The sequence below is a fragment of the Gammaproteobacteria bacterium CG11_big_fil_rev_8_21_14_0_20_46_22 genome (genome assembly GCA_002796245.1).
GTDB lineage: Bacteria > Pseudomonadota > Gammaproteobacteria > UBA12402 > UBA12402 > 1-14-0-20-46-22.
The window spans coordinates 1-53,686 of the sequence record PCWT01000051.1 but is presented as its reverse complement, the minus strand read 5'-3'; the positions used below and the strand labels follow the sequence as shown (position 1 = coordinate 53,686).

The following is a 53,686-nucleotide window of genomic DNA, read 5'->3' as shown; positions in this document are numbered from 1 at the left end:
TGTACACTCCCTCGGTCTCGTTCGCATTTGCCTCGCATCGGCTCGCTTAAATTAAGCGAGATCTTTCTGTGTGCGGCATCTGCTTTGTTAAATGCTTCCTCATCCTCGGTCATGTACGGTTGTACACTCCCTCGGTCTCGTTCGCATTTGCCTCGCATCGGCTCACTTTATGTAGCAACCGTTTTTGTCATCACTGCGAAAGCGGAGATCCGTGGATCCGGGATAAACGCTAGGCGTTTTCCGGGATGGCGACTTTTTTAGGCCGCAATCCTCAATAAGCCAATCATGATGCCCTGGATTTTGATGCGCTGCGCTTCAAATTCCATGGCGGCGTGGTCGGCGTTGGCCGGTTGTAACACGATTTTATTTTTGCTCGGTTGATAGAAACGCTTGAGGGTGGCAGATTCTTCGTCAACCAGAGCGACGACAACATCACCATTTTTAGCAGTGTTGCTGTGCACACACACCACAAGGTCACCGTCGAAAATGCCTTCTTCAATCATGGAGTCGCCAGAGACTTTTAAAATATAGCGATCATCGCCTAGCAAAGTGCGAGCCAAATCGATGGTTTCAATCCCGGGGATGGCTTCGATGGGGCGGCCAGCGGCAATTTTACCCAGTAGGGGAAGGCAGAAGTTTTCATCCTTTTCCGGTTCTGAGAGTTCGATGTTACGTCGCTTACCTTCAACCAGGCGGAGCATCCCAACTTCCTCCAGTTGCTTGATATAGCGGTGTGTAACCCCCGTCGACTTCAAGCCAAGCCCTCGGGCAATTTCTGCCACCGTGGGCGCGTAGTCATGCAGCTTGATGTAGTCCTTAATAAACGAGAGGGTGTCCCTCATGCGCGGTGTTTTCATCTTCCTTCCCCTGTTATCGTATTTGTGATTTGAGTATGAGAACAAAATGAGAATAAGTCAAGTTTTATTCTTTTTCGACGAATGACCAACGGTTTCGTCCTGAAGCGACTTGTTTTTACGTGGATATTACGTTAGATTGATCAAAAATTGATTGATTACTGTGAACAAAGAGAGGAAAAAATGACCTTAACTTCGAAATGGGCGTTCATTTTCTCAACGGGGATTGCTTTAGCGGCCTTCTCGCAATCTGCTTTCGCTATGGAGTTGCAGACCTGCCCACCCGCGTTTCCTCAGACCCTGGACGTGAGCCACTGGACTCTATTGCAAGATGTACCTGCGGCCGGTCCGGGCGCCCCTTTTTCATACGCGCAAATTTTTAGCAGTAAGCTCGAGTGTGCTTATGATCTTGGTGGTATGCTTGGTCCAACGCTTCAGATTAAATACAATAACCCAACCTCGGTGCCGATGAACAAGGAGGGTGTGCAACCTCCTTGGGCTCCCTATACTATTGATCAAAAATCGGGCTATAAGTGTGCTGAAACTGCTCAGCACTGCGCATTCTATGGGATCTAAAGTTCACGATTAATGTCTAAGCATGACCATGCTTAATTCGCCTTATTTTCTAAGGCTTGTTTCGATGCGTTTTTTGAATTTACGGCTTCACTAATAGGGCGCTCTGACTTGACATTCAAGGCTAAGCTTCGTATCGTCTGCGCACAATCATGACAAGCCTGGGATGGTCAAAAATGTTCCTTATTGAATTAGTGCTATTGTTCGGTCTTTTCTTCGGCTTGGCTTATGTTCGTGCGTCACGCTTAGTGTGGACGCCGGTCTTTTTTGTTCTGTTATTTCTCATGAGCTGGATCCCTGAGTTTCACGGTTTTATTTTATTAGCCGCCTGGCTGATATTTATAGTGGTTGGTGTTTTTGCTAATGCTAATCTATGTCGTCGTCACTTCATTACACGTTTTTTAATTAACGCAGCACGCAGGGTATTGCCGCCAATTAGCCAAACTGAGCGCGAAGCCTTAGAGGCGGGTACGGTTTGGTGGGAAGGCGATTTGTTTTCAGGCAAACCCAATTGGAAAAAATTGCACGCTATGCCAAAGCCTGGCTTAAGCCAAGAAGAGCAGGCTTTTATCGATAAGCAAACGCAACGCTTATGCGAAATGATTGACGATTGGCAGGTCATTCATGATCGTGATATGAATAAAGAAACCTGGGATTTTATCAAGCGCGAAAAATTTTTCGGTATGTTGATTCCTAAACAATACGGCGGGCTTGGTTTTTCAGCGTTGGCGCAGTCAACGGTGGTCTCTAAAATCGCGGCTAAAAGTATTTCAGCGGCCGTGTCTGTGATGGTCCCCAACTCTTTAGGCCCTGCTGAGTTATTATTGCATTATGGTACGGATGAGCAAAAAAACTATTATTTACCTCGTTTGGCCACCGCCGAAGAAATCCCTTGTTTTGCTTTAACCTCTGAAGAAGCCGGCAGCGATGCGGGCGCGATGCTTGATCGTGGTGTCGTTTGCAAAGGGATGCATGAAGGCAAAGAAATGCTAGGTATTCGCCTAAATTGGTCGAAACGTTATATCACTTTGTGTCCTATCGCCACCGTATTAGGTCTGGCGTTTAAGCTTTTCGATCCAGAACATCTATTGGGTGACAAAGAAGCCTTAGGCATTACATGTGCTTTGATTCCCACGAAGCATCCTGGCGTTGAAACTGGCAAGCGCCATTTGCCTATGTACTTAGCGTTTATGAACGGCCCTACACGCGGTAAAGATGTGTTTATCCCGCTGGATTGGATCATTGGTGGCCCTGACATGGCCGGCAAAGGCTGGCGCATGTTGATGGAATGCTTGTCAGTGGGGCGTGCGATTTCACTGCCGGCATTGAGTACAGCGGGCGGTAAACGAAGCTTTAGAATGACCGGTGCTTATGCACGTTTGCGTCAACAGTTTCGCGTGCCGATTGGTAAGTTTGAGGGTGTGGCTGAAGCCATGGCGGATATCGCGGGTAAAACCTATTTGCTCGAAGCCACGCGTTTGATGACAGCAGGCGCGCTAGGGCTTGATGCTAAGCCAGCCATTGCGTCTGCTATTGCAAAATATCACATGACAGAAATGTGTCGCGATGTGATCAATCACGCGATGGATATTCATTCCGGCAAAGGTATTCAAACAGGCCCGAGCAACTACTTGGCCAATGGTTATATTTCATTGCCGATTGCCATCACGGTAGAAGGTGCGAACATTCTTACGCGTAACTTGATGATCTTTGGTCAAGGTTCTGTGCGCTGCCATCCGTATTTATATCATGAGCTTGAAGCGTTGATGGATGAAGACAAAGCGCGTGGCTTAAAACAATTTGATAAATACCTGATTAAACACATCGGCTATGCTGTGAGCAATTTATCGCGCAGTTTGCTGATGGGTTTGAGCGAGGCTGCTTGGGTCCGTGTGCCTACACAGGGCGCATTGGCAAAATACTATCGCCAATTGACGCGGATGAGTTCAGCCTTGGCCTTGGTTTCAGATATGGCGTTTTTGATATTGGGCGGTGAGCTTAAGCGCAAAGAAAGTTTGTCAGCGCGTTTAGGCGACGTGTTAAGCCATCTTTATATGGCGACCGCGGCGATTAAGTTTTACCGTGACTCGGGCCAGCCTAAAGAAGACTTGCCGGCGTTGACCTGGTGTTTGAAGCGTGCGTTGTATGAAATTCAAGAGGCGTTTTACGGTGTGTTTGAAAACTTTCCCAAGGCAGGCGTGGGCGGCTTTTTGCGCTTGATGGTGTTTCCTTATGGTCGTGCCTACAAGCAGCCAAGCTTTGATTTGTCGCACAAGCTCGCTCAAATAATGATGGATAAAGGTGGTTTTCGTGATCGCTTGACTCAACACTGCTATGTTGGGCATGACAGTACAACGCCAAGCGGTAAAATCGAGGTGGCTTTCGAGGCTTTGATCAAAGTCGAGCCTTTATTAAAACGCTTAAACCAAGCCTTAAAAGACAAAGTTTTTGGTCGTGATGACACCTTTGATGAGCGTGTTGTAAAAGCGAAAGCCGCAGGTTTGATCAATGAACCTGAAGCAAAACAACTATTAGATTATGATGCATTGCTATTTGATGCGATGCGTGTGGATGAATTTAACCATGAAGAATTGAGCTGGCAGCATAATGTCAGTAGCAATGCCGAATCATAACAGGGGGAAAACATGTCGAAACCTATTTATATCATTGATGCTAATCGCACGCCGTTTTTAAAAGCACGCGGTAAACCAGGTCCATTTGCCGCCGCGGATTTGGCGGTTTATGCGGCCCGAGAAATCTTGGCTCGCCAACCCGTTAAGGCGGAAGAGATTGGCGAAGTGGTCACAGGTTGCATGATTCCAAGTCCTGATGAAGCCAATATTGCGCGCATTATCGGCTTGCGTTTGGGTTGTGGTGACAAGGTCCCGGGCTACACGGTGCAGCGTAACTGTGCTTCTGGCATGCAGGCGATCGACAGTGCGTACAAAGATTTAACATTAGGTCGACACGATGTGGTTTTGGCCGGCGGTACAGAAGCGATGAGTCGTGCCCCCCTGCTGTATAATGACAAAATGGTTTTGTGGTTTGCCGGTATGATGCGTTGCAAAACCATGGGCCAGCGCTTGAAACATTTTACAAAAATGCGACCACAATGGGTTTTTTCACCGATTATTTCTTTGCTACATGGCCTAAGTGATCCCATCAGTGGTTTATCGATGGGACAAACGGCTGAGATTGTCGCCGATCATTTTGGTATTTCTCGTCAAGAGATGGATGCGTTTTCTGCTCGCAGTCATGCCCGTTTGGCCAAGGCGATCGATGACGGTGTGTTTGAAAAAGAAATCACAGCCATTTTTGACCAAGCCGGTAATGTATACAGCGAGGATGATGGTTTGCGTCGTGATAGTACGGAAGACAACTTGAAAAAACTCAAGCCGTTTTTTGATAAACAATTCGGTAAAGTCACCGCAGCAAACAGTTCACAAGTCACTGACGGCGCCTGTTTTTTAATGTTGGCGACAGAAGAGGGTGTGAAAAAACACGGCTTGAAACCGATGGCGGTGATTCGCGACATCGAGTGGGCCGCGTTAAATCCAGACGAAATGGGCTTGGGTCCTGTTCATGCGGTGACGCCTATTCTTAAACGTCAGGGTTTGGATTTAAATGCGCCGGATGTTTGGGAAATCAATGAAGCGTTTGCAAGCCAAGTATTAGGTTGTATTCGAGCATGGAATGATGCAAATTATTGCAAAAAGTTTTTGGGGCTGGATCACGCAATGGGTTTGCTCGATGAAAACAAACTCAATATCGACGGCGGTGCAGTAGCACAAGGCCATCCAGTAGGGGCGAGTGGTGCTCGAATTGTTCAGCACACAGTCAATATTTTAAAGCGTAAAAATGCAAAACTGGGTATCGCTTCGATTTGTATCGGGGGTGGTCAAGGTGGCGCCATGTTAATTGAAAATGTAGAAGGGTAATGGTGATGACAATGAATACCTTAACACACTGGAAAGTTGAAGAAAAAGCCAACGGCGTGGTGTGGTTGCACATCGACCGTGACGGCGAAAAGGTCAATACTTTTAATGTGCCGCTCTTGGAAGAGTTGGGCGAAATTCTTACGTGGCTTGAAGCTAATAAGTCTGCTAAAGGCGTGGTGATTACCTCAGCCAAAAAAACAGGCTTTGTTATGGGTGCCGACATTGAGCAGTTCACAAAAGTTAAAGATTTCGACCAAGCGTATGCCTTTATTAAATCTGCACACGACTTGTTTGATCGCCTAGAAGCCTTGAAAGTTCCCACATTGGCGTTGATTAATGGCATGTGTTTAGGTGGCGGCATGGAGCTTGCCTTGGCGTGTGATTATCGTATTGTGGTTGAAGATGAGAAAAGTAAGCTCGGCTTGCCTGAAATTAAACTGGGTATTTTCCCAGGCTGGGGCGGCTCAGTTCGCTTGCCGCGCTTAATTGGTGCAGTCAAAGCGATGGGCTTGATGCTCACAGGCCAGTTGGTCTCGGGTAAGGCGGCGTATAAGATGGGGATTGTCGATGCAGCAACGCCTGCTCGCCATCTGGAAACGGCTGCTAATGCGTTTATGGCTAAACTACCCAAAAAACACGCGCCCAGTAAATTAGAAGCGCTCACAAATATAAGCTTGGTGCGTAAAATCTTGGCCGACCGGATGCGTAAACAAGTTGCTAAAAAAGCGAGAAAAGATCATTACCCAGCGCCTTATAAGCTTATTGCTAACTGGGAGCGTCATGGTGTGACAAAAAAAGCGTTTGATGGTGAGGCAAAAGCGGTTGCTGAATTAGTGTTGGGCGATACAGCTCAAAACCTAATCCGCGTGTTTTTCTTGCAGCAACGATTGAAAGGCTTGGCTAAGGGTATTGAGTTTAAGCCCACGCACGTTCACGTGATCGGTGCCGGTACCATGGGTGGCGATATCGCTGCGTGGTGTGCTCTGCGCGGCATGACTGTCACACTTCAAGACCGTGAGGCAAAATATATCGCGCCTGCGATGAAGCGTGCGGCAAAACTGTACCAAAAGAAATTGAAAAAACCCCATTTGGTGCAATTGGCGTTTGATCGCTTAGTACCTGACGTGGAAGGTCGTGGTGTGGCCCAAGCCGATGTGGTGATCGAGGCCATTTTTGAAAATCTTGAGGCCAAGCAACAATTGTTTAAAGACCTTGAGTCAAAAATGAAGCCCGGTGCCATTATGGCAAGCAATACCTCGAGTATTCCACTTGATGAAATCAATGCTGTCTTAAGTCAACCCGAGCGTTTAGTCGGCATCCACTTTTTTAACCCAGTAGCCATGATGCCCTTGGTTGAAGTTGTGAATGGTGATAAAACTTCGGCTGAGGTGAAAGATAAAGCGGTGGCCTTTGTGAATGCGATGAATAAGTTACCGGTTGTGGCAAAATCACGTCCGGGTTTCTTAGTCAATCGCTGTTTGTTGCCTTACATGTCCGAAGCGCTAAGCCTTCACGAAGAGGGCGTGCCTTTAGCAACCATCGACCGTGTAGCGGAAAATTTTGGCATGCCGATGGGGCCTGTCGAACTGTCTGATATGGTCGGCCTGGATGTCTGTTATCACGTGTTGCAAAATTTTGTTGAAAACTTCGGTGGTAGTGTGCCTAAAGCGCTAAAAGAAAAAGTCGATGCGAAAATGCTGGGTGCTAAAACAGGTGAGGGTTTTTATACGTTTGATCCGAAAACCAAGAAAGCGATTAAACCAGAAGCCGGTCAGTGTAAAATGAGCGATGATGATATTTGCGATCGCTTGATTTTGCGTATGCTTAATGAGTGCGTTGCGTGTTTACGCGAACAGATTGTCGACGATGCCGATACATTGGATGCCGGTATGATTTTTGGTACAGGCTTTGCACCGTTTAGAGGTGGTCCGATTCATTACGCGAAAACCCGCGGAGTAAGCCAGTGTTTATCACGTTTGAATGAATTAGCCGAGAAATATGGCGAGCATCTAAACGCTGATGACTACTGGAAAACGTTGGTGGGTGAATGCCTATCAACCGTGAAAGCAAATTAAGGCTGGCTTATCGATGAAAGGCATTATTTTAGCAGGCGGGCATGGCACGCGATTATATCCTGTAACGGCCGCGGTCAACAAACACCTATTGCCTTTGTACGACAAGCCGATGATCTATTACTCGCTGTCAAGTTTGATGTTGGCGGGTTTAAGAGAGATTGCGTTGATTACGCGCCCGGATCAAATGGCTTTATACCAAGCGCTATTAGGTGATGGTAGCCATCTTGGGATTTCGATTGAGTATATTGAGCAAGATGAGCCGCGCGGTTTATCCGAAGCGTTTTTACTGACGGAAAATTTTCTGGCGGGTGACTCAGCCTGTTTGGTTTTGGGTGATAATTTATTTTATGGGCAAGGGATGGGGTTATTACTGGCGAATGCGCGCCAACGCATCCAGGCTGGCGAAGCGGGTGCTTGTGTGTTTGCCTATCATGTGGAGTCACCACAGCGTTACGGTGTGGTTGAGTTTGACCAACAAGGCATGGCGATATCGATAGAAGAAAAACCTCAAAACCCGCGCTCAAATTATGCAGTCACCGGTTTGTATTTCTATGATAATACCGTTGTTGATAGAGCGAAGTCGCTTAAGCCTTCTGCCAGGGGCGAGCTTGAGATTACTGACCTCAACCTTTTGTATTTGGCTGATCAAGCCTTGTCGGTTGAAGTTATGGGTCGGGGTATTGCTTGGCTTGATACGGGTACGCACGATTCATTTTTAGAGGCTTCTCAATATGTGGCAGCCGTTGAGAAACGACAGGGTTTGAAGATTGGTTGTGTTGAAGAAATAGCTTTTAGGAAGGGCTTCATCAACAAGTCAGGTCTTAACGAGCTCATCGAGAGCGGTCGTTTGAATGCTGACTATAAAGTCTACTTGCAGCGTTTGCTTTGCGAAGGACAGGTTTTGTGAGCGTTTTATTAAGTTATAGTGCAGCGCTCTTAGTCACCTTATTATCAGCTACAGTGTTAATGCCTGTCGCTCACAAAGTGGGTTTGGTCGACAAACCGGGCGGGAGAAAGAAACACAAGTACCACACGCCTTTGGTTGGTGGCGTCTCGATTTTTATTGGTTTTTCATTTGCCTTATGTACCTTGCCCTCAAGTTTAGCATTGTATCGTCCCTTGCTGGCTGTTGCGGGTTTGTTGATGTTAATTGGCGTGGCTGATGACTTTTTGGACTTAAAAGCCCGCTTTCGTTTTTTCATTCAACTGTGTTTGATTGTTTTGTTGGTCTTGTGGAGTGGGGTTAGTGTTGACGTTGTCGGCTTCTCCTCATACTTTGGCCATGTCCGTCTCGGGTGGTTTGCACTTCCTTTTACGGTTGTTGTTTTTGTCGGCTATATTAACGCCATGAATATGCTTGACGGTCAAGATGGTTTGGCAGGCTCAGTTGCCATGGTTCAGTTCTTAATGTTGTTGGGCTTGGCGGCGTTTGTGGGGGAGTCCAATCTTTCTGTCGTAATAGCTTTGTTATGCTGTGCTGTGTTAGGGTTTCTTTTTTTGAACTTCCCCTTTCCGGGCAGGCATCATGCAGCGGTTTTTTTAGGCGATGCGGGTAGCATGTTATTAGCCTTGCTCGCGGGTTATTTTGCGATACAACTCTCTCAAACTCTTCAGTTCAGGTTGCACTTTCCTCCGGCATTAATGGCTTGGGTGCTTGCGTATCCTGTGTTTGATTTGATTTCTGTTGTTGTTTCGCGTCTACTAAAAGGTAAGCGTCCCATGGAGGCTGGACGAGATCACTTTCACCATATTTTAAAAGATTTAGGTGTGTCGACGTTGTTATCAACGTTGGTGCTTGCTGTCATTACGCTATTGTTTGGTTTGACAGGGATTTGGCTCGCTTTTCTGCACATGGATGTTGTTATTTATCTTCTAGGCTTCTGTGTACTGGGCTTAATTTACCTGGTGATTTTTTTCGCTTTAGAGCGTCATTTAGCCCGTTTGCAATCCCAACACTCACCGGAAATGTGAATAGCAATGCAATATAATGGTTGATCCATTGTGGTGCTGTCATGTTTGCTAAGAAGTAAGCCAGTAGAAAAGTTTCTAGTATCAGCCTTTCGTTGCCTTTCGAATACCGCACAATTTGCCAGTAGCCTAAAATGATAAGTGCAATGTACAAGAGGCAGCCGATTAAGCCGGTTTGTACGAGAATAAACAAGAAGCTATTTTCAATGCGATTCGGGTATCCGCCTTGGGCGATAATTTTGTACGCTTCAGGGTAGTGCTTCTTAAGGTTGTCGGCGTAATTGCCAAGACCGTAGCCAACGAAGGGGTGGTCCAATGAAAGCTTTAAGGCGTATTGATATTCCAGTAAACGTAAGCGAGGCGAGCTGACACGGGTGTTGCTGGCATTGGGATTGATCGCGTTATAAATGCTGTTTAGCCGGTGACTGTTTTGATTATTGAGTAGTATTGAGAGGCTTGCAGTAACAAAGATAATGATGACGAAAAGTGCGGCGAGAGACTTTAGTTGCTTAGATAATATAAACACACAGCAGGCAAGAAATATGATAAATCCAATACGTTCAGCATTTACAAATAAAATGGTGTATGCCATGAAGGCAAATGCGATGAAAAACAGTATTCCCAGGCTAGCATGATATCTGTTTTTTTTAGAATGGATGGTGTGGAGTATGGTTTGGTGAAGAAAGCAAGCAGCCGATAGGCCAAAGAAAACACTGTAGGCTTGCGCATCTTTGCCAAAAGTATGCGCCATTACCGACCATGACTCTTGGATAAGGAAGGCGCAGAGTAAAGCGCTAATTAAAAAAACGAGGAACACTATTTTTCGAGTGTTAGTCGATAAGAAAAGTGCGGGTAAAAATAGAATGAGAAGTAATTTGTCTGCTGTGCGGCTGAGGTAGTGAAAGCCCAGTGCTGCGTGTGGGCTCATGCTCGCGCTGATAATAAACCAGACTAGGAGGGCTATTGCAGCAATAGCCACAGGTGTTTTAAGTGTGGCTCGAAAGGTTATTTTTAAAAGTGGGTAAGCGCAGAGACAGGCAAGGTAGATCAGTAGCGTGTTCTTTCTGGTGTATGGATAAACTGCAATTGCAATAATCAGTAAGGCGCTGGCAATGAGAAAGAATTTATTTTTGAGGGTAGAGGTCATGGGAGCCGATCTCAATATTTTAAGCCGATACTGTATCATGTTGGGGTCAAGGGTCAATGCGTAAGCGCATCCGCAACCTGCTCACCATAGCCAGAAACAGCGCCAGCCGTCGCGTCTCCAACGCCATAAGGGTCCGTGCGAGGCGGTGAGTTACTAAGACCTGGCGTATCATCACTGCACGCAGTTAACACGCCACATAAGACTATCATCAGGAGTAAAAGAGCTTTTTGCATGATGTCTCCAACTTGACCCGGCTTTTGGTTTTCGGGCACAATGCATCCCAATATTGATTGGGGAGCATACCATGGTTAAAACACGAATTGAATCTGACAGTATGGGGCAAATCGAAGTACCGGCTGATGTCTATTGGGGCGCGCAGACGAAGCGCTCGCTTATTCATTTTAGTATTGGCCATGATGTGATGCCAGCTGAGTTGATTCGAGCCTTTGGTATTTTGAAAAAATCCGCTGCGATTGTGAATGCTGATCTGGGTTTGCTGACAAAGAAAAAATCCAGCTTGATTGTTCGTGCTGCCAATGAAGTGATTGCTGGAAAGTTAGACGATCAGTTTCCTTTGCGCATTTGGCAAACGGGCAGTGGTACGCAAACCAATATGAATACCAACGAGGTGATTGCCAATCGCGCGATTGAGCTTGCGGGCGGCAAATTAGGCAGTAAAACACCGGTTCACCCGAATGATGATGTGAATATGTCGCAGTCATCCAATGACACCTTTCCGACAGCTATGCATATCGCGGCGGCTGAGCGTATCACACACGCTTTGTTGCCATCGGTGAAGGTTTTGCGCGATGAATTGCATAAAAAAGCCAAAGCTTTTGATAAAGTCGTTAAAATTGGTCGTACGCATCTGCAAGATGCTGTGCCTTTAACAATGGGGCAAGAATTTTCGGGTTATGTGGCACAGCTAGATGCCTGCATTAAACACGTTCAGCAAGCCATGCCAGGTTTGTTGCAGTTAGCGGCTGGTGGTACAGCAGTGGGTACGGGCTTGAACAGCCACCCGCAGTTTGCGAAAAAAGTTGCGGCTGAAATCGCTAAAGAAACCAAGTTAAAGTTCGTGACTGCGCCGAATAAATTTGCAGCCCTTGCCTCACACGATGCGGTGGTGTTTGCGAGTGGTGCTTTGAAAAGCTTGGCCTGCGCCTTGATGAAAATTGCCAACGATATTCGCTGGCTGGCCTCAGGTCCGCGTTGCGGTTTGGGTGAAATCAGCTTGCCTGAAAATGAGCCGGGCTCTTCTATCATGCCGGGCAAGGTGAATCCGACACAGTGCGAGGCGATGACCATGGTCTGTGTGCAAGTGATGGGTAATGATGCGGCCATCGGTTTTGCGGGTTCTCAAGGTAACTTTGAGCTCAATGTCTTCAAGCCTGTGATGATTTTTAACTTATTGCACTCAATTACTTTAATGAGTGACGCTTGTCATAGCTTTACCAAATATTGTGCCAAGGGTATACAGCTTGAAAAAGAAAAGATCGAATACTACCTCGAGCACTCATTGATGTTGGTCACAGCGCTTGCGCCACACATCGGTTATGATATGGCCGCGAAAGCAGCACACCATGCCCATGTGAAGCACTTAAGCTTGAAAGAAGCGTGCTTGGAGCTGGGTGCCTTGTCTGAGAAGGATTTTGATCGTTGGGTCGTGCCTGCTCAGATGACAAAGCCCAATCGAAAGTAAAGGCTGGGGCATGCCTTAAATCGACAATTTCATGTTGTTCATGATGTAACAAAAGAGCTCAGCCGTTTTTTCCGTATCGTAAGCGGCTGAGTGCGCCTCATTTTTATCAAAGCTAATCCCCGCTTTTTTGCATGCACGTGCTAAGACGGTTTGGCCAAAAGCCAGTGCCGAGAGTGTCGCTGTGTCAAAGCTGGTGAATTTATGAAACGGGTTGGTGATTTTCACGCGTTTGACCATTTGCTGCAAAAAATGAAGATCAAACCAGGCATTATGCCCCACCAACACGGCACGCTGGCAGCCTGTGAGTTTGATGGCATCATCTACTTGTTCAAACAACTTTTTCAAGGTTTCAGCTTCGCTAATCGCAAAACGGAAAGGATGATCTGGAATAATGCCGGTAAATTCGAGCGCCTCTCTATCGATGTTCGCTCCTTCAAACGGGTTTACATGAAAGCTGATGGCTTCATGAGCGAATAGGGCGCCGTTATCATCCATACCGATAATCGAGGCGGCCAGTTCGAGTACGGCGTCGGTTTGTGGGTTGGTGCCGCCCGTTTCGATATCAATTACAACCGGCAAAAAGCCTCGGAAACGGTCTTTAATTTTTGTGCTCATAGGCTCGTCAGTCTCCATTAAAGACGGCTATTGTATCTGTCTAGGCTTGTGAATCAAGTGCTCAAAAAATTCCCAATTTTGGCGATGTTGTCATGGGGGACGACATGATATACTTTTGCCCATTGTTTAAGGTCTGGATTGATGAAATGCCGGGTGCCGATGTTTTTTTAACATTACTGCTTCTGATTGTCCTCGAGTTGGTGCTTGGGGTCGATAATATTGTCGTGATTACCCTCATTAGCCAGCGTTTACCGCTCAAGCGACAAGCCCTGGCGCGCCGTGTGGGCTTGGGCTTTGCCATCATCACACGCCTGATCTTGCTAGCCTTTGCGTTTGCACTCATAAAGTTGGTGCAGCCGATTTTTCATTTAGGCGAGCATCCCGTTTCCATTCGTGATCTCTTATTGTTTTTTGGCGGGCTGTTTTTACTGTTTACCGCCATTAAAGAGCTCGCTCATGATATTCGTGGGAAAAAATCGGAGCCTGTGGTGAGTGCGGCGCGGACATTTTGGGTCGCGATTTTTAAGATTGTTGCCTTTGATATCTTGTTTTCATTGGATAGCGTCATCACTGCAGTTGGTGTCGCTAAAGATTATTGGGTGATGGCCGTGGCAATTATTGTGGCCGTACTCCTGATGATTTTAGCCAGTGATATCTTGGCTTATCTGATTAAAACCTTTTGGCGTATTCGCCTCTTGGCGTTGTGTTTTTTAGGTCTGGTGTCATTTTTATTACTCTCAGAGTCTGTTCATTTAGGCTTTGATCGCAGTTACCTTTATGTCGCATTGCTGTTTTCAATCTTCATTGAAGCCGTTAATAGCTTGCATGAAAAATTTAACTCTAAAAGGAGTCGGCGATGATTTTCCGCAATAAACCCATGAACACTGATTTCCCTGCTGGTTTTCATACGGCGTATTTAGGTGATGAGCAGCAGTATGTTTCCGAGCGCTTGGCGGATGCCACCTTGCCACCTTCGGTGAAAAAAACGATTGAAGACACGGCGCGAAACCTAATTAACGATATTCGAAAAAACTGCACGAAGAAAAGTGGTTTGGATGCTTTTATGGCTGAATATGACCTTTCCAGTGAAGAGGGTATTGCCTTGATGTGTTTGGCTGAGGCTATGCTGAGAACACCGGATAGTGACACGGTCGATGATTTGATTCGCGATAAAATCACTTCAGCACAATGGGGCGATAAGTCCGGAAAAAGTGATTCTTTCTTCGTCAACGCTTCCACATGGGCTTTGATGCTAACGGGTAAAATTTTGAAACCTTCGGCTGGCACCTTAGGCGGAGCACTAAAAAAATTGGTTTCAAGCACGGGCGAGCCTGTGATTCGTGCTGCTGTAGGCCAGGCCATGAAAATTCTCGGCAAACAGTTTGTGATGGGGCGCACGATCGATGAAGCACTTAAGCGCGCCAAAGAGCTCGAGGCTAAGGGCTACAGTTATTCTTACGATATGCTTGGTGAAGCAGCGCGCACAGCGGCTGACGCCGAGCGCTATTTTCAATCCTATCAAATGGCAATCACGAAAATTGGCCAGGCGAGTACGGATAAAGGCGTGCATGACGGCCCGGGCATTTCGGTAAAATTGTCGGCGCTACACCCTCGTTATGAGTTGGCCAAGCGCGAGCGTGTGTTGGCCGAGCTTTGCCCCAAGTTGTTGAAGCTTGCGCAAATGGCCAAAGACTTCAACATCAGCTTAACGGTGGATGCTGAAGAAGCAAGGGTGCTGGCATTGTCTCTCGAAGTCTTTGAGCAGGTCTATGCGGATGAATCATTGTCGGGTTGGGAAGGTTTTGGCTTGGCCGTACAGGCCTATCAAAAACGTGCACCGTATGTGATTGATTGGTTGCTTGCGCTGTATGCAAAGCATCAGCGTCGCATTATGGTGCGCTTGATCAAAGGGGCTTACTGGGATTCGGAAATTAAATACGCACAAGTCAATGGTCTAGAGGGCTATCCGGTTTTTACGCGTAAAGCGTCAACCGATGTCTCTTATATTGCGTGTATGCGTAAAATACTCAAACATCGCGCGGCGATTTATCCGATGTTTGGCAGCCATAATGCCTATACGGTGGCAAGCGTATTGATTCTGGCTAAAGAACACGGTGATTACGAGTTTCAGTGTTTGCACGGCATGGGCGATGCTTTGTATGACGACGTGGTGAAACAGTATCAGCGTCCTTGCCGGATTTATGCACCTGTTGGTGGCCATAAAGAACTTTTGGCCTACTTGGTGCGTCGCTTATTAGAAAATGGCGCGAACACCTCCTTTGTGAACCGTATTGCCGATAGTAAAGCGCCGATCGATGATTTGTTGGTTGATCCAGTCGACTATGTGGCGTCAAAGGAACACTATGCGCATCCGCGCATTGCTTTGCCGGCTGATATTTATGGCGCGAAGCGCAAAAATTCTCACGGTTATAATTTGCCTGATGAAGTCGTGCTGAAATCACTGGCTTCTGAAATGAGTGATTTATCTAAAAGTGACTGCAAGGCGCAGCCCATTATTGGCGGGCAGTTAAAATCGGGCGATGCCTTGCCGATTGCATCGCCGTATGATTTAGACAAGCCGTTTGGTAGCGTGATTAATGCCACAGAAGCCCATGTCGATGAGGCCATGAAAATCGCACTTAAAGCACAGCTTCCATGGGCAGCTTTGCCAGTAAAAGCTCGTGCGGATGCACTTCGCAAAGCAGCGGATTTGCTCGAAAAGCGCGCGCCATTTTTTATGGCCATTGCCACGAAAGAGGCGGGTAAGACGATTCCTGATGGTGTCGCTGAAGTGCGAGAAGCCGTTGACTTTTGTCGTTATTACGCCATGCAAGCCGAAAAATTGTTTGAGGTGCAAACCTTGCCAGGGCCCACCGGCGAGCTTAATCAACTGAGTGTGCACGGTCGAGGTGTGATCGCTTGTATCAGTCCCTGGAATTTCCCTTTGGCGATTTTTATGGGTCAAGTGGCGGCAGCGCTGGTGGCCGGTAATGCCGTCATTGCTAAGCCGGCTGAGCAAACGCCGATCATCGCTTTTCATGCGGTTCGTTTGTTGCATGAAGCCGGGGTACCTAAAGACGTTTTGCATTTGTTGCCTGGCGATGGTCAAACGCTGGGTAACCGTTTGATGTCGCACACAGATATCGCGGGGGTGATGTTTACAGGCTCCACTCAAACGGCACGCATCATTAACCAAACGCTAGCGATGCGACAAGGGCCGATTGTGCCGCTGATTGCTGAGACGGGGGGGCAGAACTGTATGATTGTTGACTCGACAGCGTTACTTGAGCAAGTGGTGGTGGATGTGGTGTCATCGGCGTTTGGTAGTGCAGGACAGCGTTGTTCGGCTTTGCGCGTATTGTTTGTGCAAGAAGACATTGCTGATGCTTTGATTGAAATGCTCAAGGGCGCCATGGCTGAAGTCAGTGTGGGCATGCCTGCCTATATTTCAACCGACGTGGGCCCTGTGATTGATGAAGAGGCTTTAAATCGCTTGCAATCGCATTACCATGAGCTGCAAACACGCGCGAAGCTTATTTATCAAGTCAAAATGCCGTCAGAAACACGCAAGGGCACGTATTTCGCTCCCTGCGCCTTTGAAATTCCATCCATGACTGAGCTTAAGGAAGAGTTCTTCGGGCCGTTTTTGCATGTCATACGTTTTAAAGCCAGTGAGCTTGATCGTGTGCTTCAAGATATCAATGCGACAGGTTTTGGCTTAACGCAGGGCTTGCATAGCCGCATTGGTGATCGTGTGGGGCTGCTGCAATCAAAACTGCGCGTGGGTAACTTTTATGTGAACCGCAACATGATTGGTGCGGTGGTGGGCGTGCAACCGTTTGGCGGCGAGGGCTTGTCAGGCACAGGCCCTAAAGCCGGCGGACCACATTACTTAGCCCGCTTGGTGACAGAGCGCACATTAAGTGTGGACACCACAGCCTCGGGTGGCAATGCGAGTTTGTTGATGTTATCGGAAGAAGATTAACTTTCAACTTTCACCCAATCCCGCCTGTCTCTTTTGTACTGACGGGGTGTTATTTCAAGGACGCCGTAAACCCATCCTTGGGGGCTCTGGGTTCGGCATCCTGCCTCACACAGCCTTGAAAAACATCCCGTCAATACTTATCGACAGGCCGAGACCTTTCTTCTGTACTTATTGGTGGGTGTAGCAACCGTCTTTGCGAGGAGCGTAGCGACGCGGCAATCTTGTGGCATTAAGTTCTAAGGTTGCCACGCTCCCTGACGTTCGCTCGCAATGATGTTACAGCGCAGCCTGTGTTGAAATGCGAAGCATTGGAAACCCCGGCTACTCAATACGGTTGCTTGGTAAATACGAACAGACAGGCGAGTCTGGAAAGCAATATTAATCTCAGAGCTGGCTGCACAAACGCTTCAATCGATCCCAAATCGCTCGCCAGGCTTCGTCCTGCGGCGGGGTTTCAATGACGATGGATTCTAGCTTGGCGTGATCGAGCTCTCTTAAGCTGTGATAGAGCGCGTGCGCCATGGCTTCGGGGTTTTTGTCGATGCAGATCCAATGTTCATGCGAAGCCGGCTTGAAGCTCAGTACGCCGATATGAGGAGAGTGAGGTAAGTTTTCAGTTTCGCAAAGGAATGTCGGTGTTTCGGGTGCGTAATGCTTGGCAAGATTGCCAGGGGCATTGGCCTGGTCGCTACTTGCGTAAACCACCCGAGTGTTGATAATGCTTTCTAAATCCTGGGCTGTGTAAAAACCAGGCCGCACGATGGTGGGTGTGGTGTGCGTGAGATCGAGAATGGTTGATTCAATGCCTACGTCACATGCACCACCGTCTAAAATCAATGCCAGTTCATCGCCAAATTCATCGAACACATCTTCGGCGGTCGTGGGGCTTAAATGACAGTGGCGATTCGCGGAGGGTGCGGCAAGCCCGCCACCGAATGTGTTCAATACAGCTTGAGCCACAGGGTGTTTCGGGCAGCGCAGGGCGATGGTATCGTGGCCACCTGTGACCCAATCATTTACCTCGGGGCGTTTGTGTAAAATCAGCGATAAGGGGCCCGGCCAGCATTGTTCGATGAGGGTTTTTGCAAATTCAGGGATGTCGCGCGCAAAGTGTGAGAGTGGGGTGTTGTGACTGACATGAACAATCAGCGCTTGGTTTTTCGGACGCTGCTTCAAGGTAAAGATTTTTTCAACTGCTGCGGTGTTGCTGGCATCAGCGGCAAGGCCGTAGACGGTTTCAGTCGGTAAGCCAATCAGCTCGCCTGCGCGTAGTCGGTCAACAGCCTGTTTTAAGCTTTCATCATTCAGAGTGTGAATCATCGATTACCGAGCTTTATCACTGTGCTTGCTATTTGAGACTTCGCGCTCGATGTGCTCGATCATCATCGAGGCGATATCCAGCCCTGTCGCTCTCTCAATGCCTTCAAGGCCGGGTGAGGAATTAACCTCCAATAGTAGGCTGCCGCGCGCAGAACGAATAAGGTCAACGCCGGCGACCTCAAGGCCCATCACTTGCGCTGAGCGCACGGCGATATCTTTTTCTTCTTGGGTTAATTCAATGACATCAACAGAGCCGCCTTTGTGCACGTTTGAGCGGAACTCGCCCGCTTTGGCGGTGCGCTGCATGGCTGCCACAGCTTGGTCGCCGATCACAAAGCAGCGGATATCGGTGCCAGCAGCTTCTTTGATAAACTCTTGGACAAGGATATTTGCATTAAGCAGCTTAAACGCATTGATTACTGAATGAGCGGCTTTGTTGGTTTCAGCTAGGACCACACCTTCGCCTTGCGTGCTTTCTAAGAGTTTGATGATTAACGGTGCGCCGCCAACAAGCTCGATAAGATTTTCGGTGTCAAGTGGGGATTTGGCAAAGCCTGTGACGGGCATGGGTATTTCTTTTCGAGACAATAATTGTAGGGAGCGTAATTTGTCACGTGAGCGAACGATAGCCAGGGAATCATTGAGCGAGTAAGTGCCCATGACTTCGAGCTGACGCAAAACAGCCGTACCGTAAAAAGTATTGTTCGCGCCGATACGAGGAATCACGGCATCGATTTGTTCAAGCACTTTACCGCCACGGTAATGCACCGTGGGTTCAGAAGCGCAAATGTTCATATAGCAGTGGAGGGTGTTGAGCATCATCATTTCATGGCCACGTTTTTCACCGGCTTCTTTTAAGCGCTGATGTGAGTAAAGTTTCGAATTTTTCGTGAGAATACAAATTTTCATGCTTAAGCTCCGTACATGCGTTTGACTTGTCGTTTGGTGAACTTGCCATGGCAATGCATTTTAACTGGGTCGATGAGTGTGTGATGCTTTAGCGCATCTCGACCCAGTAGCATTTTAAAGCGCATGGATTCACGGTTCGACAAGCTAATATCGATGGGCCATTCTACCTCACCTAAACGCAATGTGGTATGGATAATGTATCGTAGTTCTTTGTGGCCGTTGGAGCTTGTGATCAGGCGCTTGTCGACGATACGCGCGTTGGTTTTTACTAAAACCGTGTCGTCGCCCTGAATAGGGTCGATAGTAAAATGCACCCAGTCGACGGTGTTCTTTTTAAACGGTTCGATATTGATGGCGTGAATGCAAGAGGTCTTAGCGCCGGTATCAATTTTGGCTTTCACCGCCGGTATTTTAAGCTCGGGCAGCGAGCACCACTCCTTCCAGCCGATTAAGATTTTTTGTGAGCCGATGATTTCCATACGCTTGATTCCTGTTGATTGAATTTATCGTAACAAAGCACGTGGCCTGGTCAAGTGGTGGGCCTTAAAAGAACTTGTGTTGATTCAAGTTTGCTGTATAGAATAATTCATGATTATTCGAAGTGTGTTTAAGCCGGCGTGGTGGCTCAAAAACCCGCACCTTCAAACCTTGTGGCCCCAGGTCACAGGTTATCATGCCAAAATTGCGTTGCGGGAAGAGCGCTTTACCTTGCGTGATGGGGATTTCTTGGATCTTGTCTGGGCCGGCGAGGGCGATGGGCCCATTGTGATTGTTCTGCATGGTATCGGTGGCTCCATAAAATCACCCTATGCCACAGGTGCGCTCAAGGCGATTGCCGAGAGTGGTTGCCGGGGTGTGCTGATGCATTTTCGAGGTAGCAGTGGCAAGCCGAATGTGCACGCCAGAACGTACGACGCCAGTGACACGAATGACCTGCAGGAATTTGTGATTTCCTTGATGCAGCGTGAGCCCAACACACCGCTTGCGGGTGTTGGTTTTTCCTTAGGGGGGAATGTTTTATTAAAGTGGCTGGGCGAAACGCGCCAATACAATCCACTCAAAGCGGCTGTAGCTGTTTCGGTGCCGTTTGTGATTGAGAAATCATTAAATCGTGTGCGCAAAGGCTTTTCTCGCTTTTATCACAAGGTGATCTTAGATCAACTGCGCGACGAGGTGCTGGGTAAATTCAAAGCCGCGGGGCAGTCAGCCCCGATTGATTTGGATGCCTTTAGCAAAGTGAAAGATCTGCATGACTTTAATAGTTTGTTCGTGGTGCCGGTGCATGGTTATCTGTGTCCAGAAGATTATTATCAGCGTGCGAGCTGTCGCCAGTACTTGCGTTATATTGAGGTGCCGACTTTGATCGTGCATGCCGAAGATGATCCCTTTATGTCGCCTGACGTGATTCCCACTGAGGAAGAGCTTTCTCCCTTTGTGACTTTAGAGCTTGCTGAGTGCGGTGGGCATGTGGGATTTGTTAGCGGCAGCATGCCGGGTAAGGCCGAATACTGGCTTGAGAAGCACATCCCTGATTTTCTGCGTCCGATTCTGGAAGAAGCCTACGCACAAGCGCAGCAGCAAAAAGTGAAAGCCCTCAGCGAGTGACAAAACTGGGTTCGCTTGTTAAAATGCCCTCCGAAAGATAAGTCTAGGTAATAATGTTCATGAAAATTTTATTTTTAGGTGCGCCAGGCGCCGGCAAAGGCACTTTGGCCGCGCGTTTAAGTCATAAGCTGAATATTCCACATATCTCAACCGGTGATATGCTACGTAGAGAAATTCAGTCTGCTTCGCCATTGGGGCAACAAGTGCAGTCTGTTATGGATCGTGGCGACTATGTGAATGATGAGCTTATGCTCAAGATTGTCCTTAATCGTATCGCATCGGAGGATTGCGCCAAGGGGTTCATCCTTGACGGCTTTCCGCGCACACTGCCGCAAGCTGAAGCTTTGGACGAGGCGGGGGTTAATTTGGATCGAGTGATCGTCTTGGATGTGCGTGATGAAGTGGTTGTTAGCCGTTTGACTGGGCGACGTGTTCACCTGCCTTCAGGGCGGGTTTACCATGTTGTGAATCACCCGCCTAAGCGTGAGGGATTGGATGATGAAACGGGTGAGCCACTCACTCAGCGTGATGATGATCAGGCTGAAACAGTCACTAAGCGTTTGGCGGTTTATCAAACGTTGACGACACCATTGCTGGCGTATTATGAAGATCGTGCGATTCATGTTGACGGTGAGGGTGATGTGGCAAGCGTTGAGGCCAATATTTGCGCGCATCTCGAGCGCTAGTCTTTTGTGACTTCTTAAACTAAAAAAGCCGCGAAGATCGCGGCTTTTTTTGCTAAGTAGTCGTCTTACTTCTTCTTAGCAGTTTTGCGTTTAGCAGGTGCTTTACGCTTAGCAGGTGCTTTTTTAGCTACACGTTTAGACGCAGCTTTTTTAGCAACGGTTTTCTTAGCCGGCTTACGCTTAGCTGTTGTCTTTTTAGTGACAGCTTTCTTGGCCGGTTTACGCTTAGCCGTTGTTTTCTTAGCGACACGTTTCTTAGGCGCTGCTTTTTTAGCAGCGGGCTTCTTTTTAGCTTCCTTTTTAAGCTTGTCGTGTTGCTTTTTAGCTTCAGCAAGCTTTTTAGCTAATTGCTTGATTTTAGTTTCAAGCGCCTTAAGACTTGGCTTTGAAGTGCGCTTCTTAGCGGTCGTCTTTTTTGCAGTAGTTTTCTTAGTTGGCATATCCATATCTCCTTAAATGAATAGATAAAATGATGACTACGTTGTTAATTTAATTCATATATTATGTAACTGCAAATTTTTTTTCAAAAAAATCAAATTATTTTATGGACTTGCCGCTGGGTAATGCTGTGTAATTAACCCTGTTTGATTGTTAGATGACCTGTAAACAAATGCCGAAACTCACAAGGCTTCGCTTTTTATCAAGCACATTGCCTGCCTTTTTTTGCTTGTGCTTTGCTTTATCTTCTACAGCACTGGCTTCGCAAGTGGTGCCTGTTAACCTGCATGTAGTGGAACCTAGGTTTATCGCTCAGGGCTATATTTCTATCGGCAATATTCAGAGTACTCGAATTAACTATGCGCAAAGCACCGTGCCAGGCCGGGTGAGCCGCATTTATTTTTCTCAGGGGCAGGCTGTGAAAAAGGGCGACGTTTTGATGACGCTTCGTGCGCAACAAGAAGGGTATCATCTCAATGCTGCGAAGGCCCAGCTTGATAAGGCTAATGCTGGCTATACTCTTCAGCAAGAAACCGTCGACAGACTCACCGCGCTATATCATTCTGGCGCGATCACAAAAAGCACGCTCCAAGCTGAACAAGTCCGCTTGCTCGCCTTAAAAAGCGACCGTGAAATGGCTCAGGCTCAATACAACGAGGCGAAAGCAAGGCTTGGGGATACAAATATTCGCTCACCACTCACAGGTTATTTGCAAGAGCTTAAGGTTCATGAGGGCACGGTTGTTGCAGCCGGCACTTTATTGGCGCTTGTGGCCGATACGCATCACCTGAAGGCTGTGTTGCCATACTCTCAGGATTTTAGGAACCAAATTAAGCCTGGCCAAACGGTTGAACTTTACTCAACAAACAATGAGAATTTACCACTGATTAAAACAAAAGTGGCGGGTATCACGCCGCTGATCAGTGAGTTTAATCGAACCTTTGGTGTTTTGGTCTATTTTGATAACCCAGGTGGTTGGTACCCTGGCATGAGCGTGAAAGGCAAGGTTATCATTAATCCGCACAAAAAAGTGTTTCTGGTGCCGCCTTCAAGTGTGGTTTTGACGTTAAAAGGGCCGGCTGTTTTTGTGGTGAAAGAGGGGCGAGCCTATCCTTTGCCGATCACCATGGAGGATGGTTCAATTAATGGCTTTGATGTTTTGCTAAGCGGTGTGAAGAGTGGCGATAAAGTTGTCACAGACGGCGCAGGCTTTTTGCATTCAGGTGTCAGGGTTCACGTGATGGAGAAGCAGTAGACCATGTGGTTTGTTCGTTTTTTCCTAAGCCGCCCCCTTGTCACGGTTTTGCTGGCTATTTTGGTTTGTGTCGCTGGTTGGTACGCTTATCGCAATACTTCAGTTGAGCATTTACCGAATACAACACCCCCGATTATTAAGGTGAGTGCTACATGGCATGGCGCCAGTGCGGAAGCCGTCGATCAGTCTGTTACTCAGCCGCTCAATAAACAGTTGATGAAAATCAGCAAAATGACCAATCTTTTTTCTATTTCGTTTCCGAATATTAGCTTGATTACTGGCGTAATGAATTTATCGGTTCCGGTTAATGATGCGTATCAGATGATTCAAAATGAAGTTGGCCAGGTTCAGTCGAGCTTGCCTGGGGACGTGCGCATCACGGTTAAGAAATTCAGCAATAGCAATGTGCCGATTATGTGGTTATTTTTGAGGTCAGGTCAGTATAGTGTCAATGATCTGAGCTTTTATGCAGAGCACAATATTGTGCCTGACTTATCTCGTATTCCAGGTGTGGCGGGTGTTAACTTGGTTGGTGCAGGGCAGCGCAGTGTTCAGGTTTTTTTGGATCCTGTGAAAATGAGTGCCTATGGAATCGACTTGCAGCAAGTTTTTCAGGCATTTAATACCAGGAATATCAGCATACCTGGTGGTTTTGTCACGACCTTTCAACAGCGCTACCTTTTGAATTTAGATCTTAAGTTTTACAGTCTGCTGGCTTTGGAGAATATGATCATTACCTATCGAGATCATGCCCCCATTTTCTTGAAAGACATTGCTAACGTTAAGCTCACCGCCGGCCGTAATCAAGCGTACTCTGCCTTGAACGGCGAGCAGGGCATTGCTCTGGGTATTGTAAAAAGCAATGATACAAATACCTTCTCTGTTTTGTCTTCAGTTGATACATTTCTTAATGATGATGTCATTACTGATTTACCGAACAGTGTTCACTTATCAATACCCTACGATGCAAAACGTATTATCGAAGACACCTTGGGCTCATTAAAAAGCGATATTGTTTGGAGTGTTTTGTTCGCTGCGTTGGTGGTGTTTATTTTCCTAAGACGATTGGCGCCAACCCTTGTTGTGGTGGCTATCGTGCCGCTATCTTTGCTCGGCGGTTTGGTTGTGCTTTATGTGTTCGACTATTCTATCAACATGCTGACACTGCTGAGCTTGATTTTGCTAGTTGGCGTTGTCGTTGATGACGTGATTGTCGTGGTGGAAGCCGTTGAGCATGTGGGCGAGTCGGCAACAGGTGAGGCCCTGCCGCGTTCAGAGGTTGTTTTAAGAGCTATGAGCTTAATCATTAAGCCTGTCATTGCTTCGTCCATTTCTCTAGTCTGTATCTTTGTGGCTGTGTTTTTTTTGCCGGGTATACTCGGCATTTTCTTGAAGGTTTTTGCGCTGGTTGTGGTTTCTGGTGTTTTATTTTCTTTGTTTTTTGCCTTGAGTTTGTCGCCTATTCTCTGTCAATATTTGCCGAGCCAGCCAGAGCGTCTTTGGTTTTTGACAAGGTTTTTGAAACACGCTTTCTCATGTTTGGACCAGGCCTATACGAGATTGGTGCAGCTCTGTTTAAAAGGAAGAATTCTCACGGTGGTGTTGGTGGTTCTTTTATGTGTGCCAGCCTATTTTCTTATGGGGGTTATCGGTTCTGGATTTCTGCCGGCAAAGCAAAATAATTCTGCCTTAGAGATTGAGTTTAAAACTCCGCACAATAGCGGGTTGGAATACACATTAAATCGGGCCAAGCTCATAGAGGCTAGGGTAAAAGCAAGCCCGTTTATTTATTCTAATTTACTGCTGCTTGGGCAGAATACTCAAAATCAGGGAACTATCATCGCTAACCTTAAACAGGTTCGTGATACAGATGCTGCTATCGATACACTGTCAAGAGCGCTTTCGGATATCCCTGGCACAGAAGTCACTGTGGCAGGCAAACCGTTTGTGAGTGGGCATCTTGATCCTTTGTATTTTGCTTTGCTCGGGAAAAATAACGCTATTCTTACAAAAATTGGCCAAGATTTTTCTGATGTTTTGGATAAACACCCTGATTTAGGGCGTCTCTCTATTGATGCACCAAAGCTTCAGGCTCAATATCGCCTGGAGGTCAATCGAGCCTTGATTTCCAGTATGGGCATTACGCCGCAAGCCGTGGCACAAGTTACAGCTCTCTACGGTGGTGATATCCAAGTTGGCAGCCTATTGTACAAAGGTAGTGGCGTCACCTTCCCGATCTACTTATCACCAGAAGAGGGGAGTCTCACCCAGCCTAATGATCTGCATAAAATTTATATGTATACACCGTCGGGTCAGTTTGTTCCTTTGAGCAGCGTGGCAAAACTGGTTCCGAGTGTGGCCTTTAGCCAGATTAGTCGAATCAATGATCAGGTCGATATTCAGTTTAGCGGTAAGCCAAAAAAATCCTTAGGGCTTGCCATTGCTGAAGTGAAGGCCTTGGCCAAAAAACACCTGCCTGCAGAGGTTAAGTTATTATTTTTGGGACAAAGCGAGTCATATTTGTCAGTGGCAAGCGGTATGTTAACCGCATTGGGGATCGGCTTGCTGATGTTGTACGTTGTCTTAGCAGTACAGTTTAATTCCCTCATTCAACCTGTGGTGATTATGTTGGCTCAGCCATTGGCTGCAATTGGTGCTATTTATGGCTTGTGGCTTGCTCACATTGACTTAAATATCTATTCAATGATTGGAGTTTTACTGCTGATGGGCTTGGTTGCAAAGAATTCAATTTTGTTGATTTCATTAACGAACGAACTTCGTAGAGAGGGACTATCGATTAATGAGGCCTTGCAGCAAGCTTGTCCGCGCCGTATGCGCCCAGTGATTATGACATCCTTAACGATTATTTTAGCCATGATTCCTGCCGTATTTGGCACAGGCATTGGTTCTGAAGGCGATCGCTCTTTGGGTGTGGCGGTGATATTTGGCATGCTAGCCTCAACGATTCTGACCTTGATTCTCGTGCCTTGTGTCTACTCTTTGCTAGAACAAGCCATGGAGGTTTGCTTGAGGAGAGGGCGTGAAAATTCTTAGTACATTATTGCTCGGTGTATCGTGTGTCTCGGTGGCGCTTTCTGGCCAAGCGAGTGTCACCAGTTTAAACACAGCTTACCGGCTAAGCCTTTCGAATAACTACAACTATAAAGAAAGTTATGAGCAGATGCGTGCAGAGATGGAAAAAGCCAATCGCGCTATAACAGATGTGCTGCCTCACGTGGCTTTAACTGGAACAAACGTGAAAGGTAAGTATGATTTTGATAGTAGTGCGGCCACGGATGTTTCTTACGAATCTTATGGCGCTACGGCTACACAGACACTGTTTAATTTTCCAGAGTTTATTGCCTTGCGTTTGTCATCCATTGCTAAGGCAGGGCTACGTTATCGCTATGCGGCAGCAAGGGAACATTTAACGAAAACCGTTGTGAAGCGCTATACATCTGTTTCATTGGCTGAGCGTCTCATTCAGGCGGCTGATGTTGAGCTTGCTTTAACAAAGAAGGCGCTGATTGTGTCTGAAAAAGCTTATAAGCTTAACGAGCGTACCAAGGATCAGGTGTTAGAGGCCAAGGCAAACTATCGTCGTGCTCTGTCTGATCATGCACAAGCAATCGCTATGCACGAAGATGCTCTCGATTTACTGTCTGCTACCCTCAACCAGCCTATTCATCGTGTTAACGGTTTTTCGGCACACTTTTCCCCAAAAGCTGCTCGGGGTAGTGTTCGCCAGCTGCAATTAAAGGCGATTTTTCACAATTTAGGCGTGCAGGCGCTGCTTCAGGAAGTGGCTGTAAAACACGGCGCTATTGCCGCCGTGGCCACCTCGCGCTTGCCTTCTGTTACGGCAGTCGCGTCGTACAATAAAAGCAATAGTCAGAATATGGCGGGTTATAATTCTGGGGTGCCTTATGTTGGCAACGTCAGTGAGCCATTCAGCACGCATGCCCATGGCTATACAACCGGTGTTGAGATTTCTATGCCTGTGTTTGAGGGGGGGCGTATTTACACTGAAACACAGCATGAAGAAGCCCGCTACTCGAAGAGTTATTATCAGCTGCTGGATATGCGCGCTTTATTGCAAGTCAAGACAAAGGAAGATTTTTTGGATCTCGGGATCCTTGCTGAGCGTTACGAAGCAAACCGTTTAGCTGCTCAGTCTGACCGATTGGCCATTAAATACATGATGCAGCAAGTGGCTCTCGGTCAAAAGACGGAAATGGACTTGTTGCAATTGATTGCTGAATACTATGATGAGTTGCGTATTATGGCCAAAACACAATACGATTATGTGAATACCTATGTTGAACTGCAGGAAGATATTGGCGTACTAAACGGCAAAACGATTACAACCATTGCATCATGGATGTCGGGATCTTCCCAGAATGCGATGCCATCGTATCGTGTATTATACAAAAGCGCGAAGCCCCTTTCACTTGAGAGTTATTTGCTTCAGCCCCAAAAAGGTGAGCATATTGTGCAGTTAGCCAGTACCACGAGTCGTCCAGAGTTGTTTCGCCTGATGCTTTCGTGTCGTAACTTGCCGGGTTTGCACTATTACTCCCTAGGATCAGCTTCTTCGCCGACGGTGCTTTACCGTGTTTATATCGGGCCCTATCAAACAGAGCGTGAGGCAAACATCATGCTCACATCGATCAAAAAAAAGCACCATCAAGGTTTTACTTTACAAGTTGAATAGGGGCTGACTAAAATGGTTGCGTTTATTGCTGGTTAGTTTTAGGGGGTGTCTATGTGTCGCTTATGGGTTTTGTTATTCAGTCTTTCTCTTTCCTGTGTGGTTTTTGCGGTTAATCTGGCTTCGCCTATCGGTTACTGGAAACAGTACGATGATCATACGGGCAAGCTTCAAAGTATTATGCAAATCTATAAAGCCGATGATGGCACATTCAGTGGCCGCATTATCACGGGTTTTAAAATCAATGGCAAAGCCCCAAATTTGTACTGCACAAAGTGTGGCGGCAAATACCATAATCACCGTCTGGCGGGTTTGACGATTATGTCAGGCTTGCATCAAACCGCTGATGATTGGGAAGGCGGCCATATTTTTGATCCGAATAGCGGTCACTTATACAAAGTGAAAATGCACCTTACCAAAGGTGGTCACGACTTAGCTGTACGTGGTTATATTGGCTTTAGTTTGTTGGGCCGTACGCAAACTTGGGTGCGTGTCATGCCGGGCGAGCTAAAGGCCTTAATGGAAAAAGCCTATCCTCAGCCTAAGTCACTCTATAAACCATGAGTCATTACATTCTAGCGATTGATCAAGGCACGACATCCACGCGTGCCTTGCTCGTTGATCAGCAGGCGAATATCTTCGCCGTTTCACAAAAAAGCTTTGAGCAGTTTTTTCCTAAAAACGGCTGGGTAGAGCACGACCCTGAAGAGATTTGGGCCACCACCTTGTCTGTGATTCGTTCGACGATTAAACAAGCCGGTGGCGTGAAGGCGATCAATACGATTGGCATTACCAATCAGCGGGAAACCACGGTGGTTTGGGACAAGCACACGGGCAAAGCGGTGTATCCTGCGATTGTTTGGCAAGATCGTCGTACAGCTAAGTTTTGCCAGCAATGGCGTGAGGCGGGTCATGAAAAGCTGATCACGGAAAAAACGGGCCTTTTGTTGGATCCGTATTTTTCGGCCAGCAAGATCCGCTGGATTTTAAATGAAGTCCCAGGTGCGCGTGAGAAGGCTCAAGCCGGCGACTTACTGTTTGGCACTGTCGATAGCTTTTTGATTTGGCGTTTAAGCAAGGGGGCTTCACACGTCACCGATGCGACGAATGCGTCTCGCACTCAGCTTTTTAATATTCACACGCAAACCTGGGATGATGAATTGCTCACGTTGTTTGATATTCCAAAAGGCATGCTGCCCGAAGTGAAAGATAATGTGGACGATTTTGGCAGCCTTGATGTTGAGTTTTTTGGGCAAGCGGTGCCTATCACCGGCGTGGCCGGTGATCAGCAAGCCGCAGCCTTTGGGCAGGCTTGCTTTAAACCGGGTATGATCAAAAGTACGTACGGTACGGGTTGTTTTGCCTTGGTCAATACAGGTGATCAACCGTTGTCATCCGAGAATCGTTTGCTGACGACCGTGCTTAGTCGAGTAGAGGGGCAAGTTCAGTACGCGCTGGAAGGCAGTATTTTTGTCGCGGGTGCAGCGGTGAAATGGTTGCATGAGAAGCTTGGTGTGATTAATGCGCCGGCTGAAACGGAGCACTTGGCTGCTTCTTTAAGTTCAAATGAGGGTGTTTACATGGTGCCTGCCTTTACAGGCTTGGGCGCACCGCATTGGCAGCCGGATGTGCGAGCAAGCCTTTTGGGGATGACGCGCGACACGTCACGGGCCGCCATCGCCCGCGCCGCTCTGGAAGCCGTCTGCTATCAAACCATGGATTTATTCACAGCCATGAAGCGAGATGGCGTCTCAAACTTAACTCAATTGCGTGTCGATGGTGGTATGACGGCGAACGGTTGGTTCATGCAGTATTTGTCCGATGTCTTAGCGCTTGAGGTTTCAAAGCCTAGGCACACGGAAATCACCGCCTTGGGCGCGGCGTTTATGGCGGGTTTAAAGACCGGCTTTTTTGAGTCGATTTCAAACATTGAAACACTCTGGCAAGGCGATCAGAACTTTATGCCATCGAGCGATCTTTCAGGGGTTCAACAAGCTTATGCCCGTTGGCAAAAAGCCGTTGAAGCGACCTTAAGTTTTGCATAAACTGGATGCTACCGTCTATTAGGGAATCTTCAATGAGGCGCTGGCTCTCTATTTTCATCTTAATCAGCTTGTTTTCTTTTTCGCAAGCAGCCATTTTTAATCGCTATACCGTAGGCGTTCTTGAGTCGCAAGGTAATGAGGCTGTCGCTGAGGTTGCGCAGGCGGTCTGGGAGCGTTTGAATGATCAGCTGAGTTTGGATTCACATTACATCACCTATCATTCTAAGTCTGACGTTATGCAGGCGTTGAAAGCTAAAAAAGTGGATGTGGTTTTGGGCCCCATCAAGGCACAACCTGGCCATCCTGGTATTGTCTTTCTCAGTAGCTATATCGATGACAATGTTGAGGTTTACACGCCGTATAAGTCCTTATCTTTTTGGCAAGAGATCGCGCCATTTCTGCGCGTTTTGGCCAGCAGCGTGGTCTTGGCTTTATTCGTCTTGATTGTCATTGTTGGTGTCTTGGTTTGGTGGTTTGAACGTCGTAAAAACACGGATTTCCCGAGAAAACCCTTGCGCGGTATTGGCGCCGGTATTTGGTTTGCGATGGTGACTATGACTACCGTGGGTTACGGCGATAAATCGCCGAAAACGTTTTTAGGCCGCTTGGTCACCATTATCTGGATGGTGCTCATGTTGTTTTTGGTCACTTCCATGACGGCAGTCATCACGGCAGAACTGACCAGCGCGCGTGTTTCATCGAAACACCAGGCGGTGGTTTTGTCGAGTTTTAAGGGTGAGCGGGTCGCCTTTTTACAGGGCGACAAAGTCGCGGCTAATTTGGTGCGTCATTATCGCGCTAAACCGATGGTGGTCGCAGGTGTGGAACAAGCGATGAATTTACTGAGTGCGCATAAAGTTGCAGCGGCATTCCTGAATAGCATCGATGCGCGTTATTACTTGGTCAAGCACCCTGATCATGAGGTGGAGCAAACTAATTTAGTCTTCCCTAATGGTCGTTATGCATTTGCGATGCGGGCGGGTTCTGCTAAAGTGGCTTTGCTTGATCAGGCATTGTTGCTAATGGAAGACACAGGCCAGCTCGCGCACATTGAAAAGAAGCTATTAGGGGGTGGTCATGAGCCGCTTGAGCAACAAGTGTCTCTTTAAGTTATCTACTGCGCTTGTGTTGCTTGTGCTTTCTATCGTGGCGCAGGCTAAAACGTATCGCATCAACTTATTAGTCTTTACCCACGTCACACCTGATACACTGGCTTCTGAACAATGGCGTTCTTATCTGTATTCTCCGGCAAGCTTACAAAAATTTGCAGTGCTTCAATCTTCTGAAAATCAACCACCCGTTTCTGCCACATACACCTTATTGCCAGGCCCCAAGCAGCAACTGCGAGGAATTGGTCGTTTGTTGGCTAGACAAAAAAACCATATCGTTTTGGATGTGGCCTGGTTGCAGTCCAATGATGCGCCGGCAAAGTGGCTGCATATTTATGGCGGCCAAGCTTATGATGCGAAAGGTCAAGTGATCTCACAAGACAGCGCCGTGATTCATGATTTCCCTGTGTTGCCGCAAGCCGCTTACTGGCAAATCGACGGAGCGGTGAAGGTTGATTTAGGCCGCTTTATTATGGGCGATGTGAAGCTCAACCTAACCTTGCCAGTCAGTCAAGTCAGTGGTGTGAGCGATAGCGATTTTGGTCAACAGTTCAATCTCGTGCCTCTGCAAAGTTTTAGTATTAATCAGACGCAACGCATGCTTTTAAGTCACTTTACGTATTTTGATCACCCTTTATTTGGCGTGTTGGTGTCGATACAGGCAGTCAAGCCGAATGAGTAAAGCGATCGAAAAACGCATGCGTGAGCTCGAAATGCTTTTGCAACGCTATAACCAAGAATATTACCTACACGATGCCCCCTCAGTGCCTGATAGTGAATATGATCGCTTATTTCATGAATTGTCAGCATTAGAGATCGCGCATCCCACGTTAAAATCACCCGATAGCCCAACGCTGCGTGTGGGTGCCACACCACTCGATAAATTTAAAACGGTCCGTCATGAAAAGCCGATGTTGTCCTTAGCGAATGCGTTTACTAAAGAAGACCTTGAGGCTTTTATCAAGCGTATTACAGATAAGCTTGAGCGCGCATCAGTGAGCTTTGCTGTCGAGCCTAAGCTTGATGGCTTGGCGGTGAGTTTGCGTTATGAAGACGGTCTTTTAGTGCAAGCTGCCACACGCGGTGACGGGCAAGTGGGTGAGGATGTGACGCACAACGTGCGTACAATTCGTGCCTTGCCATTAAAGCTTTCAGGCAAGCCCCCAAAGCTTTTGGAAGTCCGTGGCGAAGTGTATATGCCGATCAAAGCTTTCGAAGCGTTTAACGTGGCAGCGAATAAAGCGGGTGAGAAAATCTTGGCGAATCCTCGCAATGCGGCAGCCGGCAGTTTGCGCCAGCTGGATTCACGCATCGCGGCCAAACGTCACTTAGCGGTGTATTGTTATGATATTGGTGTGGGGCAGGGTTTGCCTGAGTTCAAGCAGCAATCGGATATTTTGTTGTATTTAGTGTCTTTGGGTTTGCCGGTCGTGGCTGAGCGTGATGTGGTGACTGGCGTGGATGCTTTGCTCGCGTACTACGAAGAGATTCTATCAAAACGTGATCGTTTACCGTATGAAATTGATGGGGTGGTCTATAAGCTCAATTCGCTCAAGGATCAGCAAGCCCTAGGTTTCGTATCACGTGCGCCGCGTTGGGCCATCGCCCACAAATTCCCTGCTCAAGAAGAGCTGACGGTGGTTGAAACCGTAGATTTTCAAATTGGCCGAACCGGTGCGGTGACGCCGGTGGCTCGATTGCAGCCGGTGAGAGTGGCGGGCGTTATGGTGAGTAACGCTACCTTGCACAATAAGGACGAAATCAGTCGAAAAGATATACGCTTAGGCGATACGGTGATTATCCGCCGTGCGGGCGATGTGATCCCTGAAGTGGTGAGTGTCATTTTGGATCGTCGCCCGAAAACCGCAAAGACAATCCTTTGGCCCGCGGCGTGTCCAGTGTGTGGCTCTCATATCGAATATTTAGACGATGAGGCGGTTGCTCGTTGTAGTGGAGGCTTGTTTTGCAAGGCTCAGCGCAAAGAAGCGATTAAACATTTTGCCTCACGCAAAGCCATGGATATTGAAGGTCTGGGTGATAAATTAGTCGATCAGCTGATCGAGGCCGGTTTGGTTGAGCACTTGGACGATCTGTATCGGCTCGAGCTTGAGAGCTTGGCCTCGCTTGAGCGTATGGGAAAAAAGTCGGCTGAGAATCTTTTAGCAGCACTGGAGAAAAGTAAAAGCACGAGCTTTGCGAAGTTTATTTATGCGCTCGGTATACGCAATGTGGGTGAGGCCACGGCGCGTGCTTTGGCAGAGCATTTCGCCACACTTGAGCACTTAACTGCTGCGGATATTGATTCTTTGCAAGCGGTGCCCGATGTCGGCCCTGTGGTGGCTGAGCATGTCTTGCATTTTTTCGCTGAGGCTCATAATCGTGAGATCATACAATCACTGTGTGATTTGGGTGTACATTGGCCTGCGGCACAGGCACGTGTGGTTGATGAATCTCATGCCTTTTTTGGCAAAACGGTGGTGATTACCGGTACTTTGTCGTCGATGAGCCGTGATGAAGCCAAGGAAACATTGCAGCAGTGTGGCGCGAAAGTCTCTGACAGTGTGTCGAAAAAGACGGACTTTCTCATTGCAGGAGAAGCTGCGGGCTCTAAGCTTGATAAAGCGCAAACCTTCGGCGTAACTATCTTAGATGAGCAAGCATTTAAAAAGCTGTTGTAAGGCGGTCTGGAGCACGCTCTAGTTTTAGTTTGCTCATCTTCCTCTTGTCTCTGCTGTTTTATAATCTCGCGTCAGTATAAGGTTGAAAGCTTAAGCTTTTCTTAAGCTTTTAAGGTTACAGTAAGGTCATAAGCTTCATAAGGAGTGTGATTCATGGCGCGATACCTTTGCGCTGCGCTGGCGATTTTCGTATTGATGCCTTTCGCTCTTGCTGGCCGTACTGAAGAAATACAGCACGTTTCGTTTAAAGTGACCTACGCGCTATTACCTGTGAAGGGCCGTACGGTTATCATCACGGCACCGTTTGATGGTCGCGCACAATACATTTTAAAAACAAAGCAGGATCAAACGGTTGTGCGCGGGCGGGCCTTGATTCGTTTAAGCCCTGAGATGCTGATTCATGAGCTCAATGAAGCAGGTGAAGCTGAAATCTACGCTTTCAATGAATACACTAATAAGGCCGGTTTAAAGCAAGAGTGTGACACCTTGGCGGCTAAGCATTTGGCGACAAGTTCGTATGTCAGGCTGATACACGAAAACCTCTCAGCGGTTGCGCCGATCTATAGGGAAGAAGCCAAAGACTTTCGACGTTTGGAGTTTGATGAGCTCAACACAATAGTGTGGGCGCCTGATAAGCTTCGCGTGGTGTCTCAGTGTGCCTATTCTGGCGCTTATTTGAAAGCAGGGCAGGTGGTTATGTTGCTCAAAGCCATGCCGGGTCAAACGGCTGTGGCGAAAAATCAAGTCGATCGTCTGTCGTTTAACGTAAATCATTATCGCCATACCACGTATTTTTGTCACCAGGGAGAATATTGCCATGTGCTGTATTCCAAAGCGTCGCCACTGTCGACCCGAACATTTAGTCTATGGCTGGTGCCTCAAAATGCCTTGCATCTTTCACGTTTCGGGCCTTATGTAGAGGTTGTCTCGGCTCATGGTGCTGTCAAAGAAAGGGTTGATCTGCATTATTGTATTGGTCAATTCTGGGCGGTTTCTGGTCTTGGCGGGAGTCAAGCGCTTGAGGTGCTCAAAAGCTAGTGCTAAGATGACCTCACTCAATGTTTTCAAGGATGAACCATGCGCCGGTGTTTAGTTGCCCTTTTGATTGTGAGCCTAAGTCTTGTAGGCCTGGCTAGTACCTTACAATACCGTGAGGGTGCCACCACGCTGCAAAACAGTTTTGCAGTCACCTTGAAAGTTTCGCAGGTTGCCTCCATCAGTTTTTTCTCTGAAGATTTTTTCAACCAGGGTGTGTTGAAGTCGGATTTAAGCATTAAAAATTTACCGAAGTTCTTATCACAGGTTCAAGCGCGTATCACGCAAATCACGTCACGGTTTACGCGCGTTAAGGGTTACGCGATATTTTTTTATGGGATTAAGTTTTCGCCCAAAGCGATCCAAGGGCTCAGTCAATTAATACAGAATACTCAGTTGCAAGATGGCAGTCCTCTGGCTGCTAAGCTTGTCCAGATTGGCTTTGTCGATAATAGCGTGAACAATAATGACGTCTCTGCTCTGGTTGCGCTTGTTAACAGCTTACCAAACCTTGAGTTTTTTGATGCAGCGAGTAACCCACACTTTGATGAGATCACCCCGTTGATTTTAAGCCTGGATGGCTTGAAACATTTTGAGGGTTTGAACACACGGCTAACGCGCCTTGATAGTCAATCCACTTTTTACTTGTTCCGTTCCATTTTACAAAACCGTTGGCAGGGTGTGGCTTTGAATTTAAGTGATGTCTTTGAGGCTAATGCCTTTGAAAAAGTCTTGCAACAATACAGCCTTCGTCACATCGGTATTCGCTGCCAAAATACGGTAGGCCGCGAGTCGATTGATCGTCTCTTGAAGACCATGGCTAAAACACAAAAACCGTTGTATGCGATCCACCTTTCTTTACCGGAGAGCTTAACGCTAACTTCGCAGGAGGTGAATTGGATTGTCGCGCTTTTGAATCATAATGTGAATTACTTGCATGTGGTCACATTTAATTTAGCCAAAGCGACACCAAAACAGCTAGAGCAGATTGTTAATGCCATTGCGGGTGTTAAGCATTTATACGGTTTGGCTTTGGGCGCAAATTTTTTAGCGGTGCCGAGCTTGGCCAATATCATTCAGGGCGATAATGACCTGGTGGGCTTTGAGCCTATCGGTCGAGTGGACGTGAAAGCCTTAAAAGCTTTGTTGCCGCCACCAGGCTCGAAAAAAGTCTTGTGCGTTGACACGAATCGAATCGTTCCCCTCAATGCGCAAGTCAAAGTGGATGAAGTGTTGAAAGATACATTAATCTGCTCTTCGAATGCGGCGTTGCAGCGCTATGAGAATTGGCAAGACATAGATCACTAACAGAGATCCAACTGGCTGCGATAAGCTATGCCAAATGTTCCTCGGCTTACTCATTTATGTGATTATAAACTCCGTCGCCTCGTCGCATTTGGCTACGCTTCTCTTTGCCATTTGGATCTCTTGCGTGACGGTGGTACATCTTGTCGCGATACTCTTCAACCCAGACTTTTTATGGCTAATGTCATTGCGAGCGAACGACCGTGAGCGCGGCAATCTATTTCATTAATCTGGAGATTGCTTCGTCGCTACGCGCCTCGCAAAGACGTTGCTACCCAAGGCGGTTGCTACATTTTATGATAATGTCATTGCGAGCGAACGACCGTGAGCGTGGCAATCTTGTCCATTAATCTTGAGATTGCTTCGTCGCTTCGCGCCTCGCAAAGACGGTTGCTACATGGGTGTGGCAAGCAGCTCGCGCATTTTCGCTTGGATCATCTCAATCGCGATGCGGTTTTCACCACCGCGTGGCACAATAAGATCGGCATAGCGTTTTGAAGGTTCGATGAATTGCAGGTACATGGGGCGTACGGTTTTTTCGTACTGCTCGACCACGCATTCGATCGTGCGATGACGCTCAATAATGTCGCGCTTTAAGCGGCGTAAGAGACAAATGTCCAGCGCGGTGTCCATGTAGATTCGAATGTCCATACGGTTGCGAAGGTTCGGGTCTACAAAGAGCAAGATGCCTTCGATGACGATAATGGTGTGTTGGCCAACAGTGCGGGTTTTTTCACTGCGGATATGTTCGGCGTGGTTGTAGACGGGAATATCCACCGTTTCGCCATTTTGCAGTTTGTCCAGATGTTCGCACAATAGGTTATGATCGAAAGCGTCCGGATGGTCGAAGTTGACTTTCGCGCGCTCAGCCAGTGGCAAGTGACGTAAGTCTTTATAGTAAGAATCTTCAGAAATGATGACGACTTGGTCGGAGCCGAGCTCGTTGACGATGGTGTTGGCTAATAGACTTTTACCTGAGGCAGAAGCGCCTGCGATGCCGATGATGATGGTCTTATTTTTCACGCGAACACCTTATCTTGGTTTGAGGCATCATACGTGCCTAGCGTTTCCGGGTCAAGATAACGTTCATAGCCCCCGTGCCGCCTTGGGACGGCGGGCAGCTGGCAAAAGCGAGCACACGAGGGTGGGCGCGCAACCAGCGATTCACCGCATTTTTGAGCAAGGCATTTTGGCCTTTACCGTGAATGAGTCTGATTTTTTTGTGGTCTTGGTTTAAGAGGTTCTCAAGCGCATCTTCGGCTTGTTGGAGTGTCATGCCGTGAAAATCTAAAGTCTGTTCGATGGCTACTCTGCCTTGCTTCAAATCACTCATTTGAGTATGGGATAAGCTTTCTCTGACGAAGCACAAATGATCTTCGGCTGAAACAACCTCGGCCCATTGGTCAATCTCAAGGCCTATCAGTCTGGTTTCTTTTTCAGGTTCGCGAGATTGGGAAGCAGTGTTTTTGCCAAGCGCATCAACCGCGGCACGAAAGAGGGCTTTGTCTTCATCACTGATAGTCATAGGCTCAGAAGGATAGCGAGAGTTCTTACGAAAATAAACCCTATAGCCCTTTACAGGCGCGATTTTGTGTTGCTATGATTAGCGCTCACTATTAATTAAAGGGGATCTCCATGTTGAAACACGTCGCATTAGTATCAGGGTTGGCGTTAGCCACCTCAGTAGCATTGGCAGGTAACGCAGGCTCAATGTCGCCAGCGCAGCAATTTTCTGGAATATATTTAGGTGGTGCAGCGGGCTTAAGCAGTCAGTTCTATCACTCAGAAATTAAAAATGGTTCAAATGTGCAAGAAGCGAAATTTGATGCGGGTGAATACGGCGCAGCCTTCCAATTGTTAGGCGGTTATAACTTCGCGATGTCATCACACTGGTTAATCGGTGGCGATATTCATGGTCAATACGATACAAACAGCGATGCCGCTCACCGTACCTCACAAAGTGGTACAACAGGTTCTGCCCATGTCAGCATGCCTTGGCAGTTTGGCGCTGCATTGCGAGTAGGTTACGCGCCAATGGCTAACAACTTATTCTATGGCTTGATTGGCCCAGAGTGGACACGCTTGAAGCATAAATACACGCGCAATAGCTCAACCGTTGTGGATAAAACGGTAACTGACGTTGGTGCTTTAGCTGCCGTTGGTGCACAACAAAAATTAACGCAGCACTTAGCCTTGGGTGAGCAAGTCAGCTACATTTATTATGCTAGCAAATCTAACAGCCATACTGATGGTGGTAAAACCACGATCAAGCCACGTGAAATTCAAGGCTTGTTATCATTGATGTATTACTTTAGTTAATACCGCGAAAATAGAGGCAGCCCAAATTAGCGCCAAGCGCGTAATCCAGGGTAATGCATCAGTCTATATAATCCCGCTAGGTGATCACTTAGCGGGATTTTTTATCAGTGTGAATTTACTTCGCGCCGGCATTCCAAAACAGAAAATACTGTGGGTTTACCCGCGGTGTTTATAGGGTAGGTAAGCCGGCGTCCAGCAAGCCGCTTTTAAGGCCTCATCGATATCAAACGGTGCCGCTAAGCCTTCATCAATCGCCGTTTGAGCCACACGTTTGGCAATCGCCAAAGCAATCGGTTTGGAATCACAAATGCTCGGTAACAAGGCGTTATCAATACGTTTTGCATTTTCTTCGGACAGGGTTTCGCAGGCATTAAATAACATGGCTTTGCTCAGACGCGGTGGTTTAGCCATGGCGATGCCGAGCCCAATACCCGGGAAAACCAGTGCGTTATTGCATTGTGCGATCACCCAATCGTTATCGTTATAACGTACAGTGCCAAAGGGACTACCCGTGGCAATCAAGGCTTGGCCTTGTGTCCATTCCAATAATCGAGCTGGATGGGCTTCGGCATTCGGTGTGGGGTTGGATAATGGGAAAATAATCGGGCGCGTGTGGTTTCTGATCATCGTGCCAACAATCGCTTCGCTAAATGCCCCGGTTTGACCAGAGCAGCCGATCAGCACACCAGCTTTTGTCATTTCAATCACATCGGCCAGCGCAATCGTTTCTAGCTTGCCCAGCTCGCCTAAGCTTGCGCGCGATTTGCCAAAGGGTTGTTGCTCGGATGTGAGAGTATCCATGTCATCGCAAATCAAACCCTGGCGGTCAATCAGCCAGATATGCGCACGCGCTTCGTCGATCGGTTTGTTGTGGTAAAATGCAATCGCTTCGGCGAGTTGTTTGGCGATGCCGCAACCGGCCGAGCCCGCGCCGAAAATCACAATCTGCTCATCGCATAACTGGCTGCCTTTTTGTTTTAAGGCGCTCAATAAGGCACTTAAGGTGACAATGCTGGTGCCCTCGATGTCATCGTTAAAGGTGGGCAGCTTGTCGCGGTAATGGTTAATCACACGAGAGGCATTTTCACGGCCCAAGTCTTCCCAGTGTAGGAAAGCGCCAGGTAAAACATTTTTGACGGCCTGCACAAATTTTTCGATAAACTCATCGTATTCTTTCGGGGAAATGCGTGGTTGTCGCCAGCCTAAATACATCGGATCATTCAGCAAGAGCGGGTTATTGGTGCCCACGTCTAAAAAAAGCGGTAAGGTTTTTAAAGGATTCATGTAGCCGCAGAGTGTGTAGACCATGAGTTTGGCCACGGCAATTTCCATGCCACCCAATCCTTGGTCGCCAATGCCCAAAACACCCTCGCCATCAGTGGCGACAATCACGTCGATCATGGGGTTGGTGCGGTTGCGTAAAATCTCTTCGATGCAATCGCGGTCCTCGTAGGTAATGTACAAACCACGCGGGTGGCGAAACTTCTGGCTGTAAATTTTAACCACGGTGCTCACCATCGGCGTGTAGAGCAGCGGTAGCATTTCGGCTAAATGTTCATCGACCAGTTTGTAAAAGATGACGCGGTTGCTTTCGTGCAGGGCATGCAAATACATGTTTTTGCGCAAGCGTGTATTTTGTGTTTGAAACTGAAAATACGCGCGCGCCACTTGCTCGCTTAACGTTTCGACGTGACTGGGCAACTTACCCTTGAGTTCAAACGCGTGACGCTCTTCGTTCGTAAACGCCGTGCCTTTGTTAAGCTGCGGTGCGGCCAGAAGATTGCCGCCGACCATGGGGGTTTCTAGGTACGGCAAGCCGTTTTTATCAGTTTTGAGAGTATAATCAAGCATGGCAAACCATCGGCAAAGTTAATTGTAGATGGAGTATATACCTAAAGCGTTTAAAAATCAGGCGTTGAGCGCATCATCTTGGGCTTACTATACGGTCGAAATTAAATTAGAGGCTGCTGGGCGCAGTTGAGGGCGCATCTGCGCCTTCAATCGCTTCAGTTAGTGTTTTAATCTCATCCATTATTCTTCTGTCATCAGGGTGAAGAGGTCTATTCGCTTTGGGATCCGTGCTTAAAATTAAACGAACAAGTTCTGTAAGGCTCAAATTTTTGATATCGTCGCTATTTGTTGTTGTATAGCACTCGATTCTATAGCGCCCTATTGTATAACCCTTTAGGTAACCAATTACCATCGTTTTTACGTTTTTTTTTTGTTGCTCGACAAGTTCAACTCCCCTTTTTTCTAGCATCATCTTGCTAAGGTTCTGCATTGCTTTTTTTATGGCGATCAGTGGTGTTTTGTGAGGAGGGGCTGGAAAGAATAGGCCACGGCATCTGTCGTATGGCGGAGGAAGTTCTGCGACAGGAAGTTCTGCGACAGGAGGTTTTGCGACAGGAAGTTCTGCGGCAGGAAGTTCTGCTGCTCTTTTTGCGCCCGCGTTAGCTGGCATCGTTTGCTTGTTTTCTTTGGCTCTTGGTTTTGCGTCACGATCATCTCTCATAAGCCACTTTGTGAAGGCTGATAATGACATCATGATGGGGCTCCTTATTTTTGATTTTGTTGTAATTATTCAGCAAAAATGCTGAATAATTACTCTTAATTAGACGCCTAGCGCGGCAAAGCCGCGCTAACGGCGCTTAAGGGGAGAATCGCGATTCTCCCCTTAAGAATCCCCATCGCGCAAAGAAAAATACTATTTCTAAAAGAGATGCGTCGATGTATTAGATTTTGGTGAATAGTTACATTTTGTTTAAATTATGGGGAGGTGAGCTGCATTGTCAAACGCTTTAGGTCTGTTTCTCATCATCCATCAAGGATTTTGGGTCGAAAATCCCCGCGTCATCATTGCTCATCAGCCCATCCTGGTTCCAGGGGAAGGATTTATACGCTGTGTCTTTGGTAAAGCCATAGAGTGGGTATTTGATGATTTGAAAATAGGGTGAAAAATCAAAATCTTTGGGTGTGAACAGTGCTGGGTTTCTTGGAATGAGCTCAAAAGTGTTGCCGGGTTTTTTCACGATGCGCGGTAAAATCGGGTATTTCACGCTGTGAAACGCGCGCGCGATCAGTGATGAGCAAATGTGTCGGCGCTCTTTTCGGGCTTTGATGGGGTTAAGCAGGCTGGTAAACGCGTAGCGTGGCATAAAAGTGATGGGAAAGAGTAAGCGCAACAGGTCCACAATGCGGCGAAGATTGTAGTGCTCACCAAGACTACTGATGCAATAGTTGATCACGGCTTGTTGATCCTCAGCGGCCAGGGCACTGGCGCGGCAGAGGCGCAGATGATCTTTGGCATAGTCTCGCACCGGGGTTAAAATAACGCCACGGCCTAAAATAGCTTCGATGAGCAGCGGCTCGTCGTGTGAGCCTGAAAAGTATCGGGTCAGTTGGTCTTTGGTTTTCCCTTCGGGGTAGTCTTTTATTCGGCCGATATAGAGCGCAGAGTGCGACCAGTTGCTGCGCGTGGTGACTTTTATCACTTCCGAAATACGGCTTCTGCCTTCCACCAACAAAACATCGGCGGGTAATAATGCTTCTACCACCCGCTCAATATCGCACATCGCAATTTCACTGGGCTCGTGCTCTTTGGTGAGCCATTTAACGAGTTGTTGAGCGATGTGTGAAAATGGCCAAACGCGCATGGTGGTTATTGTTCTGTAGCGAGCGTTTCAGCGTAGCCGGTATAAGTTTTCGGCGTCAAGGCTTTTAGTGTTTGCTTGATGGTGTCGTCGATGGCCAGTTGGTCGATAAAGGCCTGTAGCTCCGTTTGTGTGACGGTGTTGCCGCGCGTGAGCGCTTTGAGCTGCTCATAAGGCGCTTCAATACCGTGTTTGCGCAGTATCATTTGAATGGGTTCTGCGAGCACTTCCCAGTGTTGATCCAGCTCTTGTTCGAGTAGATCGGTATTGAGTTCAAGCTTGCCCGTGCCGCGCAGTAAGCTTTGATAGGCCAACAGACTATAGCCAAACGCTGAGCCGAGATTTCGCATGACGGTGGAGTCACTTAAGTCGCGTTGCAGGCGTGAAACGGGTAATTTTTGTGCGAAAAAATTCAATAGTGCATTCGCCAAGCCCAAATTGCCTTCCGCGTTTTCAAAGTCAATTGGGTTCACTTTGTGCGGCATGGTCGAAGAGCCGACTTCTTCAGCTTTTTTCTTAAGCTTGAAATAAGCGCGAGAAATATAGGCCCAGGCATCTTGGCTGTAGTCGAGCAAGATCGTATTGATGCGTGCCAGTGTATGCGAGAGTTCGGCAATGCCATCGTGGTTTTCGATTTGCGTGGTGTGGGTATTAAAGCTCAAGCCCAATCGGGTTTCAACAAAATCTTGGCAAATAGCAGGCCAGTTGATGTCAGGGTAAGCAGCGTGCAGGGCGTTGTAATTACCCACGGCGCCGTTGAGTTTGCCTAGAATATTGATTGAACCCAAAATATTAAGTTGTCTTTCTAGTCGACTGTAAAAATTAGCAAATTCTTTTCCCATGGTGGTGGGCGAGGCTGTCTGGCCGTGGGTGCGAGAGAGCATGGCAGCGCTGGCGTATTCATGGGCTTTGGCCTGCAAGGCGCTGTTTAGCTCGTTGAGTGCAGGGCGTAGCACCGCATTGAGGCCCGTTTTGATCATCAGGCCATAGGCCAAGTTATTCACGTCTTCACTGGTCAGACCAAAGTGCATAAATTCTTTCAAAGGCTTAAGTTCTGGCACGGTGTCCATTTGGTCTTTAATGAAATATTCTACGGCTTTCACGTCGTGGTTAATGGTGGCTTCAGTTTGCTTGATTTTTTCTGCGTCTTTACATGAGAATTTGCTAATAACTTCTTGTAAAAATTGTGGATTATTAATTTCTCCCAGCTCGGGTAGTTGGCCTGATTCGCTTAAATGTAAGAGCCATTGGATCTCGACGTGTACACGGGCTTTGATCAGGGCGTATTCGCTGAAGTGTTCGCGCAAGGCTGCGGTCGATTGGGCGTATCGACCATCCAAAGGAGAGGCGGCCGTTAATGGGGTGAGTTCAAGCATGAAAGGCACTCGTTGATCAATAAAACGGTATTTTTGATGAGTGCTTGATGGGTGTCAAGGTATTCGCTAAAGATAGAAAGTGTTTTGATGGCGCCGCTAGTGTTGGCTTTTGTTTTTGTCACCTGCGCTGATTAAGGCCGTGTCTTTTTGGGGACGCCATGAACCCGTCCCTGGGGGCTCTGGGTTCGGCCTCCTGCCTCATACAGCCCCAAAAAACACGGCCTTAATCCGTCTTGCAGGTGACGACAGTACGTGAGGCTTGCTACGTATCAACGAAGGCGTGATAATTCAGGAAGGAGATTGCCGTGTCGCTACGCTCCTCGCAAAGACGACGGTTGCTACATTATGTCATTCCCGCGCAGGCGGGAACCTATGGATGAAAAGACGGTTGCTCAGTACGCAAACCAAACAAGGATGGTCACATGTTGGAACACTACATTCGCCCGGCTTACCAACGCATCTTGGTGGACCCTCTCGCGCAATCCTTGGCGCGCTACACCCGCGTTTCAGCCAATCAACTCACGCTGTTTTCCGGCGTGCTCGCCCCGTTTATTTTACTCGCATTATGGTTTCACCATCCTGCTGTGGCGCTAGGCTTTTTGTTGCTTTCCGGTTATCTGGATACACTGGATGGGACTTTGGCGAGATTTCGCTCAGAAACGAGTGAGCAGGGCAGCGTGTTAGATATTGTCTGTGATCGTGTAGTGGAATTATCGGTTTTTTTAGGTTTGTATCTCTATGCGCCGGATACGCGGGCTCTGGCGTGTTTAGCTATGCTCGGCAGCTCGTATTTGTGCATCACCAGCTTTTTGGTGGTTGGGATTTTTACTCAAAACGAGTCGCAGAAAAGTTTTCACTACAGCCCGGGTTTGATGGAGCGTGGTGAAGCCTTTATCTTTTTTGTGCTGATGATCGCGGCCCCGTTCTTATTTCAGCCCTTGGCTTGGGCGTACACACTATTGGTGCTTTGGACGGCCGGCTATCGTGTGTATGAATTTATGGTGGCAAATTAAAGCGCCTTGAGCGTATCGAGTACGACTTTAGCGTGATCTTTCACTTTGACTTTGCGCCATTCGGCCAGGAGTGTGCCGTCTGGGCCGATGAGAAAGCTTGAGCGCTCGATGCCTAGGTATTCTTTGCCGTAGAGTTTTTTCAGCTTGATCACGTCAAAGGCTTGGCACAGGCTTTCGTCTTCATCGGTGACAAGATCAAAAGGCAAGGCGTATTTGGCTTTAAAGTTACTGTGTGTGCGCAAGCTGTCTTTGGAAACACCGACAATATCCGCGTCTAATGCTTGGAACTCGGCATAGAGATCCCGAAAATCTTGGCCTTCTTGCGTGCAGCCCGGTGTGTTGTCTTTGGGGTAGAAGTAGATGACGAGATAGCGGCCTTTAAAGTCTTTGAGGCTAAGGATTTTGTCGTTTGTGGCTTTGGCGGTGAAGTTTGGGGCTTTTTTTCCAACACTGATCATCATGATCTTCTCCAGTTGTAATTTGATATCACTGTCGTATGATAACCTGAATTCATAGGACACTCCAATGACAAAACATTTTTCCGGCAGCTTGGTTGCGCTAGTGACCCCGATGAAAGATCATGGTGAGATTGATGAGCCATCGTTTGTTGATTTGATTCAGTGGCATCTTGCTGAGGGCACGCAGGGTTTGGTGATTTTAGGCACCACCGGTGAGTCGCCCACGGTAAAGGCCGAGCGAGAAGCGCTCTTTAAGCTTGCGGTGAAAACGGCTGCGGGCCGGGTGCCGATCATCGCTGGTGTGGGTACAAACGATACCAAGGTGAGTATTGAGCAAGCCAAGGCGGCTGAAGCGTGTGGCGTGGATGCCATGTTGGTCGTTGTACCGTACTACAATAAACCACCGCAACGCGGCATGGTTGAGCACTTTAAAGCTATTCATGATGCTACGCAATTACCTATCATTATCTACAATGCCTTTGGTCGTACAGGCGCAGATATTGCCCCCGAAACCGTGATCACGCTGGCTGAAAGCTGTGAGCGTATCGTCGCATTAAAAGATGCGAACCCTGAGTTATCTCGTGTGGCTGAGCTTAAGGCGAAATTGAGCCCGGATTTTGTGTTGCTATCGGGTAATGATGATGTGGCCCTGGAGTACGTATTGAAAGGGGGTGATGGTGTGATTTCTGTCACGGCGAATGTGGTGCCGGCTTTAATGGCTGAGATGATGGCGTTGGCTAACACAGACGTTGAAAAAGCCAAGGCGATCAACGAGCGTTTGAATGATTTGCATCACACCTTGTTTATTGAGTCGAATCCCATCCCGGTGAAGTGGGCGGTGAATCGCATGGGAAAAATCCCTGGTGGTTTGCGTTTGCCGCTGGTATCCTTGGCCCAGCAAAATCAGCCGCTTTTAGAGCGAGTGATGCAATCGCTTGGAGTTATTGGATGAAAAAAATACAACAAAGCCTTTTGGTCAGTTTAGCTGCGTTGTCGCTTGCGGCCTGTGGTGATGTGTCAAAAACCTATCAAATTTTCAGTGATCACGGTCAAGACTACCTCCAAGCTGATGCCACGCCACCGTTGCAAATACCACCGGGTTATAGCTCAAGCTCTGTGGAGGATTATTACCCTGTGCCGAATGCGTCTGGCAATATGGCGCAAACCACGCCGCAAATTATTCCGCCGAATATCGATCCTAAGCTGGTACCAAAACCACGCCCATGGATTTTGCGCCTCATTCCGCACGCACACATGCCGTGGGAAGCGCCCGAAAACCATAACGATTAACCCCATGTTCAATCCGATCAAAAAACGTCGCACCTTTGCGATCATTTCTCATCCTGACGCCGGTAAAACCACGCTCACAGAAAAGCTGTTGCTATTCGGGGGTGCGATTCAAGAAGCCGGTACGGTCAAAGGGCGAAAAGCCTCGCGTCATGCCACCTCCGATTGGCTGGAGCTAGAAAAACAACGCGGTATTTCGGTCACGACCTCTGTCATGCAGTTTCCCTATCGTGATGCGATTATCAATCTACTGGATACACCGGGTCATGGCGATTTCTCGGAAGATACCTATCGCACGCTGACGGCGGTCGACTCTTCGCTCATGGTGATCGATGCAGCCAAAGGTGTGGAAGCGCGTACGATTAAACTTTTAGAGGTGTGCCGTTTGCGTCACACGCCGGTCATGACGTTCATCAACAAAATGGATCGTGAAACGCGCGAGCCTATTGAGTTGCTCGATGAAATTGAGTCGGTGTTGAATATTGAATGTGCGCCGGTCACTTGGCCGATCGGCATGGGTAAAGCGTTTAAAGGTATTTATCATCTGTATCGCGATGAAGTGGTGTTTTATGCGTCTAGCAAGGGCGATCATATTCAAGCCTTTGATGTGATCAAGGGGCTGGATAATCCCGCCTTAGATGAACGTTTGGGGAGTGTGGCTGCAGAGCTTCGCGAGGAAATTGAGCTCGTGAAAGGCGCCAGTCACGTGTTTGATCCTGCGCGTTATTTGGCGGGTGAGCAAACGCCGGTGTTTTTTGGTTCGGGAATTAATAATTTTGGTATTCGCGAGTTGCTCGATGAGTTTATCACGCATGCCCCGGCGCCGCAGTCTCGTGAGGCTGAAGAACGGATCGTTGAGCCTTCTGAAGAAAAATTCACGGGCTTTGTGTTTAAAATTCAAGCCAACATGGACCCGAAACATCGCGATCGCATCGCTTTTTTGCGGATTTGTTCGGGCAAATATGAAAAGGGCATGAAGGTAAAGCATGTGCGCCTAGGGCGTGATATGACTATCAGTAATGCGCACACTTTTATGGCGGGCGAGCGTGAACATGCTGAAGAAGCCTTTGCTGGCGATATTATCGGTATTCATAACCACGGTGCCTTGCAAATTGGCGACACTTTCACGCAAGGTGAGATGTTAAAGTTCACCGGTATTCCGCATTTTGCGCCCGAGTTGTTTAAGCTTGTGCGCGTTAAAGACCCACTTAAAGCTAAGCAGTTGCAAAAAGGTTTGCAAGAGCTTTCCGAAGAGGGCGCCACACAAGTGTTTAAGCCCTTGGCCAGTAACGATTTAATTCTGGGTGCAGTCGGTGTGTTGCAGTTTGATGTGGTCGCGCATCGTTTGCAACACGAATACAAAGTCGAATGCATTTATGAAAATGTGAGTGTGGCCACAGCGCGCTGGATTTATTGCAAAGATAAAAAGATGCTTGAAGACTTTAAAAAGAAAGCCTTCAATAACTTGGCGCTCGATGGTGGCGGTTGTTTAACGTATATCGCGCCCACGCGCGTGAACTTAAGTTTGGCCCAGGAAAAGTGGCCGGAAATTGAGTTCTCTGCAACGCGTGAGCATTAAACGCCTATCAATTTTTTTAAATTCGCGTAGAATACCGCCAAATTAATAAGCACAGACAGTAATATTATGAGCCAATCCATTCGAAATATCGCCATTATCGCCCACGTAGACCATGGTAAGACCACCTTGGTCGATAAGCTGTTGCAACAATCAGGTACTTTGGGCCGCCAGGGGGATCGTATTGAGCGCGTCATGGATTCTAACGAGCTAGAGCAAGAGCGTGGAATTACCATTTTGGCCAAAAACACGGCGATCGACTGGAAAGGCACACGTATTAACGTGGTGGATACCCCGGGGCATGCGGATTTCGGTGGCGAGGTTGAGCGCATCATGTCGATGGTGGATTCAGTGTTGCTTTTGGTTGACGCGGTCGATGGTCCTATGCCACAAACGCGTTTTGTGACGCAAAAAGCCTTTGCGCAAGGGTTAAAGCCGATAGTGGTGATCAATAAAATTGATCGCCCGGGTGCGCGCCCAGACTGGGTGATGGATCAAGTGTTTGATTTGTTCGATCGCCTGGGTGCAACAGACGAGCAACTGGATTTTCCGGTGGTCTATACCTCAGCACTAGAGGGTTATGCGAAAATGGATTTGGCTGAATCCAGCGATTCCATGGCACCGTTATTAGATTTAATCTTAACTAAAGTGCCCGCGCCTGATGTGGACGTCAACGCTGCCTTTCAAATGCAAATTTCATCGCTTTCCTATTCATCGTATGTGGGTGTGATCGGTGTGGGCCGTATCAAACGCGGTACAGCACGCCGTAATATGCCGGTCGTGGTGATTGACCGTGAAGGCAAAAAACGTAACGCAAAGATTTTGCAAGTCTTGGGTCATTTAGGTTTAGAGCGTCACGAAGTGGAAAGCGCACAAGCGGGTGACATCATTGCCATTACCGGCATTGAAAACCTCAATATTTCTGACACGGTATGTGATCCAGCGAATGCCGAAGCCTTGCCGTGTTTAAAAGTGGATGAGCCAACGGTAACCATGACTTTCTTGGTGAACGCTTCGCCGTTTGCCGGCAAGGAAGGTAAGTTTATCACCTCGCGCCAAATCGGTGATCGCCTCACGCGCGAGTTGATTCACAACGTCGCCTTGCGTGTGGAAAACACCGATGATCCCGATAAATTTAAAGTCTCCGGTCGTGGTGAGTTGCACTTGGCCATTTTGATTGAAACCATGCGTCGCGAGGGTTTTGAGCTTGCTGTGTCGCGCCCTGAAGTGATCATGCACGAAGTCGATGGTGAAATGCACGAGCCCTATGAGCAGCTGACAATCGATGTGGATGAAAACTACCAAGGTAACGTGATGCAAGCCTTGGGCGAGCGCAAAGGCGATTTGCAAAACATGCAAACCGATGGCAAAGGTCGGGTGCGCTTGGATTATATTATCCCTGCGCGCGGCTTAATTGGCTTTCATACGGATTTCTTGACCATGACATCAGGCACCGGTTTGATGTATCACGTGTTTGATCATTACGGGCCGTGTAAAAAAGACGTCATGTCACAGCGTGTGAACGGTGTGTTGATTGCCAACGACAAAGGCGTGGCGACAGCCTATGCGCTTTGGAACTTGGAAGACCGCGGTAAAATGTTTATCAAGCCTCAAACGGATGTGTACGAGGGGATGATTGTGGGTATTCATTCACGTAATAATGATTTGGTGGTGAACGTTTCACGCGCTAAGCAGCTCACGAACATTCGTGCTTCAGGCAGTGATGAGAATATTCAGTTGTCGCCGCCGATTAAGCTCACGCTGGAGAGCGCCTTGGAGTTTATCAACGATGACGAGTTGGTGGAAGTGACACCGGTGTCCATTCGGTTGCGTAAAAAATTCTTGAAAGAACACGAGCGTAAGCGTCAGAAATAACATTCTGGCTGTGTTGCGTAGCAACCGTCTTTGCGAGGAGCGAAGCGACGAAGCAATCTCCAGGTTAATTCAAAAGATTGCCGCGCTCACTGACGTTCGCTTGCAATTGACGTTAGCTAAAAAGTAGCAAGCCTGGATTGAACGCCAAAGGCGTGATAATCCGGGTTTTTATTTCTACCCAAGACGGCTGCTACGAGCAATCAACTCAGCAATCATCAGTATCACCACCACCGTTAAAATCGGTCGAATGATTTTTTGCCCGTTGTGAATCACTAATCTTGCCCCGACATTCGCACCAATGATTTGCCCGAAAGCCATGGATAATGCAATCGGCCAGTAGATATGACCTTGTGAAAAAAAGAAAATGAATGAGGCAATATTGCCGGCAAGGTTCACTGGTTTGCCATGCACGGTGGCGTTTTTCAAGGATAGGCCTTGAAATAGGAAAAACACTAAGACCCAAAATGAGCCGGTGCCAGGGCCGAAGAAACCGTTATAAAATCCAATAGCTAAGCCAAAAATAATCGCAAACTGCATAGGCTTCATTAAAGTTTTGCTGCTTTGTTTGAACAGACGCCCCGAAAGCAAAAAATAGCTCAGTGCGAAAAGCAGCATCAACGGCACAATCGTTTGCAAGGTTTGGTTGTGAATATGTTGCACCAAGAGCGTGCCAACACTTGAGCCGATGAGGGCAAAAATAATCGGGTAAAGAATGTAATTTAAGCTTAAGTTGGCTTTGCGTTTGAAATGATAAGTTGCGATTGATTCGCCCACCAGCCCTTGAAAGCGATTGGCGCTCAAAGCGTATATAGGCGGCACATTAAAAAACAATAGCGCCGGTAGCGTTACCATGCCACCGCCGCCGGCGATAGTATCCACGATGCCCGCAACGATGGATACGCACATTAATAGGGCATCGGTCGTGTAGGGTAAATTAAGTGCACTATGCGTGAGCATTTACCGCTTCCTCAAAGCTTTCGATATGATCTAAAAGACCCGTGATGACTAACACATCGCCAGCTTCAATCGGTGTATCTAGATGTGTATGCTCAAGTGTTCGCCCCTGCCGACGAATGGCTTTTAAGCGAATGGCGCGTGTGTCAATATCAACAGTCTGCAAGCTTCTGCCACAGATAGCTGCGTTAGGATCAACACGAAAAGAGTAACGTTGAGGCTTATCGATATTTTCACTGTCCAGTAATGTCTCATCACCGCGGAAAAAATCGTACTTTAGGGTTTGTTTGACTTTGTAACTGATGCGTGCGATATCATGCGGTTTAAAGCCAATCGCGTTGAGTGTTTGTTTTCCAAGTAACATACCCACTTCAATGCCTTCGTCGATGACAGACAGGTTCGACGCAGTGGGTAGAGAGTCGCCGGATTTCATTTTAACCCGTAAAATAAGTGGTGTACGTTGTGTTTCTTCGTGCACGATATTGTGCACTTCGCGCGCAAGGTTTTCACTATTAAAACACACCACAACGGCCAGGGCATTTTTTAAACCTAACGATAATAACATTTCGCGGTCTGAAGCATTGCCATAGTACACGGGTTCGCCCGCCATAGAGGCTTGGCTGACGCGAGTAGCATTTGTGTCGATGGCATTAAAAGGCAAGCCTGCCGCTTTAAACACGCTGGCGACTTGTTGGCCGGTATATCCAAAACCGCAAATAATGATATGGGGTAATTCGCTCTGCGCTTTGTTCGGTTTTTCGGTATTGGGTTTTTCGCCTCGGCGATTAGCGAGCCAGCGGCTAAAGGGTTTTTGTATTTGCACAATCACCAAAGAGAGAATCATGCTGAAAATAATACTGCCGATAATAATTTGGCCGTGAAAGTCTTGAATAAGCTTGAAGTTGGTGGCCACAGCAATCAGTACAAAGCCAAACTCACCGGCTTGTGAGAGTAAAATACCCGTGCGAAACGCCTGTTGCCGATCAGCGAGTTTTAGAAATAGGATAATTAAAGGGATAATCGCTATTTTCACCAAGACGAGCAGTGTGCCCACAAGTAGAATCCAGCCGCCGGTTGTATTTAGCGTGCTGATGTTTAGGGACATGCCAATACCAATAAAAAACAAACCTAGAAGCACATCGCGAAACGGGCGGATATCATTGGCCACCTGTTTGTGATAAGGGGTGCCGGCTAAAATTACGCCCGCTAAAAATGCACCAAGTTCTTTGGACATGCCCATCATGTCAGAAAAATACGCTGCGCCTAAAGCTGTTAAAAACGCGGCTAAAATAAATAATTCGTTAGAGCCTGAGCGTGCGACTTCTTTAAACAGTGGGGTGATGATGAGTCGGCCGACAAAATAAATAATGAAGAAGGTGAGTATGCCGATGATTAATTCAACGCTGATGTGTTGAAGCAAGCCTTGGCCGCTGTTGTTCGCTAGGATCGAGGTAATGATGAGTAGAGGCACGACCATGATGTCTTGAAAGATCAATACGCCGATCGTCATGCGACCGGTTTGTGTTTGCACCTCGCCAGCTTCACTCAACACTTTTGAAATCATCGCGGTGGAGGAGAGCGATAGTGTGGCGCCAACAATAAACGCATTGCCCACGCTCATGCCAAATAAAATGCCGATAGCCCAAAAAATCGCAGTGCAGGCCGCGACTTGTAAGCTGCCTAGCAAAAACACAATGCGTTTTAAGGCGATGAGTTTGGCGGTTGAGAACTCAAGGCCGATTGTGAATAGCAAAAACACGACGCCGTATTTGGCTAAAATATTGTAAGACTGGATGTCTTTAAAGGCGTATCGGTCGATGATGGCGATAAAGATACCCACGGCCAGGTAGCCCAAGATCGAGGGCAGGCTTAAGCGGCGGAAGATGGCGATCACGATCACGGATAGCACGATGATCGTCAAGAGTTGCTCAAAAATGCCATATTCCATCGGCGCTTATCTCCTAAGCCATTGAAAAATGATCATAAACGGCTTTTATGGGTTTTTCTAGACATATTGCTGCCGCGCCTATATTATCGCTGCGATTATCTAGGTGTTTCTAGGAAATTGTGTTATAATTCAACAATCTGTGCTTAATGGAGCTAAAAGCCACATGATCAAACAACGTACGCTAAAGAATGTGATTAAAGCCACCGGCGTCACGGTGCACAGTGGTGAGCGTGCTGAACTTGTGTTGCGTCCTGCGCCTGAAGACACGGGCATCGTTTTTCGTCGTGTTGACTTAGACCCTGTGGGCGAAGTCAAGGCGTGTGCCTTGAATGTCGGCGATACCCGTTTATCCACGTCTATTCATGCTAATGGTGTCACCGTTTCAACGGTAGAACATTTAATGTCCGCGTTTGCAGGCTTGGGTGTGGACAACGCTTATGTCGATATTAACGCGACTGAGATTCCGATCATGGACGGCAGTGCAGGTCCTTTTGTGTTTTTGATCCAATCTGCCGGTGTGGTGGAGCAATCAAAAGCTAAACAATTTATCCGTATCAAAAAGCCTGTGCGTTTTGAGGTCGACGATAAGTGGGCTGAGTTTTTGCCGTATGATGGGTTTAAAGTGTCGTTTGAAATTGTTTACGATCATCCTGTGTTTAACAAATCTAACAAATTAGCCGAGCTCGATTTCTCGCGTCATTCTTACATCAAAGAAGTCTCTCGTGCGCGTACCTATGGTTTCTTATCTGACTACGAAAAAATTAAATCCATGAATTTAGCGCGGGGCGCAAGTTTGGATAATGCGATTGTGGTCGATCAATTTCGTGTGTTAAACGAAGACGGCTTGCGTTATGAAGATGAATTCGTGAAACACAAAGTGCTCGATGCGATTGGCGATATGGCCTTATTGGGTCATTCGGTGATTGGTGAATTCAAAGGCTATAAATCTGGCCACGAAGTGAATAATAAACTGATGCGCACTTTACTTGCCACGCAAGAAGCGTGGGAATATGTAACCTTCGAAGATGCGGAGCAAGCCCCTGTCATGTTCTTAGGCGCGGCTAAGCATGAAGCGGTTTAATACCGATTGGCCTCTTTCTTGCAACTGTTTTTTGTAACCCGGGTTATCTCTCGCCGTAGCTGCTTCGCAGCAAAGGCGGATCAACCCAGTCTACGTTTGTTCCGTGTAGCCTGTATATGGACTCACCCCCATTGTAAAGGATAAAAAACACTCGAGCACAATAAGGTAAAGATTGCATCTGTATATCCGGCATCTG

At 47.6% G+C, this 53,686-nt stretch carries 45 protein-coding genes; 28 read left to right on the top strand and 17 right to left on the bottom strand.

Features of this window, described 5'->3' with window-relative positions; genetic code table 11:
- Positions 1-257: 257 nt before the first annotated feature.
- A complete protein-coding gene (locus tag COV52_07045; protein ID PIR10795.1) occupies positions 258-857 on the bottom strand; it encodes a repressor LexA in 600 nt (199 codons plus the stop codon).
- 180 nt (positions 858-1,037) lie between these two features.
- Here COV52_07045 and COV52_07040 point away from each other — a divergent pair, with 180 nt between their 5' ends.
- From COV52_07040 to COV52_07015, 6 genes are all read left to right on the top strand, one after another.
- A complete protein-coding gene (locus COV52_07040) occupies positions 1,038-1,430 on the top strand; it encodes a hypothetical protein (GenBank protein ID PIR10794.1) in 393 nt (130 codons plus the stop codon).
- Between the two features lie 173 nt (positions 1,431-1,603).
- Positions 1,604-4,060 carry an acyl-CoA dehydrogenase gene (gene fadE / locus COV52_07035; protein PIR10793.1) on the top strand — a complete coding sequence of 819 codons (2,457 nt, stop codon included), beginning with the start codon at positions 1,604-1,606 and terminating at the stop codon, positions 4,058-4,060.
- 12 nt (positions 4,061-4,072) lie between these two features.
- Complete coding sequence (locus tag COV52_07030) at positions 4,073-5,365, top strand: acetyl-CoA C-acyltransferase (GenBank protein PIR10792.1); 1,293 nt, start codon at positions 4,073-4,075, stop codon at positions 5,363-5,365.
- Positions 5,366-5,376: 11 nt separating this feature from the next.
- Positions 5,377-7,440 (top strand): crotonase, encoded by a 2,064-nt coding sequence (locus COV52_07025; GenBank protein ID PIR10864.1) that lies wholly within the window; start codon positions 5,377-5,379, stop codon positions 7,438-7,440.
- Between the two features lie 13 nt (positions 7,441-7,453).
- The gene (rfbA, locus tag COV52_07020) at positions 7,454-8,347 is read left to right on the top strand and encodes a glucose-1-phosphate thymidylyltransferase (GenBank protein ID PIR10791.1); all 894 of its coding nucleotides are present in this window, start codon (positions 7,454-7,456) and stop codon (positions 8,345-8,347) included.
- Positions 8,344-9,411 (top strand): undecaprenyl-phosphate alpha-N-acetylglucosaminyl 1-phosphate transferase, encoded by a 1,068-nt coding sequence (locus COV52_07015; GenBank protein ID PIR10790.1) that lies wholly within the window; start codon positions 8,344-8,346, stop codon positions 9,409-9,411. Before rfbA ends, COV52_07015 begins: the two co-directional genes overlap by 4 nt.
- Here COV52_07015 and COV52_07010 read toward each other — a convergent pair.
- Positions 9,302-10,594, bottom strand: coding sequence for a hypothetical protein (locus COV52_07010; GenBank protein ID PIR10789.1), 1,293 nt, complete (start codon positions 10,592-10,594; stop codon positions 9,302-9,304). The genes COV52_07015 and COV52_07010 overlap by 110 nt on opposite strands.
- Positions 10,595-10,608: 14 nt before the next feature.
- On the bottom strand, positions 10,609-10,788 hold the full coding sequence (locus COV52_07005; GenBank protein PIR10788.1) for a hypothetical protein: 180 nt from the start codon (positions 10,786-10,788) through the stop codon (positions 10,609-10,611).
- A gap of 71 nt (positions 10,789-10,859) precedes the next feature.
- Here COV52_07005 and fumC point away from each other — a divergent pair, with 71 nt between their 5' ends.
- On the top strand, positions 10,860-12,257 hold the full coding sequence (fumC, locus tag COV52_07000; protein PIR10787.1) for a fumarate hydratase, class II: 1,398 nt from the start codon (positions 10,860-10,862) through the stop codon (positions 12,255-12,257).
- Between the two features lie 15 nt (positions 12,258-12,272).
- Here the strand turns inward: fumC and COV52_06995 are convergent, their stop codons facing one another.
- Positions 12,273-12,890, bottom strand: a complete 618-nt coding sequence (locus tag COV52_06995) for a ribonuclease T (protein PIR10786.1) — start codon at positions 12,888-12,890, stop codon at positions 12,273-12,275.
- A 74-nt stretch (positions 12,891-12,964) separates the two neighbouring features.
- Here COV52_06995 and COV52_06990 point away from each other — a divergent pair, with 74 nt between their 5' ends.
- Positions 12,965-13,732: a hypothetical protein gene (locus tag COV52_06990; protein PIR10785.1), complete on the top strand. Its 768-nt coding sequence runs from the start codon at positions 12,965-12,967 to the stop codon at positions 13,730-13,732.
- On the top strand, positions 13,729-16,857 hold the full coding sequence (locus COV52_06985; protein ID PIR10784.1) for a bifunctional proline dehydrogenase/L-glutamate gamma-semialdehyde dehydrogenase: 3,129 nt from the start codon (positions 13,729-13,731) through the stop codon (positions 16,855-16,857). The genes COV52_06990 and COV52_06985 overlap by 4 nt, the downstream gene beginning before the upstream one ends.
- Before the next feature lie 384 nt (positions 16,858-17,241).
- Here COV52_06985 and COV52_06980 read toward each other — a convergent pair whose 3' ends face one another.
- The 3 genes from COV52_06980 to COV52_06970 are packed head-to-tail and all read right to left on the bottom strand — an operon-like array spanning position 17,242 to position 19,565.
- On the bottom strand, positions 17,242-18,177 hold the full coding sequence (locus COV52_06980) for a threonylcarbamoyl-AMP synthase (protein PIR10783.1): 936 nt from the start codon (positions 18,175-18,177) through the stop codon (positions 17,242-17,244).
- Positions 18,178-18,180: 3 nt separating this feature from the next.
- Entirely contained in the window at positions 18,181-19,086 is a 906-nt protein-coding gene (locus COV52_06975) for a 30S ribosomal protein S6--L-glutamate ligase (GenBank protein ID PIR10782.1), read from the bottom strand.
- 2 nt (positions 19,087-19,088) lie between these two features.
- On the bottom strand, positions 19,089-19,565 hold the full coding sequence (locus COV52_06970) for an ATP-dependent zinc protease (GenBank protein PIR10781.1): 477 nt from the start codon (positions 19,563-19,565) through the stop codon (positions 19,089-19,091).
- 109 nt (positions 19,566-19,674) lie between these two features.
- Here COV52_06970 and COV52_06965 point away from each other — a divergent pair, with 109 nt between their 5' ends.
- Positions 19,675-20,691, top strand: coding sequence for a hydrolase (locus tag COV52_06965; GenBank protein PIR10780.1), 1,017 nt, complete (start codon positions 19,675-19,677; stop codon positions 20,689-20,691).
- Positions 20,692-20,750: 59 nt separating this feature from the next.
- The gene (locus COV52_06960; protein PIR10863.1) at positions 20,751-21,377 is read left to right on the top strand and encodes an adenylate kinase; all 627 of its coding nucleotides are present in this window, start codon (positions 20,751-20,753) and stop codon (positions 21,375-21,377) included.
- 65 nt (positions 21,378-21,442) lie between these two features.
- Here COV52_06960 and COV52_06955 read toward each other — a convergent pair whose 3' ends face one another.
- Positions 21,443-21,817: a histone gene (locus COV52_06955; GenBank protein PIR10779.1), complete on the bottom strand. Its 375-nt coding sequence runs from the start codon at positions 21,815-21,817 to the stop codon at positions 21,443-21,445.
- Positions 21,818-21,972: 155 nt separating this feature from the next.
- On the opposite strand from COV52_06955, the gene COV52_06950 reads away from it, so the two are divergent.
- From COV52_06950 to COV52_06905, 10 genes are all read left to right on the top strand, one after another.
- On the top strand, positions 21,973-23,070 hold the full coding sequence (locus tag COV52_06950) for a hypothetical protein (protein ID PIR10778.1): 1,098 nt from the start codon (positions 21,973-21,975) through the stop codon (positions 23,068-23,070).
- 3 nt (positions 23,071-23,073) lie between these two features.
- A complete protein-coding gene (locus COV52_06945; GenBank protein ID PIR10777.1) occupies positions 23,074-26,124 on the top strand; it encodes a hypothetical protein in 3,051 nt (1,016 codons plus the stop codon).
- On the top strand, positions 26,111-27,784 hold the full coding sequence (locus COV52_06940) for a hypothetical protein (protein ID PIR10776.1): 1,674 nt from the start codon (positions 26,111-26,113) through the stop codon (positions 27,782-27,784). The genes COV52_06945 and COV52_06940 overlap by 14 nt, the downstream gene beginning before the upstream one ends.
- Positions 27,785-27,835: 51 nt before the next feature.
- Entirely contained in the window at positions 27,836-28,345 is a 510-nt protein-coding gene (locus tag COV52_06935; protein ID PIR10775.1) for a hypothetical protein, read from the top strand.
- Entirely contained in the window at positions 28,342-29,826 is a 1,485-nt protein-coding gene (gene glpK, locus COV52_06930) for a glycerol kinase (protein ID PIR10774.1), read from the top strand. Before COV52_06935 ends, glpK begins: the two co-directional genes overlap by 4 nt.
- 5 nt (positions 29,827-29,831) lie before the next feature.
- Positions 29,832-30,935, top strand: a complete 1,104-nt coding sequence (locus tag COV52_06925; GenBank protein PIR10773.1) for a hypothetical protein — start codon at positions 29,832-29,834, stop codon at positions 30,933-30,935.
- A complete protein-coding gene (locus COV52_06920; GenBank protein PIR10772.1) occupies positions 30,904-31,617 on the top strand; it encodes a hypothetical protein in 714 nt (237 codons plus the stop codon). Before COV52_06925 ends, COV52_06920 begins: the two co-directional genes overlap by 32 nt.
- Positions 31,610-33,613 carry a DNA ligase (NAD(+)) LigA gene (gene ligA, locus COV52_06915; protein PIR10771.1) on the top strand — a complete coding sequence of 668 codons (2,004 nt, stop codon included), beginning with the start codon at positions 31,610-31,612 and terminating at the stop codon, positions 33,611-33,613. Before COV52_06920 ends, ligA begins: the two co-directional genes overlap by 8 nt.
- Positions 33,614-33,766: 153 nt before the next feature.
- A complete protein-coding gene (locus COV52_06910) occupies positions 33,767-34,651 on the top strand; it encodes a hypothetical protein (GenBank protein PIR10770.1) in 885 nt (294 codons plus the stop codon).
- A 39-nt stretch (positions 34,652-34,690) separates the two neighbouring features.
- A complete protein-coding gene (locus tag COV52_06905) occupies positions 34,691-35,956 on the top strand; it encodes a hypothetical protein (protein ID PIR10769.1) in 1,266 nt (421 codons plus the stop codon).
- Positions 35,957-36,346: 390 nt separating this feature from the next.
- Here the strand turns inward: COV52_06905 and COV52_06900 are convergent, their stop codons facing one another.
- The gene (locus tag COV52_06900; GenBank protein PIR10768.1) at positions 36,347-36,976 is read right to left on the bottom strand and encodes a uridine kinase; all 630 of its coding nucleotides are present in this window, start codon (positions 36,974-36,976) and stop codon (positions 36,347-36,349) included.
- A 37-nt stretch (positions 36,977-37,013) separates the two neighbouring features.
- On the bottom strand, positions 37,014-37,478 hold the full coding sequence (locus tag COV52_06895; GenBank protein ID PIR10767.1) for a DNA mismatch repair protein MutS: 465 nt from the start codon (positions 37,476-37,478) through the stop codon (positions 37,014-37,016).
- A 110-nt stretch (positions 37,479-37,588) separates the two neighbouring features.
- On the opposite strand from COV52_06895, the gene COV52_06890 reads away from it, so the two are divergent.
- Positions 37,589-38,272: a hypothetical protein gene (locus COV52_06890; GenBank protein ID PIR10766.1), complete on the top strand. Its 684-nt coding sequence runs from the start codon at positions 37,589-37,591 to the stop codon at positions 38,270-38,272.
- A gap of 156 nt (positions 38,273-38,428) precedes the next feature.
- Here the strand turns inward: COV52_06890 and COV52_06885 are convergent, their stop codons facing one another.
- The 4 genes from COV52_06885 to COV52_06870 all read right to left on the bottom strand — a co-directional run bounded on the left by COV52_06885 (position 38,429) and on the right by COV52_06870 (position 43,298).
- A complete protein-coding gene (locus COV52_06885) occupies positions 38,429-40,123 on the bottom strand; it encodes an NAD-dependent malic enzyme (GenBank protein PIR10765.1) in 1,695 nt (564 codons plus the stop codon).
- Positions 40,124-40,229: 106 nt separating this feature from the next.
- Positions 40,230-40,817 (bottom strand): hypothetical protein, encoded by a 588-nt coding sequence (locus COV52_06880; GenBank protein ID PIR10764.1) that lies wholly within the window; start codon positions 40,815-40,817, stop codon positions 40,230-40,232.
- 253 nt (positions 40,818-41,070) lie between these two features.
- Positions 41,071-41,925, bottom strand: coding sequence for a hypothetical protein (locus tag COV52_06875; GenBank protein ID PIR10763.1), 855 nt, complete (start codon positions 41,923-41,925; stop codon positions 41,071-41,073).
- A gap of 5 nt (positions 41,926-41,930) precedes the next feature.
- Complete coding sequence (locus COV52_06870) at positions 41,931-43,298, bottom strand: adenylosuccinate lyase (protein PIR10762.1); 1,368 nt, start codon at positions 43,296-43,298, stop codon at positions 41,931-41,933.
- Positions 43,299-43,720: 422 nt separating this feature from the next.
- Between COV52_06870 and COV52_06865 the strand changes: the two genes are divergently transcribed.
- Positions 43,721-44,311, top strand: coding sequence for a hypothetical protein (locus COV52_06865; protein PIR10761.1), 591 nt, complete (start codon positions 43,721-43,723; stop codon positions 44,309-44,311).
- Here COV52_06865 and COV52_06860 read toward each other — a convergent pair.
- Complete coding sequence (locus COV52_06860) at positions 44,308-44,772, bottom strand: peroxiredoxin (protein ID PIR10760.1); 465 nt, start codon at positions 44,770-44,772, stop codon at positions 44,308-44,310. The genes COV52_06865 and COV52_06860 overlap by 4 nt on opposite strands.
- Before the next feature lie 64 nt (positions 44,773-44,836).
- Between COV52_06860 and COV52_06855 the strand changes: the two genes are divergently transcribed.
- The 4 genes from COV52_06855 to typA all read left to right on the top strand — a co-directional run bounded on the left by COV52_06855 (position 44,837) and on the right by typA (position 49,507).
- The gene (locus tag COV52_06855) at positions 44,837-45,721 is read left to right on the top strand and encodes a 4-hydroxy-tetrahydrodipicolinate synthase (protein ID PIR10759.1); all 885 of its coding nucleotides are present in this window, start codon (positions 44,837-44,839) and stop codon (positions 45,719-45,721) included.
- On the top strand, positions 45,718-46,059 hold the full coding sequence (locus tag COV52_06850; protein ID PIR10758.1) for a hypothetical protein: 342 nt from the start codon (positions 45,718-45,720) through the stop codon (positions 46,057-46,059). Before COV52_06855 ends, COV52_06850 begins: the two co-directional genes overlap by 4 nt.
- 4 nt (positions 46,060-46,063) lie before the next feature.
- On the top strand, positions 46,064-47,635 hold the full coding sequence (locus COV52_06845; GenBank protein ID PIR10757.1) for a peptide chain release factor 3: 1,572 nt from the start codon (positions 46,064-46,066) through the stop codon (positions 47,633-47,635).
- A 66-nt stretch (positions 47,636-47,701) separates the two neighbouring features.
- A complete protein-coding gene (gene typA / locus COV52_06840; protein ID PIR10756.1) occupies positions 47,702-49,507 on the top strand; it encodes a translational GTPase TypA in 1,806 nt (601 codons plus the stop codon).
- Between the two features lie 174 nt (positions 49,508-49,681).
- Here the strand turns inward: typA and COV52_06835 are convergent, their stop codons facing one another.
- Complete coding sequence (locus COV52_06835) at positions 49,682-50,464, bottom strand: hypothetical protein (GenBank protein PIR10755.1); 783 nt, start codon at positions 50,462-50,464, stop codon at positions 49,682-49,684.
- A complete protein-coding gene (locus tag COV52_06830; protein PIR10754.1) occupies positions 50,451-52,409 on the bottom strand; it encodes a hypothetical protein in 1,959 nt (652 codons plus the stop codon). The genes COV52_06835 and COV52_06830 overlap by 14 nt, the downstream gene beginning before the upstream one ends.
- A 163-nt stretch (positions 52,410-52,572) precedes the next feature.
- On the opposite strand from COV52_06830, the gene COV52_06825 reads away from it, so the two are divergent.
- On the top strand, positions 52,573-53,490 hold the full coding sequence (locus COV52_06825) for a UDP-3-O-[3-hydroxymyristoyl] N-acetylglucosamine deacetylase (GenBank protein PIR10753.1): 918 nt from the start codon (positions 52,573-52,575) through the stop codon (positions 53,488-53,490).
- Positions 53,491-53,686 lie beyond the last annotated feature (196 nt).

What these genes read in the sequence shown, in the direction of transcription:
- COV52_06985 (PIR10784.1), top strand. Translation starts at nt 13,729, where the DNA reads ATGATTTTCCGCAATAAACCCATGAACACTGATTTCCCTGCTGGTTTT.
- COV52_06950 (PIR10778.1), top strand. Translation starts at nt 21,973, where the DNA reads ATGACCTGTAAACAAATGCCGAAACTCACAAGGCTTCGCTTTTTATCA.
- COV52_06875 (PIR10763.1), bottom strand. Translation starts at nt 41,925, where the DNA reads ATGCGCGTTTGGCCATTTTCACACATCGCTCAACAACTCGTTAAATGG.
- COV52_06935 (PIR10775.1), top strand. Translation starts at nt 27,836, where the DNA reads ATGTGTCGCTTATGGGTTTTGTTATTCAGTCTTTCTCTTTCCTGTGTG.
- COV52_06880 (PIR10764.1), bottom strand. Translation starts at nt 40,817, where the DNA reads ATGATGTCATTATCAGCCTTCACAAAGTGGCTTATGAGAGATGATCGT.
- COV52_06910 (PIR10770.1), top strand. Translation starts at nt 33,767, where the DNA reads ATGGCGCGATACCTTTGCGCTGCGCTGGCGATTTTCGTATTGATGCCT.
- fadE (PIR10793.1), top strand. Translation starts at nt 1,604, where the DNA reads ATGTTCCTTATTGAATTAGTGCTATTGTTCGGTCTTTTCTTCGGCTTG.
- COV52_06855 (PIR10759.1), top strand. Translation starts at nt 44,837, where the DNA reads ATGACAAAACATTTTTCCGGCAGCTTGGTTGCGCTAGTGACCCCGATG.
- fumC (PIR10787.1), top strand. Translation starts at nt 10,860, where the DNA reads ATGGTTAAAACACGAATTGAATCTGACAGTATGGGGCAAATCGAAGTA.
- COV52_07040 (PIR10794.1), top strand. Translation starts at nt 1,038, where the DNA reads ATGACCTTAACTTCGAAATGGGCGTTCATTTTCTCAACGGGGATTGCT.
- COV52_07045 (PIR10795.1), bottom strand. Translation starts at nt 857, where the DNA reads ATGAAAACACCGCGCATGAGGGACACCCTCTCGTTTATTAAGGACTAC.
- COV52_06870 (PIR10762.1), bottom strand. Translation starts at nt 43,298, where the DNA reads ATGCTTGAACTCACCCCATTAACGGCCGCCTCTCCTTTGGATGGTCGA.
- COV52_06835 (PIR10755.1), bottom strand. Translation starts at nt 50,464, where the DNA reads ATGCTCACGCATAGTGCACTTAATTTACCCTACACGACCGATGCCCTA.
- COV52_06990 (PIR10785.1), top strand. Translation starts at nt 12,965, where the DNA reads ATGGGGGACGACATGATATACTTTTGCCCATTGTTTAAGGTCTGGATT.
- COV52_06825 (PIR10753.1), top strand. Translation starts at nt 52,573, where the DNA reads ATGATCAAACAACGTACGCTAAAGAATGTGATTAAAGCCACCGGCGTC.
- COV52_07030 (PIR10792.1), top strand. Translation starts at nt 4,073, where the DNA reads ATGTCGAAACCTATTTATATCATTGATGCTAATCGCACGCCGTTTTTA.
- COV52_06920 (PIR10772.1), top strand. Translation starts at nt 30,904, where the DNA reads ATGAGCCGCTTGAGCAACAAGTGTCTCTTTAAGTTATCTACTGCGCTT.
- rfbA (PIR10791.1), top strand. Translation starts at nt 7,454, where the DNA reads ATGAAAGGCATTATTTTAGCAGGCGGGCATGGCACGCGATTATATCCT.
- COV52_06955 (PIR10779.1), bottom strand. Translation starts at nt 21,817, where the DNA reads ATGCCAACTAAGAAAACTACTGCAAAAAAGACGACCGCTAAGAAGCGC.
- COV52_06890 (PIR10766.1), top strand. Translation starts at nt 37,589, where the DNA reads ATGTTGAAACACGTCGCATTAGTATCAGGGTTGGCGTTAGCCACCTCA.
- COV52_07025 (PIR10864.1), top strand. Translation starts at nt 5,377, where the DNA reads ATGAATACCTTAACACACTGGAAAGTTGAAGAAAAAGCCAACGGCGTG.
- COV52_06850 (PIR10758.1), top strand. Translation starts at nt 45,718, where the DNA reads ATGAAAAAAATACAACAAAGCCTTTTGGTCAGTTTAGCTGCGTTGTCG.
- COV52_06860 (PIR10760.1), bottom strand. Translation starts at nt 44,772, where the DNA reads ATGATGATCAGTGTTGGAAAAAAAGCCCCAAACTTCACCGCCAAAGCC.
- COV52_06885 (PIR10765.1), bottom strand. Translation starts at nt 40,123, where the DNA reads ATGCTTGATTATACTCTCAAAACTGATAAAAACGGCTTGCCGTACCTA.
- typA (PIR10756.1), top strand. Translation starts at nt 47,702, where the DNA reads ATGAGCCAATCCATTCGAAATATCGCCATTATCGCCCACGTAGACCAT.
- COV52_06925 (PIR10773.1), top strand. Translation starts at nt 29,832, where the DNA reads ATGCTACCGTCTATTAGGGAATCTTCAATGAGGCGCTGGCTCTCTATT.
- COV52_06995 (PIR10786.1), bottom strand. Translation starts at nt 12,890, where the DNA reads ATGGAGACTGACGAGCCTATGAGCACAAAAATTAAAGACCGTTTCCGA.
- COV52_06865 (PIR10761.1), top strand. Translation starts at nt 43,721, where the DNA reads ATGTTGGAACACTACATTCGCCCGGCTTACCAACGCATCTTGGTGGAC.
- glpK (PIR10774.1), top strand. Translation starts at nt 28,342, where the DNA reads ATGAGTCATTACATTCTAGCGATTGATCAAGGCACGACATCCACGCGT.
- COV52_06895 (PIR10767.1), bottom strand. Translation starts at nt 37,478, where the DNA reads ATGACTATCAGTGATGAAGACAAAGCCCTCTTTCGTGCCGCGGTTGAT.
- COV52_06965 (PIR10780.1), top strand. Translation starts at nt 19,675, where the DNA reads ATGATTATTCGAAGTGTGTTTAAGCCGGCGTGGTGGCTCAAAAACCCG.
- COV52_06975 (PIR10782.1), bottom strand. Translation starts at nt 19,086, where the DNA reads ATGAAAATTTGTATTCTCACGAAAAATTCGAAACTTTACTCACATCAG.
- COV52_07005 (PIR10788.1), bottom strand. Translation starts at nt 10,788, where the DNA reads ATGCAAAAAGCTCTTTTACTCCTGATGATAGTCTTATGTGGCGTGTTA.
- COV52_06905 (PIR10769.1), top strand. Translation starts at nt 34,691, where the DNA reads ATGCGCCGGTGTTTAGTTGCCCTTTTGATTGTGAGCCTAAGTCTTGTA.
- COV52_06980 (PIR10783.1), bottom strand. Translation starts at nt 18,177, where the DNA reads ATGATTCACACTCTGAATGATGAAAGCTTAAAACAGGCTGTTGACCGA.
- COV52_06970 (PIR10781.1), bottom strand. Translation starts at nt 19,565, where the DNA reads ATGGAAATCATCGGCTCACAAAAAATCTTAATCGGCTGGAAGGAGTGG.
- COV52_06960 (PIR10863.1), top strand. Translation starts at nt 20,751, where the DNA reads ATGAAAATTTTATTTTTAGGTGCGCCAGGCGCCGGCAAAGGCACTTTG.
- COV52_07010 (PIR10789.1), bottom strand. Translation starts at nt 10,594, where the DNA reads ATGATACAGTATCGGCTTAAAATATTGAGATCGGCTCCCATGACCTCT.
- COV52_06845 (PIR10757.1), top strand. Translation starts at nt 46,064, where the DNA reads ATGTTCAATCCGATCAAAAAACGTCGCACCTTTGCGATCATTTCTCAT.
- ligA (PIR10771.1), top strand. Translation starts at nt 31,610, where the DNA reads ATGAGTAAAGCGATCGAAAAACGCATGCGTGAGCTCGAAATGCTTTTG.
- COV52_06945 (PIR10777.1), top strand. Translation starts at nt 23,074, where the DNA reads ATGTGGTTTGTTCGTTTTTTCCTAAGCCGCCCCCTTGTCACGGTTTTG.
- COV52_06830 (PIR10754.1), bottom strand. Translation starts at nt 52,409, where the DNA reads ATGGAATATGGCATTTTTGAGCAACTCTTGACGATCATCGTGCTATCC.